Annotated in this window: 49 protein-coding genes and 1 pseudogene (2 of these 50 running past the window's edge); 29 read left to right on the top strand and 21 right to left on the bottom strand. The window is 44.7% G+C overall.

Going from position 1 to position 57671, the window contains the following annotated elements:
* Together ACVA58_RS12660 and ACVA58_RS12665 are read left to right on the top strand one after the other, a co-directional pair.
* Positions 1-1251: the 3' portion of an IPT/TIG domain-containing protein gene (locus ACVA58_RS12660; protein ID WP_446510796.1), read on the top strand. 3078 nt of this gene lie to the left of the window's left edge; 1251 of the gene's 4329 nt are visible here — the last part of the coding sequence; its start codon lies off the left edge, out of view; its stop codon occupies positions 1249-1251.
* A 90-nt stretch (positions 1252-1341) separates the two neighbouring features.
* Positions 1342-1623, top strand: a complete 282-nt coding sequence (locus ACVA58_RS12665; RefSeq protein ID WP_446510797.1) for a hypothetical protein — start codon at positions 1342-1344, stop codon at positions 1621-1623.
* A 59-nt stretch (positions 1624-1682) separates the two neighbouring features.
* Here ACVA58_RS12665 and yidA read toward each other — a convergent pair whose 3' ends face one another.
* Complete coding sequence (yidA, locus tag ACVA58_RS12670; RefSeq protein ID WP_446510798.1) at positions 1683-2495, bottom strand: sugar-phosphatase; 813 nt, start codon at positions 2493-2495, stop codon at positions 1683-1685.
* A gap of 471 nt (positions 2496-2966) precedes the next feature.
* Here yidA and ACVA58_RS12675 point away from each other — a divergent pair, with 471 nt between their 5' ends.
* The 3 genes from ACVA58_RS12675 (at position 2967) to ACVA58_RS12685 (ending at position 8272) form a co-directional block, all read left to right on the top strand.
* Positions 2967-5423 (top strand): family 20 glycosylhydrolase, encoded by a 2457-nt coding sequence (locus ACVA58_RS12675; RefSeq protein WP_446510799.1) that lies wholly within the window; start codon positions 2967-2969, stop codon positions 5421-5423.
* A gap of 255 nt (positions 5424-5678) precedes the next feature.
* Positions 5679-7157, top strand: a complete 1479-nt coding sequence (yfcC, locus tag ACVA58_RS12680; RefSeq protein ID WP_446510982.1) for a putative basic amino acid antiporter YfcC — start codon at positions 5679-5681, stop codon at positions 7155-7157.
* A 110-nt stretch (positions 7158-7267) separates the two neighbouring features.
* Positions 7268-8272, top strand: a complete 1005-nt coding sequence (locus tag ACVA58_RS12685) for a succinylglutamate desuccinylase/aspartoacylase family protein (protein WP_446510983.1) — start codon at positions 7268-7270, stop codon at positions 8270-8272.
* Positions 8273-8386: 114 nt separating this feature from the next.
* Here the strand turns inward: ACVA58_RS12685 and ACVA58_RS12690 are convergent, their stop codons facing one another.
* The 3 genes from ACVA58_RS12690 to ACVA58_RS12700 are packed head-to-tail and all read right to left on the bottom strand — an operon-like array spanning position 8387 to position 11737.
* Complete coding sequence (locus ACVA58_RS12690) at positions 8387-10612, bottom strand: FUSC family protein (RefSeq protein WP_446510800.1); 2226 nt, start codon at positions 10610-10612, stop codon at positions 8387-8389.
* A 9-nt stretch (positions 10613-10621) separates the two neighbouring features.
* Positions 10622-11503 (bottom strand): HlyD family secretion protein, encoded by an 882-nt coding sequence (locus ACVA58_RS12695; RefSeq protein WP_446510801.1) that lies wholly within the window; start codon positions 11501-11503, stop codon positions 10622-10624.
* Positions 11504-11521: 18 nt separating this feature from the next.
* Positions 11522-11737: a DUF1656 domain-containing protein gene (locus ACVA58_RS12700; protein ID WP_446510802.1), complete on the bottom strand. Its 216-nt coding sequence runs from the start codon at positions 11735-11737 to the stop codon at positions 11522-11524.
* Positions 11738-11886: 149 nt separating this feature from the next.
* Between ACVA58_RS12700 and ACVA58_RS12705 the strand changes: the two genes are divergently transcribed.
* Positions 11887-12783, top strand: a complete 897-nt coding sequence (locus ACVA58_RS12705) for a LysR substrate-binding domain-containing protein (protein ID WP_446510803.1) — start codon at positions 11887-11889, stop codon at positions 12781-12783.
* Positions 12784-12931: 148 nt separating this feature from the next.
* On the opposite strand, the gene ACVA58_RS12710 is transcribed toward ACVA58_RS12705, so the two are convergent.
* On the bottom strand, positions 12932-13627 hold the full coding sequence (locus ACVA58_RS12710) for a helix-turn-helix transcriptional regulator (protein ID WP_446510804.1): 696 nt from the start codon (positions 13625-13627) through the stop codon (positions 12932-12934).
* An 89-nt stretch (positions 13628-13716) separates the two neighbouring features.
* Entirely contained in the window at positions 13717-14349 is a 633-nt protein-coding gene (locus ACVA58_RS12715; protein ID WP_446510805.1) for a D-Ala-D-Ala carboxypeptidase family metallohydrolase, read from the bottom strand.
* A gap of 220 nt (positions 14350-14569) precedes the next feature.
* Here ACVA58_RS12715 and ACVA58_RS12720 point away from each other — a divergent pair.
* Positions 14570-15178 (top strand): annotated as a pseudogene (locus ACVA58_RS12720) (murein L,D-transpeptidase catalytic domain family protein); the annotation flags it as partial.
* 351 nt (positions 15179-15529) lie between these two features.
* A complete protein-coding gene (gene argF / locus ACVA58_RS12725) occupies positions 15530-16531 on the top strand; it encodes an ornithine carbamoyltransferase (protein WP_446510806.1) in 1002 nt (333 codons plus the stop codon).
* A 101-nt stretch (positions 16532-16632) separates the two neighbouring features.
* On the opposite strand, the gene ACVA58_RS12730 is transcribed toward argF, so the two are convergent.
* Positions 16633-17784 carry an iron-containing alcohol dehydrogenase gene (locus tag ACVA58_RS12730; RefSeq protein WP_446510807.1) on the bottom strand — a complete coding sequence of 384 codons (1152 nt, stop codon included), beginning with the start codon at positions 17782-17784 and terminating at the stop codon, positions 16633-16635.
* A gap of 751 nt (positions 17785-18535) precedes the next feature.
* Between ACVA58_RS12730 and ACVA58_RS12735 the strand changes: the two genes are divergently transcribed.
* The gene (locus tag ACVA58_RS12735; protein ID WP_446510808.1) at positions 18536-19729 is read left to right on the top strand and encodes a carbohydrate porin; all 1194 of its coding nucleotides are present in this window, start codon (positions 18536-18538) and stop codon (positions 19727-19729) included.
* Between the two features lie 68 nt (positions 19730-19797).
* Here ACVA58_RS12735 and ACVA58_RS12740 read toward each other — a convergent pair whose 3' ends face one another.
* Together ACVA58_RS12740 and ACVA58_RS12745 are read right to left on the bottom strand one after the other, a co-directional pair.
* Complete coding sequence (locus tag ACVA58_RS12740) at positions 19798-20022, bottom strand: hypothetical protein (RefSeq protein ID WP_446510809.1); 225 nt, start codon at positions 20020-20022, stop codon at positions 19798-19800.
* Positions 20023-20186: 164 nt separating this feature from the next.
* Entirely contained in the window at positions 20187-21194 is a 1008-nt protein-coding gene (locus ACVA58_RS12745; protein WP_446510810.1) for a LacI family DNA-binding transcriptional regulator, read from the bottom strand.
* Positions 21195-21558: 364 nt separating this feature from the next.
* Between ACVA58_RS12745 and ACVA58_RS12750 the strand changes: the two genes are divergently transcribed.
* The 4 genes from ACVA58_RS12750 to ACVA58_RS12765 all read left to right on the top strand — a co-directional run bounded on the left by ACVA58_RS12750 (position 21559) and on the right by ACVA58_RS12765 (position 24718).
* Positions 21559-22455 carry an AraC family transcriptional regulator gene (locus ACVA58_RS12750; RefSeq protein ID WP_446510811.1) on the top strand — a complete coding sequence of 299 codons (897 nt, stop codon included), beginning with the start codon at positions 21559-21561 and terminating at the stop codon, positions 22453-22455.
* Between the two features lie 160 nt (positions 22456-22615).
* Positions 22616-23188, top strand: coding sequence for a porin family protein (locus ACVA58_RS12755; RefSeq protein WP_446510812.1), 573 nt, complete (start codon positions 22616-22618; stop codon positions 23186-23188).
* A 380-nt stretch (positions 23189-23568) separates the two neighbouring features.
* Positions 23569-24078, top strand: a complete 510-nt coding sequence (locus tag ACVA58_RS12760) for a porin family protein (protein WP_446510813.1) — start codon at positions 23569-23571, stop codon at positions 24076-24078.
* A gap of 175 nt (positions 24079-24253) precedes the next feature.
* Positions 24254-24718, top strand: a complete 465-nt coding sequence (locus ACVA58_RS12765; protein ID WP_446510814.1) for a hypothetical protein — start codon at positions 24254-24256, stop codon at positions 24716-24718.
* Positions 24719-24746: 28 nt separating this feature from the next.
* Here the strand turns inward: ACVA58_RS12765 and ACVA58_RS12770 are convergent, their stop codons facing one another.
* Positions 24747-25802, bottom strand: a complete 1056-nt coding sequence (locus ACVA58_RS12770) for a helix-turn-helix domain-containing protein (protein WP_446510815.1) — start codon at positions 25800-25802, stop codon at positions 24747-24749.
* 204 nt (positions 25803-26006) lie between these two features.
* On the opposite strand from ACVA58_RS12770, the gene ACVA58_RS12775 reads away from it, so the two are divergent.
* The 3 genes from ACVA58_RS12775 to ACVA58_RS12785 all read left to right on the top strand — a co-directional run bounded on the left by ACVA58_RS12775 (position 26007) and on the right by ACVA58_RS12785 (position 28537).
* Positions 26007-26393, top strand: coding sequence for an MFS transporter (locus tag ACVA58_RS12775; protein ID WP_446510816.1), 387 nt, complete (start codon positions 26007-26009; stop codon positions 26391-26393).
* Positions 26386-27609 carry an HlyD family secretion protein gene (locus ACVA58_RS12780; RefSeq protein ID WP_446510817.1) on the top strand — a complete coding sequence of 408 codons (1224 nt, stop codon included), beginning with the start codon at positions 26386-26388 and terminating at the stop codon, positions 27607-27609. The genes ACVA58_RS12775 and ACVA58_RS12780 overlap by 8 nt, the downstream gene beginning before the upstream one ends.
* Positions 27610-27826: 217 nt before the next feature.
* On the top strand, positions 27827-28537 hold the full coding sequence (locus ACVA58_RS12785; RefSeq protein ID WP_446510818.1) for a hypothetical protein: 711 nt from the start codon (positions 27827-27829) through the stop codon (positions 28535-28537).
* Positions 28538-28569: 32 nt separating this feature from the next.
* On the opposite strand, the gene ACVA58_RS12790 is transcribed toward ACVA58_RS12785, so the two are convergent.
* Positions 28570-29742, bottom strand: a complete 1173-nt coding sequence (locus ACVA58_RS12790; RefSeq protein WP_446510819.1) for a cation:proton antiporter domain-containing protein — start codon at positions 29740-29742, stop codon at positions 28570-28572.
* A 239-nt stretch (positions 29743-29981) separates the two neighbouring features.
* On the opposite strand from ACVA58_RS12790, the gene ACVA58_RS12795 reads away from it, so the two are divergent.
* The 7 genes from ACVA58_RS12795 (at position 29982) to ACVA58_RS12825 (ending at position 41197) form a co-directional block, all read left to right on the top strand.
* Positions 29982-31340 (top strand): class-II fumarase/aspartase family protein, encoded by a 1359-nt coding sequence (locus tag ACVA58_RS12795; protein ID WP_446510820.1) that lies wholly within the window; start codon positions 29982-29984, stop codon positions 31338-31340.
* 213 nt (positions 31341-31553) lie between these two features.
* Positions 31554-34625 (top strand): hypothetical protein, encoded by a 3072-nt coding sequence (locus ACVA58_RS12800; RefSeq protein ID WP_446510821.1) that lies wholly within the window; start codon positions 31554-31556, stop codon positions 34623-34625.
* Between the two features lie 624 nt (positions 34626-35249).
* Positions 35250-36287 (top strand): helix-turn-helix domain-containing protein, encoded by a 1038-nt coding sequence (locus ACVA58_RS12805; RefSeq protein ID WP_446510822.1) that lies wholly within the window; start codon positions 35250-35252, stop codon positions 36285-36287.
* A 179-nt stretch (positions 36288-36466) separates the two neighbouring features.
* Complete coding sequence (locus ACVA58_RS12810) at positions 36467-37906, top strand: TolC family protein (protein WP_446510823.1); 1440 nt, start codon at positions 36467-36469, stop codon at positions 37904-37906.
* Positions 37903-38892, top strand: coding sequence for an HlyD family secretion protein (locus ACVA58_RS12815; RefSeq protein ID WP_446510824.1), 990 nt, complete (start codon positions 37903-37905; stop codon positions 38890-38892). Before ACVA58_RS12810 ends, ACVA58_RS12815 begins: the two co-directional genes overlap by 4 nt.
* The gene (locus tag ACVA58_RS12820) at positions 38889-40034 is read left to right on the top strand and encodes an ABC transporter permease (protein WP_446510825.1); all 1146 of its coding nucleotides are present in this window, start codon (positions 38889-38891) and stop codon (positions 40032-40034) included. The genes ACVA58_RS12815 and ACVA58_RS12820 overlap by 4 nt, the downstream gene beginning before the upstream one ends.
* Positions 40031-41197, top strand: coding sequence for an ABC transporter permease (locus tag ACVA58_RS12825; RefSeq protein WP_446510826.1), 1167 nt, complete (start codon positions 40031-40033; stop codon positions 41195-41197). Before ACVA58_RS12820 ends, ACVA58_RS12825 begins: the two co-directional genes overlap by 4 nt.
* Positions 41198-41337: 140 nt before the next feature.
* Here the strand turns inward: ACVA58_RS12825 and ACVA58_RS12830 are convergent, their stop codons facing one another.
* Positions 41338-42174: a hypothetical protein gene (locus tag ACVA58_RS12830; RefSeq protein ID WP_446510827.1), complete on the bottom strand. Its 837-nt coding sequence runs from the start codon at positions 42172-42174 to the stop codon at positions 41338-41340.
* A 301-nt stretch (positions 42175-42475) separates the two neighbouring features.
* Positions 42476-42952, bottom strand: a complete 477-nt coding sequence (locus tag ACVA58_RS12835; RefSeq protein ID WP_446510828.1) for a CreA family protein — start codon at positions 42950-42952, stop codon at positions 42476-42478.
* A 221-nt stretch (positions 42953-43173) separates the two neighbouring features.
* Between ACVA58_RS12835 and ACVA58_RS12840 the strand changes: the two genes are divergently transcribed.
* The gene (locus ACVA58_RS12840; RefSeq protein ID WP_446510829.1) at positions 43174-44940 is read left to right on the top strand and encodes a lysophospholipid acyltransferase family protein; all 1767 of its coding nucleotides are present in this window, start codon (positions 43174-43176) and stop codon (positions 44938-44940) included.
* 101 nt (positions 44941-45041) lie between these two features.
* Here ACVA58_RS12840 and ACVA58_RS12845 read toward each other — a convergent pair whose 3' ends face one another.
* The 5 genes from ACVA58_RS12845 to ovoA form a co-directional block, all read right to left on the bottom strand.
* Positions 45042-46142, bottom strand: coding sequence for a hypothetical protein (locus ACVA58_RS12845; protein ID WP_446510830.1), 1101 nt, complete (start codon positions 46140-46142; stop codon positions 45042-45044).
* 74 nt (positions 46143-46216) lie between these two features.
* Entirely contained in the window at positions 46217-46663 is a 447-nt protein-coding gene (locus tag ACVA58_RS12850) for an META domain-containing protein (RefSeq protein ID WP_446510831.1), read from the bottom strand.
* A gap of 104 nt (positions 46664-46767) precedes the next feature.
* A complete protein-coding gene (locus tag ACVA58_RS12855) occupies positions 46768-46995 on the bottom strand; it encodes a hypothetical protein (RefSeq protein WP_446510832.1) in 228 nt (75 codons plus the stop codon).
* Between the two features lie 237 nt (positions 46996-47232).
* Positions 47233-47538 carry a DUF1289 domain-containing protein gene (locus ACVA58_RS12860; RefSeq protein ID WP_446510833.1) on the bottom strand — a complete coding sequence of 102 codons (306 nt, stop codon included), beginning with the start codon at positions 47536-47538 and terminating at the stop codon, positions 47233-47235.
* Between the two features lie 90 nt (positions 47539-47628).
* Positions 47629-49755 (bottom strand): 5-histidylcysteine sulfoxide synthase, encoded by a 2127-nt coding sequence (gene ovoA / locus ACVA58_RS12865; RefSeq protein ID WP_446510834.1) that lies wholly within the window; start codon positions 49753-49755, stop codon positions 47629-47631.
* A gap of 187 nt (positions 49756-49942) precedes the next feature.
* Here ovoA and ACVA58_RS12870 point away from each other — a divergent pair, with 187 nt between their 5' ends.
* Positions 49943-50494, top strand: coding sequence for a hypothetical protein (locus ACVA58_RS12870; protein WP_446510835.1), 552 nt, complete (start codon positions 49943-49945; stop codon positions 50492-50494).
* 68 nt (positions 50495-50562) lie between these two features.
* Here ACVA58_RS12870 and ACVA58_RS12875 read toward each other — a convergent pair whose 3' ends face one another.
* Complete coding sequence (locus tag ACVA58_RS12875) at positions 50563-50871, bottom strand: hypothetical protein (protein WP_446510836.1); 309 nt, start codon at positions 50869-50871, stop codon at positions 50563-50565.
* Between the two features lie 605 nt (positions 50872-51476).
* Between ACVA58_RS12875 and ACVA58_RS12880 the strand changes: the two genes are divergently transcribed.
* Positions 51477-51968, top strand: a complete 492-nt coding sequence (locus ACVA58_RS12880; protein ID WP_446510837.1) for a GNAT family N-acetyltransferase — start codon at positions 51477-51479, stop codon at positions 51966-51968.
* A gap of 22 nt (positions 51969-51990) precedes the next feature.
* Here ACVA58_RS12880 and ACVA58_RS12885 read toward each other — a convergent pair whose 3' ends face one another.
* Both ACVA58_RS12885 and ACVA58_RS12890 read right to left on the bottom strand, forming a co-directional pair.
* Positions 51991-52539: a GNAT family N-acetyltransferase gene (locus ACVA58_RS12885; RefSeq protein ID WP_446510838.1), complete on the bottom strand. Its 549-nt coding sequence runs from the start codon at positions 52537-52539 to the stop codon at positions 51991-51993.
* Between the two features lie 123 nt (positions 52540-52662).
* A complete protein-coding gene (locus tag ACVA58_RS12890; RefSeq protein ID WP_446510839.1) occupies positions 52663-53127 on the bottom strand; it encodes an SRPBCC family protein in 465 nt (154 codons plus the stop codon).
* A 1245-nt stretch (positions 53128-54372) separates the two neighbouring features.
* Here ACVA58_RS12890 and ACVA58_RS12895 point away from each other — a divergent pair.
* The 3 genes from ACVA58_RS12895 to ACVA58_RS12905 all read left to right on the top strand — a co-directional run.
* Positions 54373-55413, top strand: a complete 1041-nt coding sequence (locus ACVA58_RS12895; RefSeq protein WP_446510840.1) for an amino acid ABC transporter substrate-binding protein — start codon at positions 54373-54375, stop codon at positions 55411-55413.
* Between the two features lie 102 nt (positions 55414-55515).
* Positions 55516-56790, top strand: coding sequence for an amino acid ABC transporter permease (locus tag ACVA58_RS12900; RefSeq protein ID WP_446510841.1), 1275 nt, complete (start codon positions 55516-55518; stop codon positions 56788-56790).
* Position 56791: 1 nt separating this feature from the next.
* A protein-coding gene (locus ACVA58_RS12905; protein ID WP_446510842.1) for an amino acid ABC transporter permease crosses the window boundary here: on the top strand, positions 56792-57671 show its 5' portion. It continues 218 nt past the right edge of the window; only the first 880 of its 1098 coding nucleotides appear in the window; it begins with the start codon at positions 56792-56794; its stop codon lies off the right edge, out of view.

Raw genomic sequence — 57671 nt, forward strand, 5'->3', positions numbered from 1 at the left:
AACAAATCGACAACGTCTGTTTATGAAGATGTTGTCAAAGCGGTCGCGGTAAACCAGGGGCCTGCTGTTGTTAAGAAGATGGCGGTAGCACTGGGCATGAAACTGACACCATGGGGAAGTGCAGCGACGGTGGTTTCGGTAGGCGGTACCGCGGTGGACTTGGGTAAGCTGGCGACAGATATTGCCACCACCAGCAGTTACCTGGAGTTCCGGGTGAACTTCCCGATTTCGGTACAGGAGGTAACACCGTCGGTGATCATGGTTGATGGCGAGCCAAAAGATGTTGCCCTGAAAGGGCAGGGTTTAGACCCGGTTATTAAAGGCAGTATTTTCGGTGCGACGACCCACAAACCTTCAGTGACCTTTACTGATAGCAAGCAGGAAAGCCATACCGATGACGCGCCAACTTATGAGTCTTACATCGTGGGGGCGGGAGCGACAGCACCAGTATCCCCGCTGAAATTTCGCCTGCCAGCTGATTACCTAGACAAGGCCGAGTCACCGTTATCGGTGAAGTTATCCCACCATCTGCTAGACAGGGATCCGTTTGTTGATGACTTGGTAGAGGTTGAGCTGGATACCCAATTCACGATTGAGTTGGTGAAGGAGCTGACACTTTCAGCACTTGATCCCTCGACTGGGGCATGGGGAGAAACGGTAACCATCTCAGGTGCCGGTTTCTCGCGGATCATTACCGATAATCGGGTATTTTTCACCGATGATGAGGGACAGCCTGTTGCCGCGATGATCACTGGGGCGACGCCTTCGGAGCTGACGGTTGTGGTGCCAAATGGTGCCGAGACGGGTGATGTGTGGGCCGAGGTCGTGAATGTCAACGGCACCCAGCAGAGCAATACGTTGCCGTTCGAGCTGGAGCAGCAGACTTACACCTTTACGTTTGGCGACAACGGTGCAGCGAATGATGACACCTATGCCTTGTATGTTAATGGCCAGCTGATCCGTACAATGGCAAGCCCCTCCCGTTCGGTTAGCGCCGATGTGCCGCTGACGCCGGGGGTGCACCAGGTTGAATTGCATGGTATCACAGCCCCAGACCGGATCGGTACTTACTACGTCTCGTTCCCGGCAGGAGTGACCTTGATCAGCGGTGATGCGATGACAGGCTCGGATCTCACGGCAGGTAAAGTGAAGCGGTATTCGGTGGAAGTTCAGCCGGTAGCGCCAGCGAAAGCAGGGGCAAAATCACTGCGCAGGACTGGAATGCCAGTGCCTATCTTATGGGATGAATAGCCCTTGCCGATAAGTAGTAGTATGTAAAAAGAAAGGCCGAGTCATCGGCCTTTATTATTTGCCTTAGCAAGGCGTCATATAGGAAAAACGATGGCAATAAACAAGAAACATGCTTTTTTTTGGGGGGCTGTACTGTTTTTTCCCCAGTTGCTCTTGTGGGTGATTGACCTGACAGCTGAATCAACGAGCTTTATCAATCATCGCCTTATTGGTGAGCAATGGCCTTGGTATGCCAGAGTGTTGGTATTGCTGCCGGGACTTTGCCTGATGGCATATAGCCAATACCCCCGTAGCCGATTGGGGAAGGTGGGGCGGTGGATTTACCGCTTAATTCTGTGGGTGAAAAAAACTAAACGCTCTCATGAAAGTTAGGCTTTTATATATTATAGGAGGCCAAGACGAATAGCTGTCATTGACCTCCAATAGTTAGCTTATGCGTTGTTCAGCACAAACTCTTCAATCACTTTCGCCACACCATCGTTGTCGTTAGTATCAGTTACGTGGTTGGCAATCGCTTTGATATCGTCGGTGGCGTTGCCCATCGCCACACCCAGACCCGCGTATTTGATCATGTGATGATCGTTGCCGGCATCACCCATACAAATCACTTCGCTGGCATCCAGACCCAAGTGCTCGGCAAGCATGGCAACACCTGTGCCTTTGTTACTGTTTGCATTCATTAGCTCAAGGAAGAATGGGGCACTTTGGACCACAGTATACTGTGAGTAAAGACTCTCAGGCAGTTGGTTGATAGCCGCGGTAAGTACTTCAGGATCGGCCACCATCATTACTTTGATGACTTCTTCATCGTCTGCAAGTTCTGCAAAATCCAATACTGTCGTTGGTACGCCATTGATCACCGATTCATGCTCGGTATATGTGTTGTTCTCTGGGGTGATCAGCCCACGCTCTGGCGTGAAGGCATGGATGAATGTACCGAAATCATTGGCTAGGCTGGCGATGTTCTTGGCATCACGGCCCGTCATGATCTGCTTGCGGATCACTGTTTTGCTCTCTACACGCTGTACTAAAGACGCGTTGTAGCTCAGGACATAATCATTTTCGCCTGTCATACCCAGTTCATCGAGGTATTTGGTCATACCTTCAAGCGGGCGGCCAGAGGCCAACACCACATGAACACCATTGTCGCGTGCCGCCTGAATAGCTTGTTTGGTTCGTGGAGAAATGACTTTTTGCGAGTTAAGCAATGTGCCATCCATATCAAGAGCAACCAGTTTATACATGGATTTGTCCAATCAGTGAAAAATTTTAGAACAAGCATACTAATCAATTTTTGTGATCAACTCGACACCCATTGATGATGTTGCTGTGACATTTCGAGGCAGTGTTGATATGTGTCAATCACATTTGTCGAAAATCACTCTTGAGGGGGACTTCCTTACCTTTTATTAAAGTGGAATGAAAGTATAAGTTTATGAATTAAAGTATAAAAATAAGACTTTGGTTGCTTGGTTTCTAACATGTATTAAGTGGTTGTTTTATCTGTGTATATATCTTGTTGTATCAACAGAATGTGTGAAACTATCAAACAACTTATAAGGATTTGTGGTTTTTCTCACTGTTTAATTCGCATGGCGAATTTAATATTTCGTCATCTAACAAGGGGTGAGTGTTAATGGTATCCAGCCATACCCCAAATAGCACGCTGGATACCAACCCCAATAAATAATGATGAGTATGTCTGAGGAATGATCATGAAAAAAACGATCTTGTCTGCTTTGGTTATGGGTGCCATGTTGTCGCCAGTCGTTAATGCTGGTGCCCCGAATACTGACTTGAATCTAATGCCGTATCCGCACTCTGTGGAACTGCGTGAAGGCAAGGTCGAAATTGATAGTAACTTCAAAGTGTTTATCAAAGGTTATCAGTCTGAGCGTGTAACATTTACCGCTAAGCGTCTTCTTAAACGTCTTGAACGCCAAACCGGTGTACCGATGCTAAACCCATATGTGGATAGCGAAGACAAGGCCACATTGGTGATTGATATCGATCAGGCACCGAAAACGGCTGTTCAAACTGTTGAGGCTGACGAGTCTTATACCTTGACCGCCAAGAATGGCAAGATTGTATTGGCTTCAGAGCGCCCTTACGGTGCTATCCGTGGTATCGAAACCTTGCTTCAGTTGGTTGAAATCGACAGTACAGGTTACTTTGTACCGGGAGTGACCATTGAAGATACGCCGCGTTTCCCTTGGCGTGGTGTGTCTTACGATACGTCTCGTCATTTTGTTGAAATTGATGTGATAAAGCGCCAGCTAGATGCAATGGCGTCGGCGAAGATGAACATATTCCACTGGCATATCTGGGATGATCAGGCGATTCGCATTCAATTGGATAGCTACCCGAAGTTATGGCAGATGACCTCGGACGGTGATTACTACACCAAAGATGAAATTCGTGGTGTGGTGGAATATGCCCGTAACCTTGGTATCCGAGTGATCCCTGAAATCTCATTACCAGGCCACGCCTCTGCGGTTGCTCATGCATACCCGGAGTTGATGTCTGGCGGGGAAGGGCAAAGCTATCCACATCAGCGTGAATGGGGAGTTTTTGTTCCGTTAATGGATCCGACAAACCCAGAACTATATACCTTCTTAGGTAAAGTCTTTGATGAGGTGGTCGAGCTGTTCCCTGATGAGTACTTCCACATCGGTGGTGATGAGCCAAACTATGCCCAGTGGACAGAAAGCGAAGAGATTCAAGCTTACATTAAAGACAAAGAGCTAGACGGTAACCATGGCCTACAGTCATACCTCAACTCCCGTGTGGAGAAGATGCTCGACGAGCGTGGTAAGAAGATGATTGGCTGGGATGAAATCTGGCATAAAGACCTACCGACTTCGATTGTCATTCAAAGCTGGCGTGGTCATGACAGTATTGGTCGCGCAGCAAAAGAGGGTTATCAGGGGATCTTGTCTACTGGCTACTACCTCGATCAGCCGCAGCCAACCAGCTACCACTACCGTAACGACCCAATGCCAACAGGTATTACGGTTGATGACAAGCTGCATGCAGGCGAAAAATTTGCGACTTACGAATGGCAGAAACCGCGTACCAAGGGTGGACCGCGAAAGGGCCTGATTACGATTATCGAAGATAAAGAGGGCAACTTCCGTGCATTTACCGACTATAACGGTAAGTCACGTGAAGAGGTATACATTATTGAGTATGTGCCGGGTAAAGTGTTCCGTGGCCATTTCGATAACTTCATGTCTTACACCGAGTTTAATCTTGTCTTTGATGGCACTGAATTAGCTGAAAATAGCTACCAGCTTATCGGGAACGTGCGTTGGCCAACCACAGGCAAGCTGATTGCCGGTACTGATATTGAAGGGGCGGTGATCCCTGAGCCAAACGGCGGTTACCCTGCTGATTTGACCGAAGATGAGCAGAAATTAATCCTTGGCGGTGAAATTACAGCATGGGCAGAGAACTATGATTCACAGACGGTTGAAAATCGCCTTTGGCCTCGTAGCTATGCGATTGCCGAGCGTTTCTGGTCTCCAGTCGAGCTGACAAATGAAGACAGCATGTACAAGCGAATGGCAGTGATTGATAACTGGTCTGAGATTTCACTCGGTCTTCAGCATCACAATAAAGCCATGATGATGTATAAACGCCTAGCAAATGGCCAAGATGTCCAACCGCTGGTGGTACTGGCTGAGTACACCGAGCCTGCCCAATACTACGCGCGTAACTGGGAGAAATGGATCCAGACACCGAACCATGGTGACCTATATAACCAGTATGAGCGCCTAAATCGTTTTGTTGATGCGTTGCCAGTTGAAAGCCATGCGGTTTACGAGATGGAAAAACTTGTCAGCCAGTATGCTGAAGGTAACAATGAAGCTTTAGATGCCTTAAAGGTGCACTACGAGACGGTGCTGAAAGCAGCTCAGCAAGCTAAGCCAATATTGGCTGCTAACGTGGCTTCGGTAGACAGTGTAGTCATTGCTGAGAAGACCATTGATGTGGCAGAAATGGGTCTGACGCTTATCGCTAAACTGGAGAATAACCAGTCAATCAGCGAAACAGAAAAAAGTGAATACCTAGTTAAATTAAACGATGCGGTAAAAATTTACGATGAAGCGATAGTGGCTATCGTAAATCCAACGGAATTGTTGGTGATTCTGCTTAACAGCAAAAATTGATATTAGTTTAATTCATCATATTGATATCAATGCAATAAAAGCGCACCTGAAAGGGTGCGTTTTTTGTTTGTGTGCGGTTTATCAAAAATACAATCATTCATCGCAGTGATATAGTCGTCAATATATCAGTTGTGAAAAATATAATTGACATTGTATGCATAATTAACGATATTTTATGCTTCATTTTTAAGTGGTAGATGAAGAATAATAATGAGCGATACAACATCGGACGTTGTCCAAAACAAAACCTGGAAAATGCCAGACACTCTGGTATTGATCTTCTTTATTGGCCTGTTGGCGACAGCAATTACCTATGTCGTACCGGCAGGTATGTTTGAAACCCAAGATATCTCCTACATTGCCGACGGGGCGGAAAAGACCCGTACAGTGCTGGATCCTGAATCGTTCACCTACGCGACAGATGAGCAGGGCGAGCTGGTCTACAACAGCGTCGGCCTGTTTGCCAGCGGCGGTGGTATTGGCCTGATGAACTTTGTGTTCGAAGGCTTGGTTTCCGGTTCGAAATGGGGCTCAGCGATCGGCGTTATCATGTTCATGTTGGTGATCGGCGGTGCATTTGGCATCGTGATGCGCACCGGTACGATTGATAATGGCATCATGCGCCTGATTGACCGGACCAAAGGCAGCGAATCCCTATTTATTCCCGTGTTATTTTCCTTATTTTCACTGGGTGGCGCTGTGTTTGGTATGGGTGAAGAGGCGGTCGCATTCGCTATCATCATCGCCCCATTGATGGTCAGAATCGGTTATGACGGTATTACCACAGTGATGGTTACTTATGTCGCGACCCAAATAGGTTTTGCTGCATCATGGATGAACCCGTTTTCGGTAGCAGTGGCTCAGGGGATTGCTGGCGTGCCGGTACTTTCCGGTGCTTCGGTACGTGTTGGGTTGTGGATCATGTTCACCATCATCGGTATTGCATTTACCATGTGGTATGCCAATGGCGTTAAGAAAGATCCGACCAAGTCTTTCAGCCTCAAAGGTGATGTCCACTTCAAAAATCAAGAGGCGTCTGTCACGTCATCTCGCTGGAACTTGGGTGATTCCCTGGTCATGTTCACGGTTGTTGCAACCATGATATGGGTGATCTGGGGCGTAGTAGCGCATGCTTGGTATATCCCTGAAATCGCGTCGCAGTTCTTTACTATGGGTTTTGTGGCTGGTTTGATTGGTGTCGTCTTCCGCCTTAATGGCATGACGGTCAATGATATGGCTGATGCGTTCAAAGAGGGTGCAAGCATCATGTTGGCGCCGGCACTGCTGGTAGGTAGTGCCAAAGGTATCCTGTTGATCTTAGGTGGTGGTGGTGACGCAACCGAAGCCAGCGTGTTGAACTCTATTCTAAGCAGCGCAGGTAACGTTATCGGTTCATTACCAGAAGTCATGGCTGCATGGCTGATGTATGTATTCCAGTCGGTGTTCAATTTCTTTGTAACGTCGGGCTCAGGACAGGCGGCGCTGACTATGCCGTTGATGGCACCGCTGGCTGACTTGGCCGGTGTTACCCGTCAGGTCGCCGTGCTGGCCTTCCAGTTAGGAGATGGTTTCACCAATATCATCGTACCGACGTCTGCTTCTCTGATGGCAACGCTGGGTGTCTGTCGTATTGACTGGGGGGATTGGGCGAAGTTCGTCTGGCGCTTTATTGCTCTGTTGTTTGTATTGTCGAGTGTGATTGTTGTAACGGCACACTTAACAGGTTTTGCTTAACAGCAGAATAATCGATTAGAGTGGATGGGCAGGAAACTGCCCATTTTTTTTCAAACTACATTGTGCAAACTATAAATTTCGTTTTAATGGGGATGGAGAGTATGGCGGAAATGAAAACCCAATATACTGATGATGTTTTACAGGGGCATCAGGTGATCACCCGATTGGATGTCGATGAATTGCCTATGGGGTGCCATCGTTTTTGGTTTCGTCCTCAAGAAAATGGCATCGGTCAAAGTTGGCATCTCCCGGTAGTGGTTTACCGGGGCGAGCAGACAGTCAATGCGCGAAAAGTAATGATTACGGCCGGAGTGCATGGTGACGAGCTAAACGGAGTGGTCACGGCTCAGAAAATTATCCAGCATCTGGCAGAGCAGTCGGTGATAGGGACCGTGGTGATCGTACCCACTGTGAATGTATCAGGCATGCTGATGCACACCCGTGATTTCATTATGTCCGATCCCGATGCATCGCCAACGAACCTTAACCGTATTTTCCCAGGGAACCCTCAAGGTGACGCAGCCCAACGTTATATTGCTTCGATTTGGTATGACTTGTTAGCCCATAATGCTGATATCGCGATAGATCTGCATACCCAAACGCGCGGTGCAGCGTACCCTCTCTATGTTTTTGCTGACTATCGCATTCCGCAAACTGTCAAAATGGCCCGCCAGATGAACCCTGATTGTATTTTCGATGATCCGGGCGACGAAGGGGTGCTGGAAACAGTTTGGAATCGCAGTGGTATTCCGTCAATCACGGTCGAGGTCGGTGCTGGTAAGGTGCTACAGCCTGATATGATTGCCCGCTCGCTCGATGGGGTGCTCAACATCCTCAAGTCAGAAGGAATGCTGGAAGGAGAAGCCAGTAAGCCACAACATGAGTGTTACGAGGGTAAGCAGATCTTCACCGTACGTGCGGTACTCGGTGGCTTTGCTTTACCGAAGGTAGAGATAGGTGATCAGGTTGAGTTGGGTCAATTGGTTGCGGTTCAGTACGATAGCTTTGGTGATGAGATACAACGCTATCACGCACCGACAAATGGCTATGTATTGAGTGTTAATCTCGACCCAATGCGTGAGCCGGGCACCTTGCTAGTTCGGTTGATTCAATAAATTTACTTGGGTACAACCCCGTTGATTTAACTTGAACATTAGCGTTACCCAATCAATACGCCACCGAAATCATTACATCATAAGAAGAGCTGGTGGCGTATTTTATGGCAGAAGTTATATAGCAAATGGCTGTAGGCGAAGGTAGTGGATTTCACTGTTTTGCACATTGACACCAAGTGCTTTCAGCGAGCTAATAAGTAACTTCAATGATGTAAGCATCCGGTAACTGGCATCAACGTTGTCTGGGCTGAGGGAGAACTGCAACACCGACTCTGAATCCAACCCGATCAAATAGCCCTGTAGTTCACTGAGTAATGCATCAAGCTTGTATTGATGTGGCGTGATCTCTTCGCTAATGGTGGTACTTTCCAAAATAGTACTCAGGGATTCGATGGTTCCAGTAATGATTCCGTCTAACGCATGGTGGTGGGATGAATGCCGCCATTTTTTGTAGTTATCCTCGAATACACGATACAGAAGACAGGCTTGATACGCATTGGTGATCACGGCTTGTACCCTTGTTGCGTTGACTTCAGGGTAAACTGCCCAGTTAATTCTGTGTGCCGCATTTTCTGCCATCGTCACTGAGCGCAGTGGATTTTTCCTTATCACAAACCTTTTTCGGACAGAGCAAATCTCTTGATTGGCATCCCTTACATTAGGCTTTTTCAATGATTGGAGATCTTGTTGTAACCCAAAACGAAAACGACTGATATCACGTAAGAATGTTGATTCTGGTGTACCTGAAAATACGAAATAGTTTACGAAGAAGACAACGAGCATCACAATACCAATCAGCATTAATTGCAACAGCCCGGATTGAATATCGTAGACTGGAGTGAGTTGCATTGCCCCGCTGGTCATCATTATCAGCAATTGTGTTCCCAGCATTCTTTGCAAGGCTTGTTGAGGTTGATGGAGCACGTACCAGATAACAAAGGCATTGATGAAATAAAATGCAGATAGCTGCCACACTTCAGTCAACATAGGCATTAGCAAAACATACTGAGCCAAGACGAACAATGACCAGCCGAACATCGAAAACAACAAGGTTCTAACGTTGGCAAAAGGCAGTGAAAAGACAACGCTACTGAGTATAGCGCCGAGCAGAACAATCATTGCACCTCCTGGCATCGGAACCAATATCCACAAAGCGATACATATCCAGATCACCAAACAAGCTTTGAGAGCGTTGATGGCACTGTCAGGTCGAAAACACCAGATAGTGTTTTTGCTGCTGGCTCGTTGGCTTTTACTTGTGCTTCGTTCAACTCGTTGAGCATTGACTTGAATCTCACTGTCAGTGACCGCGGTCAGTGTCGTCAATATATTGAATTGCAGCCGGTCAATGTCTGTCAGCAACGAACCTAGCAATATTGTTGCGCCATGGTGGTCACGGCTGCCACAGGCAGGAACGCTACCAATAGGTGGAGTCGTAAGTAAGAATACCTCACGAGGTGTTACTGGAATATCAGCCCCACTAATGCCCGGAATATCTTCGAGCATTGCCAAGGCACTCCTTGCCCTCGTGTTTAACCGCTCCAGTAATGACGCGATAACGGTAGATTGTTCAGGCGTCATCTTATCTTTTGTCAGGGTGCTGACTTCGGCTAAATGTCCGCACAGTAAGGCCCATTGATGCAGTTGGTTGAGCAGTGTTTGCCATTGCGGGAGATCACGGGCGATATGGTAGCTATCGGCACTGGCCGCGTAGAGCAGATCTTCCAATCGGGTTAATTGCTTCAGGCTATCGCTGAAGGTGAGTTTTTTGGTAAAGGTGCTGTGCTCATCCAGTTCAGCTATGGCTGTTTGTAATTGTTTGGATTGATGCTCAAAGTACAATTTAAGGGTTGAAATAACGACATGGCGGCTGGAGCTCGGCCAAAGCAGGCTGAACACTAAGGTAAAGCAAAGAATACCCAGTACTGTTTCCTGTACCCGCAGCACGGCCATGGAAAAGGTCAGCTCGGGGAGTAATTTGCCCATAACGACCACCAATGAACAAACCATCAGGCAAATCGTCCATATATAACCATTACGCGGGTGGCCTTGCAGGTAAATACAGACGGCGGCAAATAGGCTATAGCTAACCAAGAATGCCAGCGGTTGTTGGGCAAAAAGCCCAACGAGCGTGAAAGCGGCCAAGACACCGAGCAAGGTACCCAAAAGTCGGTGCCGCCCCTTTTTCAAAGAATGCCCAGAGGTTTCGGTCGCGGCCATGACAATGACCGCAAACCCGGCCCAATAAGGACGTTCCCAACCCAGCCAAAGCGCACTGACAATGGCCAGCGTCAGGGCAGTGGCCACTTTAAGTGGCAAGATACAGCGCTGATTGAGCATAGCAGATCCTTACAGGGTATCTTGTGGCTGGGATTTGTTGATCATGATGGATGCGGTCGACCCAACACGAAGCTGTATAGCCTCAGGCAGTTTATCGAGCGTAATTTTGACGGGGATACGCTGGGCCAGCCGGATCCATTGGAAGTTAGGGTTCACATTGGGCAGTAAGGAGACGCCAGTACTACCATCTTTATGGGCAATACCGTACCCGATGCTTTCAACGTGCCCTTGCAATGGCTGATCACCATAGGCCATTAAGGTGACAACCGCATTTTCACCGACTATCACATCTTCGATATCGGTTTCTTTAAAGAAGCCTTCTATCCAAAAGCTACTTTTATCCACTAAGGCGATGACGGGTTGATTAGCAACGACCTGGCTGCCCACTCTCAGTGTGAGGTTGGTAATAAAGCCGTCTACCGGTGCGGTTACCTTGGTAAACCCTAGGTTGAGTTTGGCTTCTTCACGGGCAGCTTTTGCCACCATTACGCCTGCCTGGGCTGATTCCACCGCATTGCTTAGCTGGTTGAGCGACAGCTGGGAAATAGAGCCAGGCTGACGACGGGATAAAGAGCGGCCACGCTTGGCTTCATCTTGTGCTTTTTTTAGCACGGCTTGCGCTTGGACTACGCTTGCCTCTGCTTTGGCAAGGGCTGCTTGGTAGGTGCGGGGATCGATTTCGAACAACAAATCGCCGGCTTTCACTTCACTGTTATCTGATGTTGGCAGCCTAATAATGGGACCGGTTACCCGGGGGGTGACTTGGATGACTTGGGCGCGAATTTGGCCGTCTCGAGTCCAAGGGTTGTGTAAATATTGCTGGTATTTCCAGCCTATAGCTGTGACAGCCAAAAGGAGTAAGCAGAAAGTGATGCTGAAACGTTTGATCAAGATAGGCTCCGGATTAAATTAAGAAGGAAAAACATAGGTACCGACAATAACGGTGTAGATGACCGTTAAAGAGAGCTCTACCAACGGTGGGCTAGCGACATAGCGAAACCAACGCAGCCGATTAAGCAAACGCACAGTAAGCGAGGTACAGACCAAACCCAGTAAGGCGGCGACCAGCAGCGGTGGAAGGTAAAGATCGCCGAAAGCGATCTCCTTGGGAACAGAAAGCGACACAGTTTTTTCTCTTGAGACTAGAAGCGATAGTGGATCTTATGGGGAATTAGGTTTGCGATAAATCGACTAAAAGGGAATACAATCAAAACTCTTGGTTTCTAATACCTATTAAAATAGAATCTATTGATTGGCAATCATGGAGCAAGCTGTTGGATCGCTTAACCAGTATCGAGATTTTTGTTCAGGCCGTAGAGCTAGGTTCATTTGCTGCGGTTGCAGAAGAGCGGGGTATCAGTGCTCAAATGGTGGGAAAACATGTCAGGGGGTTGGAGTCATCAATTGGTGCAAAGTTGTTGGCAAAGTCTACTCGGTTCCAAAGTCTGACAGCGGCAGGAGAGCAGTATTATCAGCGATGTCAGATCGTTCTGGCGGAGTTGAAAGCGGCTCAGGAAGATATTTACCGCAATATAAGCGAGCCTACTGGTTGCTTGAAGATTGCAGCCGGGGTGAACTTTGGCATTAAGGCATTGGCACCGATACTTGCTCAGTTTCAGCAACAGTACCCAAGGCTAGATATCGATCTGACTCTAGAGAACAACCCGCCGGATATGAAGAAAGAGGGTTACGATATTATCTTTCGTGAGCAGTTAGAAGGGTATGATTATTTGGTTGCGACTAAATTGCGCAGCTACCCAATGATTGCTTGCGCTTCTCCGGCCTATTTGCAGCGATATGGTACCCCGCAACATCCCGATGAGCTTGAACACCATCAGTGTTTGCAGAGTAATCTCACACAAGCTCCCTACAAGTGGCGCTTCTTTGATGGCAAGAAAATCAGCGCACCTAAAGTGACTTCTCGCTTTACCATGAACAGTGGGCAGGCAATGTTGGCAGCTGCGTTGGAGGGGGCGGGTATTACCTTACAGCCTATTTTTCAGGTAAATGATGCGCTGGCAGAAGGTTCCATGCTGCCGATTTTGCAAGACTACTCATTACCTGCTGTTGATTTGTATATGTTGTATCGTCCTTCTCTGCGCAATACAGCGAGGTTAACGGCATTGCAGGCATTTGTCCGTCAGGCTTTGGAGCTCCATTTTGATGACTAAATCAAAATCGAACAGTGGTCGATTTTTGATGTGATAGACTCTCTCGCGCTTGTTGCAACATGCGAACTCGTCCTTACCATTGCTGATGTATAGCTAAGCCAGCAGGAGTGTACTGCTGGCTTTTTGTTGCTTAACTTTCTCTATAACTTTATACAATGATTGATGCCGGTGTTTTAAATAGTTGATCGGGAATAACAGAGAGCCAACCATTGCAGCGAGCATACTCAATTAGCGAAGCTCGGTTGGTAACGCCAATATCGGAAAAACGTGTTATTAAGTTGGCGATTTGTTTTTCTACCGCTTTGGGGGTTCTGTGAATCAATTGGGCAATCTGCTTGGTTTGTCGTCCACGCAGCAGCCAAAACAGCACAATCTCCTGGGAAGGTGTTAGCTGCATTCGCTCTGGCTTAATGGTGCTGAAAGATATATGGGCACTGTTTAGTGCCATAATTTCAGCAAAAGACGCTAAGTTGACCAATTCCCTTAAGTTGGTCGCGCTGAACTGGATTCCCCAAGGCTCACCATTAATGATTATTGGGCGTTTTTCAAAAGTGTAAGCATCGAAGCCATGTGCGTATTTATGCACATCAATGGTTATTATTGTCTTGTTTTCTGTTACTGCATGTTTGTCTTGCTGTACAAAGTCAGATGCAAATTGGGCTGTATCACATGGTAGATCACGATCAGTGAGGCCCGCTATATCAGCTGGGGCATTGACTAAGTCACGGTAAGCTTTGTTGGCAAAGGCAAAAACGCCATCCTTAGACTTCAATCCTGCCGGATAAGGGCTGTGCTCTAGCATGTGGATCAGAACGGATAAATATGTATTTTGGTCTATATTCACCCGCGCATTTTATCACTCCATTTAAGGAAAGAAAGTAGGATAAATCCCCCCTTTTTGATTAGTTTATCAAAAGCGCCATTTCTAGAAGCCTACCATTGGCGGTAGCCACAGGTGTCGATATGAAAGCGCACTCCGCTGTAGAGGCCAAGCCCCATCTTATTTTCTTTACCAACAGAGTTGTATATGCTCTTGAGGATTTTATGTAGTTCTGTCCGAGAAATATTCCTTATTGGCACGAGATCGAGTGCGCAAAAATCGAGGTGAGAACTTCTTGGCGCTCCTCCAGCATGTTGGTTGTACTCTTTACTTCGGTCGCCAGATACAGGGATCAGTAAGCCGGTTTTAGGCATCACATGCTCTTGAATGAAAGTGAGGGTGCGTGCCATGTTCTTCCAGGTTTTCTCGTCTGGTAAGTTGAAAATGGTCGTATTGCTTAGCCGCCAATCGGTGCCCTGCAGAAGCACGAGGTGCAGAGGTATGCCTTCTTTGACGCCTTTATCTAGAAAGTATTCATATCCTTTCTGAATCCTCTTTTGCATACCGTTCATCAGAACCCAGCCTCGAAATGCAGCCAGAGTTGGTACCTTGAACCCTTGCACCTCAATGACTAAATCACTGTAGTCAAAATCGGTGTGGACTTCATAAAGTTTAGATAGATCAACCGCTTCCGATTTGCTGGTGTGCGGGAAAACTAGAAATAGCGACAATACAATCCACTTCATTTCTCACTCCATATCACTATCTATAGGATATACATCGACATGATCGTTTAAGTGTAGGTTATATGTCTGGCCGGGGTTTGGTCGTTTCTTAAGCCTTCATTTGTAATTTTTTATGAAAAAATGTCTGAATTGGTGAGATAAAAAAGTCATTGCTGATTAATCTGTTAAAATTAGAAGGGAAATTCCATCGTAAAATAATCGCTTTTTGTTAATGCCTATGATCAAAAAAATACTTCCAATTTTGCTTTTTTCTTCCCTTGTACAGGCCGGCACCCTTGAGGAGCACATTGAGGATCTTGCCAGCGAGGTCTTTACCAGTGCCTCATTAGGCGGGGTGATGGATTATGCCTTGCTTAGAGAAGGCATCGAAGCGTATATGAACAAAGGCACCGGTGCTAATCCCAATTTGGTGATTATTGACTACCGCCGTCCTTCCAATGAAAAGCGATTCTATGTAGTTGATTTGGCAAAAAAGAAGCTTAAATACCATACCTATACTACTCATGGTATTGAAAGCGGTGGCACATATGCTGAGCGTTTTTCCAATACGGTGAATTCAAAGCAGACTTCATTAGGCGTGTTTAAAACGGCTGAGACATACTACGGCAAATATGGCTATTCTCTCCGTCTTGATGGGTTGTCCGAGGGGGTTAATGACAATGCCCGCCGACGTTATATCGTGATCCACGGTGCAAGTTATGCGTCTCCCGACTTTTTGGCATCGAATAACTTTATCGGTTGGAGTTGGGGCTGCCCAGCATTGCCACCTGAAAAAAACCGGGAAATTATCGATTTAATCAAAGGGGGGAGCATCATCCTAGCAGCAAATGGAGAAATGGTTGGCCAAGAGTCGTCCCCATCTTTGTTGGCATCTAACTCTTACTATGAGCCTACGGACAGCAAAAACCGTATGGTGATCAACCGCTAGACTATTGCAGCATTGAGACACAGCATTAAATAAAAGCCGATGATTCATTCATCGGCTTTTTTATTGGGGATGATTGCTTGGTTATTCGAAATGGATAGGCATTTATGCCTTGTTAAGGATTGTTGAATAAAGGATTCAGGACAATCAACTAGACGCTTTACCAGAAAATCTGGATATTCTAGCCATAGGCAACAAGACAGCAGTGATGATAAACACTGCGTTAATTATATTAATAAACAGAGAGATACGAATATGGCTTTTAATCTACGTCACCGCAATTTCCTACGTCTACTTGATTTTACTGGTAAAGAAATTGAGCACTTGATTGGTCTTGCTCAGGATCTGAAAAAGGCGAAATACAGCGGTACTGAGCAACCGAAACTAAGCGGCAAGAACATTGCGCTTATATTCGAAAAAACCTCAACCCGTACCCGTTGTGCATTTGAAGTTGCCGCATATGACCAAGGCGCGAATGTGACATATATCGGTAGTGGCTCGCAAATGGGTCACAAAGAAAGTGCAAAAGATACCGCTCGTGTACTGGGTCGCTTCTACGATGGTATTGAATACCGCGGCTTTGATCAGCAGGTAGTAGAAACCCTTGGTGAGTTTGCTGGTGTGCCAGTGTGGAATGGCCTGACAGATCAATGGCACCCAACACAAATTATTGCTGACTGGATGACCATGATTGAGCACGGTAATGGTAAGCGCCTTAATGAAATGAAACTGGCCTATATGGGCGATGCCAAAAATAACATGGGTAATTCGCTAATGGTGGGTGCAGCAAAAGTTGGGATGGAAATCCGACTAGTGGGTCCTCGTGAGTACTGGCCTGAGCCAGAGCTAGTTGCCCAGTGCAATGAACTGTGCCAGATCTCCGGCGGTAAAATCGTGATCACTGATAATATTCAAGAAGGCGTTGCTGGTATTGATTTTATCTACGGCGATGTATGGGTATCAATGGGTGAACCTGCAGAGCTTTGGGCACAACGTGTACATGACCTATCACCATATCAGGTCAACATGGATGTTATTAAGATGACCAATAACCCAGATGTGAAGTACTTGCACTGTCTACCAGCATTCCACAACAGTGAAACGAAAGTGGGTAAAGAAATTTCAGAGCGATTCTATCTAGAAGGGTTGGAGGTGACAGAAGATGTATTCGAATCACCATACAACATCTGTTTCGATGAGGCTGAAAACCGCATGCATGCGATTAAAGCTATCATGGTTGCGACTTTAGGCGATTAATATATCCAAGTAACTTCAAGACCTTGAATCCTGCACTTGAAGTCTGGGTATAAAATTAAGGGAGGCTGATGAGCCTCCCTTTTCTCTTCTTTCAGGCTCTCTTACAGAGCAGCTTCCAAAATGGCACGGCTGTCACTGATAGTGATGTTGCCACGCTCACCGAGCGCTTTCATACCGTGTTTTTCTAAGCTTGCGACCAGAGTGTCGATATCTGCAGTGCCAAGCTCAACGTCGCTCAAGCTAGTCGGTACTTCCATTTGCTTGAAGAAAGCGATGGTGTGGGCAATAGCTTGTTCTATACGCTCATCCGTAGACCCTTCAGTAATACTAAATACGCGCTCTGCGTACTGTAGCAATTTACCTTCTTTGTCTTTACTACGTTCTCTCATGACGGCTGGTAGAACAATACTTAGCGTGCGCGCATGGTCGATACCGTAGTTACCGGTCAGCTCGTGACCAATCATATGAGTGGTCCAGTCTTGCGGAACACCGACACCAATTAAGCCGTTCAGTGCTTGGGTTGCTGTCCACATAATGTTGGCACGCACATCGATATCGTCAGGTGTGGCTAGGGCTTTTGGTCCTTCTTCTATGAGATTAAGTAGTAGGCCTTCGGCAAAGCGGTCTTGTACTTTAGCATTCGCCGGGAAAGTGAGGTATTGCTCCATTACATGAACATACGCATCAACTACACCGTTGGCGACCTGACGTGGAGACAGGCTAAGTGTCGTCGTCGGATCAAGCACGGCAAACAAAGGTTGAACTTTTGGTGTCATGAAAGCCAATTTGTCTTTACCACGGGAAACCACTGCGCCCATATTACTTTCTGAGCCTGTTGCTGGGAGTGTCAATACGCAGCCTAGAGGCAGGGCGCTTTCGACAGGGTGTTGCTGAGCCAAAATGTTCCATGGGTCTTCACCCTGGTAAGCCGCGGCGGCTGCGATAAATTTAGTGCCATCGACCACCGAACCACCACCAACAGCAAGCAGATAATCAAAACCTTCGGCTTTGATTTTTTCTACCGCTTTCATGAGCGTGTCGTATTGTGGGTTAGGTTCTACACCGGCGAATTCACCCCAGTTATGCTCGTCCAAGGCTGCTTTAACTTGCTCATATACACCGTTTTTCTTGATAGAGCCGCCACCGTAGATCACCAAGACTTTTTTATCTTGAGGGATATCATTGGCAATGGCTGCTATTTGACCATCACCAAAGTGAATGCGGGTAGGGTTCTGGTAAGTAAACTTGTCCATGAAATTTCTCCAATTATTACAGTTTAGAGAGCACCTGATGAGCATGCTTCAATGAAACTCAGTGTATGGCAGAGGCAATGGAGATGTAATACACAATCCTGTAAATAACTTGCCTAATTCTGCTCAGGGTAGCTAGTCATCAATTTTCACAACAATGCTTTACGCCATATTATAGCGCTTAAAGTTAGTGATAAATGTCAATTATTCATGCGTATTTATTTGTACTTCAAGGCGATTTTCTGCGTGGATACTAAATACTTTGTGAAATTGATCATAATTCATACCGTTCTTGCTGTAACCGGTTACTGAAACCGGTTACATTGGCGTTGTTGTCGAATTGGAGAGGGTGGGATTGCTTTTTGACTAATATTTTGAAGCCTGTAATACAGCAGGCGTAGAAGCGAAGAAGCATAAGTTGTTTTCAGCATAAACAGTGATATGGCTATTTAAATAATTAACGTTAGTATTCATTTAAATATGAAGGGGTAATTAATAATTAAAATTCAAATAAATTTAAAGTTTTAGAGGAAGTATCAATAAATAAATATTATAGAATATTTCAAGTGACGTTCTGATCAATATGTTTTATCAGTATCGGTATTTAATTATCCGTTATGAATTGACTGTTTGTGATTTCATCATGAACAATAAAATATATTGATAAGCCTCGTTTAATAGAAAATAGCCAAATAACCTACAGCAATAGTGTTGCAGGTATGAGAATACAATTAGTATATATAGAGGATATACAATGAAGGTTTTACCCCTTGTAGCCGCAATTTCAACAATTTTAATTCCATCATTTGCAATTGCCCAAGAGGATAGCTCTAGTAATGACTTAACATTTACTGGTTACGCTCGTTACGGTTTGCATTATGCCGATAATGGCAACGATTATGTTAGGGCTGACGGGCAGATGTCAGACAGTGCAGCCGGTCGACTAGGTAATGAAGCCAATGGTGGTGAGTTCCAGTTTTCTAAAGGTTTCGATGGTACTAATGGTACTAATTGGGACATTGTTCTGATGCTGGAAAATTGGTGGAAAGAGGATGGGGAATATGGCGATGTGGCTTTGAAGAAATTTTATGCTGGTGCATCTGGTGTATTTGACTCTCAGCCCGATCTCTATATTTGGGCTGGTCGTGATTTCCATCAGCGTCCACAACAAGGGATCAATGATTACTTTTGGATGTCACACGATGGACAAGGCGCTGGTTTTTATAACCTGAGCTTTAATGGTGTATATCTTGACATGGGTGCTGTCGGCCAAGTTGCTGATGAAGGTACTGGTGATAGTGGAAATTATGCAATCACGTCTAAGCTTCACGGTATTAATTTGACTGAAGATCTTGGCTTAACACTTTATGCCAACTACGGTTTTTCATCTGATAAAGCAAAAGACCCTGCCGATCCTGGCAAAGAAGATATTACGGCTTACCAAGTTGCCGCAGTTCTAGATTATAACGGTCATAACTTTATGGTACGTTATTCAGATAATTCGGACACCTCAGTATTTAATAAAACTGACGACCTGACTATCTGGTATGCAAGTTTAGAAGGTGCGTTTGATTTAAATGACAGTACGGCTATTGAATATTTAGCGGGTTACCATAAATATGATGGAGACGATAAAGCCATTAACCGTACAAACTACACTGCAATTGTTCGCCCAACCTATGCGTGGAATGATGTACATTCAACTTGGTTAGAAGCAGGCTACTCGTTAGTTGATTATGATGAGTCGGATGAAAACTCTGCTTGGAAAGTGACTTTATCTCAAAATATTAGCTTTGGTAGTAGCCCATCGGATCGTCCAATGTTACGTTTTTATGCCACTGTCGGTGAGGCTGAGAACAACGTTGATGCTGATACCGGTTCTCTGAAGACTAAAGATATCGATCGAGATACATTTGCAGTGGGTGCAATGTGGGAAGCTTGGTGGTAATAAATTGATTTATTAGGCAAAGAGCAGCAATGGCTGCTCTTTTTCGTTGTTCAAAAAAAATCACAATGTTAAAGGTTTACACTTTTTCGCTGCGAGCAAATTAACCCATATCGCTTAGCATCGATACAGATTCCTTTCTCGACTTTACTTTCATTAATGATACTGCATTGATGTGTAACCCGCTTTAACTCACAAGCCTGTTGTGTCTCTTTTAGCGTTGGCGTTTTCGTATTTACCGCAAAAGCCGGTAAAGCAATGAAAGCTGCCATTAAGATAGAGATTAACCACTTCATATGAGCATCCTTGAGTATGTTTGAGAGAGACAACTTAATTTTAGACTGAGGATGAAGAACTGCACTATTATTTGCATAAATATGCGAAATTTTAGAGTGGTTAAGTATATAGCTATTTAAGAGGGCACCAAAGAGGCCATCAGGGGCCTCTTGAGCTGTGTTTACTATGTATTAGCGCTTGTAGCTGAATGACGAAGAATAAGTTCACCAGTAAATGTTTTCGAACCATGGGTCACCGGTTTACCTTCAGCGAGTTGTTGCGCGATTTGCATTGCGTGAAGGGTCATTGTTTTTATAGGGAGTTCAACGGTAGTCAGTGCCGGAGTAACAAATGCACTTTTTTCTTCATTATCGATGCCAACAATCGATACTTCTTCTGGAACTTTTATTCCTGCATCAGAAAGAGCCTTCATTGCGCCTATTGCGATATCATCACAGGCCGCGAAAATAGCACTAAACGGTACTTTGGCTTCTAGAAGGTTTTGGCACGCCTCATACCCACCGTAAACCGTAAAGCCTGAGCAGCTGAAATGACGCTCTTGTGCTGTAAGGCTGTGGTAACGAAGCTTTTCTTCAAACGCCTGAAGTCGCAATATTGTTGTTGGGGTTATAGGTTTTGGCCCAATATAAATGATGTCTTTATGGCCAAGATCGATTAAATGCTCAACGGCGATTTCTGTAGCATGCTTGTGGTCAAAACTAATGGCATAGCCTGCGGATGCAGGTAGATCGCGACCGACATTGACGATGGGTATTGAAGTTGAGTGTTTAAGTTCAATGATGTCGTCTACAGACATTTTGCGTGTGTACAGAATGATAACGTCACACTTACGATCGACAAGAAACTGGATAGCTTCTTTTTCACGTTTAGCGCTGTTATGACCGTCTGTTACTATGAGTTGCTTCCCTGTTTTTTCTGCGGTTTGAGAAGCTTGCTTTAATAGTCGACCAAAGTAGTTTCCATCAAAATCAGACAGAACGATGCCTATGCTGTTGGATTTATTGGTTGCTAGAGCTTGAGCGAGAGAGTTAGGGCGAAAATTAAGCTCATCCATTGCATCGAAGATGGCTTTTTTTGTCTCTTTACGAACCTGGCCTGTACCATTTATGGCACGAGATACCGTTGCTTTCGATACTCCAACCATTTTACAGATGTCATTTATTGTAGCCATGAGAGTACTCAAAATAATCGTTTATTGTATAAAGCTCCACACAGCGTCAGTGGTGAAGTGAATTAATGTAACCGGTTACAAATATTAACATTAACACGAAATTTCAATAGCGGAAAGTGTATGAAGAGAAAGATAAGCAATACACCATGACAGACTTTATTATGTCGGTAATAATAGCGACTGTAAGAATATCATGTATTTAATAGGCCTTTCTCAATTACCTGAGAGGGAGTCAGTATTTTGTGGATATGATTTATTGATTACCAAGCGATTTATGGGAATTGTTTATAGGCTTATGTATAACCTCAGTGCTTGTTGGTAAACTGAGCGACGGATTATCGATGTTAAAGGCTAAAGCTGTTAAATGAAACAATGTACACGTAAAGGCGAAGAACTCTGCGCTTACTATGGCTTAGGTACTGAATCTGGCATCGTTGATCTAGCTGTGCCGGGTATTCGTCTGTTTAGGATTAATCAGTATCATAAGATCACGCCACAGATGTATCAGCAAGGTGTGGTAGTGATCCTACAGGGTAACAAAGTGGGCCACCTAAATGATTACCGGTTTGATTATGATACTGACCATTGCCTGATTGTTGCAACCCCTTACCCGATTGCTTGTGAGACTTTTGCTTCGCCACAAGCGCCTTTGATCGGATTGGATATTGAGTTTGACTTAACAATTATTCAAGAGCTTGTCGACACTCTTGAGCAGCACCAGCATAGTGCAATGCCTAAATCACAAGATAACGGTCGTGGAGTGGCGGTGACGAAAATTACCCCGGATATTAGAGATTGTATTTGCCGCTTGTTGGGGTGTCTTAAAGATCCTTTAGATGCCCATGTATTAGGTAAGCAATTACTGCGCGAGTTTTACTTTCATTTACTGAAGAGTGAGCAAGGGCATTTACTCGCGCAATACTGCAAGCAAGACAGTGCATTATCGAGGGTGTCACGGGTGATCTCCCATGTTCAATCGCACTACGACCAGAAGCTAGCCATTAATGATTTGGCCGATATGGCAGGGATGAGCGTGTCTGCCTTTCATCGAGCCTTTAAGTTGGTCGTCACTGATCCGCCTTTGCAGTACATCAAAAAGATCCGTCTGAATAAGGCAAAAACCATGATGTCGCAAGATGGTATGCCAGCAAATGTCGCTGCCTTGAAGGTGGGTTATGAGAGCCCAACCCAGTTCAGCCGTGAATTCAAACGCTACTTTGGTGTGCCGCCAAGCAAGGTTTCTCATATAGGATCATTCTAACCGTGTTAAGCATTTTCTTGTATCTAGAAACAAATAATTACAAATAAAACAGTGTTTTCTATTTTAAGGTTGCGTTCAGGATTATTGTGTACAGTGTTCATTATAGAAACGGCAGCGAGCACAGTTGCTGATAAATAACACTTAATCAAGGAAATCACACATGAAAAAGTATGCTGTAGTCTCAACTCTTATTCTTTCTACTTTTGCGGCTACTCCTGTACTGGCTAACACGACTGACTGGTTTGTTGGTGGTGGTATTGGTTACCAGAATGATGCCGTTAAGCAGGATGTTCTTGGCAGTAAGTCATCAAAAAATGCAGAAGATATGACTTATCAACTACGTGGTGGTGTGGTCATTAATGAACAGCACCGTTTGATGGGTACTTACAGCTACTTTAACGATGATGTGAATGGTTTGCTCGGTGAGCGAGAGCAAACACAGAATATGTTCCTAGCCTCTTATGATTACTTGATCCCTGTTCATCAGAAAATCAACCTATTTGCTGGTGTATCTGCTGGTTTTGCTGACAATGAATTTAAGCACAAGGCGACTGGCGTAACGGTGGATTCAACAGACTTTGTTTGGGGTGGCCAGGTCGGTGCGCAATATAAGATCAACAATAGTTGGTCGACAGATTTAACTTACCGACTACTTGACCAAGACTATGACAAACTAGGTAATGAAATTGATTACACCCAGCAGGTTGTTTGGTCTGTAGACTACAAGTTTTAATTTAAGCTGAACGTAAATATTAAAAGAGGACAACGTGTCCTCTTTTTTATATTTATATTATTTTTATTCAGTTCATGTTTTGATTCGTGTGAATACCTATTTTCTACAATGGTTTATTTGTTTTTCATAATTAATTTATGAGTGTAAATTAATCAAAATCATCAATTTTGATTAATAAATTTTTGTTATTTTTCAATTTTATTGAACGGATGTTTTATTTGTTCAGCATCTATTAAGTTAAAAAACAACGTTTTATATCTTAAGTTAACGTTCAGCAAATAGCAGTATAGTGATTAACGAACAGAACATATTATATAAGACTTATCCGGCACATTAGCAAAAACATGAATAATGAAGCTTGGGAGTCCAAGGAGATATACATGAAAAAGATCACCGCAATCTCGACGTTAGCACTGACAATAATGGCCGCTTCACCAGCATTCGCTGCTGATACACAATGGTTTGTCGGTGGCGGTGTCGGTTATCAAGAAGATAATGTAAAAGGTGCTAATTCTCAAAATGGTGAGGATGCTACTTACCAGCTTCGTGGTGGTGCAATCATGAACGACCACCACCGTGTCATGGGTACTTACAGCTACATGGACAAGTCATCACAGAACATGTTCCTAGCCTCTTATGATTACCTTGTACCTGTACATCAGAATGTAAATCTATTTGCGGGTGTTTCTGCGGGTGTAGCAGACAGCAAGATAAACGGCAGCAGTTCGACTGATTTCGTCTGGGGTGGTCAGGTTGGTGCGATGTATGAAATTAATGATAACTGGTCAACGGACTTGGCTTACCGCTACCTAGATCAGGACTATAGCAAAAACGACACTAAGATCGACTACTCACAGCAAGTTGTTTGGTCAGTTGACTACCGCTTCTAGTCGATGACTCGATAAAGTTATAGAACGAATATCAAAAGGGAAAGCGGTTGCTTTCCCTTTTTCATATTCAAATTGTCGTTGAGCAGCAAAAAGGTTAAATATAAATTCACTGTCTTGTTGTTATAGATACTGCTATAACTAATTGTATTAGAATTATATAAGTCAGGATTCAAGGATGAAACTACAAGTCATAGGGTTAATGCTAAGTAGCATATTGGCAGCACCGACTTTCGCGACCCAATTGGAAGGTGGCACGTGGTTATGTAAACGGCCAGACACTCCGAAAAATATGTTGGAGACTACGTCGTATCAATTCATGTCTGATGGCACGATTTACTCAGAAGAGTGGCTAAAGCGTTCAGAAAATAATCAAGTACAATTGGAGTTTAAGCTGGCAGTAGACTATAGCTTCTTCCATAACGGGTTAGATTATGTATTGAGACCTGTTAATCTGACACGAGATATCGTGGTAGATAAGAACAATGTTAATCCGTTTGATAGCGATGCAAGACGCGATCTGCTTGGCTACCGTATATTCTTTCAGCCCCAGTTCGAAAGTGATAATCGCGCAGAGTTCGTGATGCGCCATCATATTACCCCCGATCAGCGCTTTACCCTGAATTGTTCGCGTCAAACATAGCGTGGCTTTATACCCAAGTATCTTGACGTCACTTGGGTATAGCGAATTTTGGCCTGCGTTGACTTCTCTCTAGCAACTTTTCTTTATACTGGGTCGGTGTTTGTCCCCTTTGGCGCTGGAAGGCCTTGCTAAAGCTCTGAACGTTTTTATAGCCGAGCTCTTCGGCAATTTCTTTCACGCTCAGATCAGCCTGCATGTATTTTATTGCCTGGTTACACAGAACATAGTTGGTAATCGAGCTGAAGCTCCAACCAAATTTATGGAGGCGGCGCTGTAGTTGTTGTCTTGATAAATTGAATTTGTCCGCAACAAAATCCAAGCTGGGGTACCCGTAAAAGCGGGAATAATTGATCATTTCATACATCATCTTCGCCGCATCATGAGCCTGAGGCATATTGAGGAACTCATCCAGCTCAAGGTTCGATAACATCATAGGGCGCGTAAGCTCGAAGGGGAAGTTATTGCCATGTTCAAGGATAGAAATATCTAACCACACTCGTGTTGAGGGGCTGTTCCAGCGGATATCACAGCCAAAAAATTGCTCGAAATTCCCATTACCACAAGGTGGTCCGCTTAACTCGACTGTCAGTGGGTGGTAATTCTCCCCCATAAAGTAGCGCAGGGTATTGGTGAACATGATGGCCATACGCGCACTGTCTTGAAAGCGCCCTCTTCCTGATGAAAAATGATTGTCATAGGTCCATTTGATGATATTGCCAGACAATTCACCGTGAAAGGTCGCTCCTGACTGTAAGCAGGAGGTGCCGTAATTGATCCGACGGAAAGTCAGTGCTAATTCAGGTGTAGAAAGAAACCAACCACCAAGCTTATCCATATTATTGAAGTTAATATCTTTCGCCATCTTGCTGAGATAAGCCTGATCGCCAATCACATGTTCGAGATCTTCTAGCCACTGGTTGAGATCAGAAAAAGGTACTAAGGTCATTGGCTCTTCGACCAACTTCAGCGGTGCGCCTAAATCATCCAACGTGATCTCGTAATGTTTATGCAGGGCACGAACAAAGGGCTGGAAGAAGACCGATCTCACAAAGGCAGCTTGGAATTGAGATTCTGGAAATGACATAGGCAGTTATCTGCTCCGTTGTGGGTCGATTATATTAAAATTAAGCTTTTATTGATTTAATATATCCAGCATTGTGATGCTTGTCACTATCCCTTACATAATCTCATCAACAAAAACAATTTAAAAAAACGATACCCTCAGTCTTTTGGCACGTGACTGGGTATTGGATTAATGATTATGCGTTAGTGAATTTGGGGAACTGTTATGAGTCTCGTCAGTATGCCTTTCGTCGACAGTGGGGTTGATACCGCGCTTCATGTCGTCGCCGCCGTTATTTTGTTTGGATCCATCGCTGCCGCGGCTTTTGGTTTTTGGCGTATCCATGAATTACCGATACAAAAAGCCCATAAAAGTGACCACCATCAGCTGGGGTTGATAACGGCCCTGACTTGGATTGGTTTTATCTGGCATTGGGTTTGGGTCGTGGCGGTGATTATCGCTTTCGTCGATGGTGAGCAAGCGCTTCGCCATATTCGTGATATCTGGAAGGAAAAAGACAGCCAAGCGCCTTCTGCTCTCCAACCTGCCGAGGCTAATGCCTCTGGATCTGAGGCAGTGATTATGACCAAAGAGGAGGCTGAACATGCTTGAGGGGTTGGCAGTATGGTCACTATTTATCTATCTGCTTCGTTTGGTTGGGATGCCTTGGAATAAATTCACCAAGACATTTTCGTATCTAGGTGGCGCAGGGTGGTTAGTCTTTGTCTGGATTGGCTTGATCACGTTTGCTCCTATGGATATGTCCGGTGGTTCGGTTGTGCAATCTCCTCACATTCAACTGCGACCGGGGTCAACGATGATAAAAGGCCATGTCGACGAGATTCTGGTGCGCCCAAATGAACAAGTGAAGAAAGGTCAGTTGGTTTACACCTTAGATGATGAGCAATACCAAATTGCACTCAATAAAGCGGAAACACAGCTGGATTCTGTGAAGGTAGCGCTGTCGATTTCGCAGGAAGATGTGCTCATTGCTAAGCAGAATCACCACGCTGCGCTGAAAGACATTGAGATAGCAGGAAACGAGATTGAAGCGGCAAAAGAAGACTTGGAGTGGAAAGAAACCACATTGCACCGCTACCAAGAGCAGAACAGGGTCGTAAAGCACACCATTACCGAAACACAGATGGATGAGCAACAAACGGCAGTGGATGTCGCACGGGCTAAACAAGTGACGCTCAAGTCTCAGCTAGATAAAGCTCGGGTGTCAGCCCAGCGTGCACTTTTGGATTTTGAAAAATCTGAGTTGTCAGTTGAAAGCCGCAGAGTGGATGTTGCCAATAAGAAAGAAGATGTCGCTCAAGCACAATGGAATTTGGACAATACGCGAGTATACGCACCTGCTGACGGTTACCTTACCAACTACATTATGCGAGAAGGCCAATATGTTGGCGTCATGCCGCGGATCCAGATGTATACCAACGAGAAGTATGTCTTGATGCGAGTCAACCATCAGGCGATCCGCAATGTAAAGATTGGGCAACAGGCTGAATTCGCGTCACCGGTCTACCCGGGGAAGATCTTCAGCGCCGAAGTTGAAGGCATTATTGAAGCCACTGGTGAATCTCAGGGTAGCTTGTTGGCAAGAGATGATAATGTTCGTCAGACTACCGGCCAGAATGCACTTAATAAACACCATTTCGTTCGCTTGAAACTGACGGAGCCTGGTGACTATGACATCCCTGTTGGCTCCGTAGGTCTGGCGTGGATCAGTGCAGAGAAACCGATTAGTTTCTTGGCATTTTTAGATGTGATCCGCGGCATCATTATCCGCATGAAGTCCCAGATTTACTTTATTTGGTCAATGTAAGACAAACTAAGGTTCAAAAAAGATTAGATGATTTCAGTACCGATTACCGCTCTGGGATAACAAGGTTCTCCGAAGCTAAGTTATCCCACTTTTACTACGACAATGCTGACCGTAGTTGGCTGCAATTCTGCTAGGCTAAGGAATTGCAGCTTTTTTTTACCTGCCTTCTAAATCCTGCTACTTGATATATAATCGTGGATTACATGGAGTGTTGATCATGCGTTTTGTATTCCCGTTAACTCAAATCTATCCTCGAGCGTTTTTCTGTTCCAAGTTATCACCTTACCTGCTTGTCTTTAGTGTAATTGCAACGTTGTTCTATCCTGCTGCGAGTGCGGCGGCTCTGCAACAAGAGTTTGAGTTTGGTGACTCAGTGGACTTCGTTCGCTCACTCCCTGATGGCTTTGATTGCTCAGCCCTTTATCAAACCGGTGCTGCAGAAGAAAGTGAGCTAGAGGGAGTTGCATTTTGCTTTGATGAGGCTAATTTATTTCATACCGAAGGGGGGATGCTGACTGCTTTTATGGCTGACAATGTTGTTGAAAAAGTGGAGTATACCCTTGAGATGTCACTGGCTAACTACAATGCCGTACTTTCTGGTCTGCGTCGCCAGAATTACGTCTTTACCCAAGTTACCATAGGTGGTGAAACCTTGGATGTATTATCAGGACTGAAGCTATTGGATAGGCAAACACTTGATGACCAATTGTTTACCTTGGCCAACCAAGCCGACTTTTCGAGTCCGCGAGAATTTATCCTACTCGATCACCGCAGTTTCAAACGAGCACTCAAGGCTGATATCAAGAGTTTGGATAGTTGGTTAAAAAACAAGACGGATCAAAGAGGGTTTGAGCGCCTAACGATGGTACGTATTAGGGTCAGCAACGATGAAATCATGCTGCAAGCAAGCCAACCATTTGCTGGTTAGTGGCTAGTAGCGCCCTATCGGGTGATAGGTTATTAATCCTTACGGAGTTTTTTGATTGTCGATATCGGTGTCGGGAAGCGGTTTACCACCCAATAGGTTGAGATAATAAAAGTTGTAATCGTCGCCATTTGTATAAAGAGGGTTGCTTCGATTGATAGTAACCCACTTATCATGGCTGCGTAGGCAACCAGAAAGGAAAACTCACTGGCTTGGCTCAGCCTTGCACTCAGCTCATGCTGCATAGTGGGCTTTTCTTTGGCGAGCTTTAGGGCAATAGAGAACCCCCAATATTTGATAATAACGAGCAACCCGCCAAACGCTAGACCAAAGAAGGTATAGATATTCCATTCGCTGAAATTCATCCTTGCGCCAATTGCAAAGAAGAACAAGATCAAAAAGAACTCACGCAGTGGTTTCAAGTGTACAGAAATAGCTTGTGAGACCCGGCTGGTGGCAATCGAGATCCCTGCAATAAACGCCCCACTTTCATAAGATAATCCCACTTGATGGCTTAGTTCTGCCCAGAAAAAACACCACGCCAAGGTCGTTAGGAAACTGTACTCCTGAATGACGTCAAATCGCTGGAATAGAGGCAGGATAATATAGCGTACGCCAATAAACGCTAACGTACATATCGCGATGAATTTACCCAGCATCAGCAGGAATCCGACCAACATGGCATTGCCACCATCCATATTGAGAAAGATGATCACACTGATCGCGATGATGTCTTGTACCAGTAAAATGCTGGTGATCACTTCTCCCATTCGTTGATGGTGAAGTGTTGTCGTAGGGATCAGTTTCAAGCCAATGACAGTACTGGAAAACATCAGTGCTGCCGCACAGATCACTGCATCCAGTACTGACAGTTGAATCGCTAAGCAAAAGAGAAGAGTAACAGTAAAAAAGAAAGCGCAGGTGGCAAGGGTAATAATGGCACTTTCTTTGAATAGGCTAAGTAGCTTGTTGGGCTGTAAGTTCAAACCGATCAGGAACAGCAGCAAAATCACGCCAACATTGCCAAATTGAGTGATATGTTCGGTATTGGGGATCAGATTGAAACCGTAGGGGCCAATGACCACTCCAGCGGCAATATAGGCCAGAATAATCGGTTGGCAGGCATATAAAAAAAGCGTACCGAGGATCGCTGCGCTGATAATAATCGCACATAGTTCAAAGATGATCGGCGCTAAATCAATCGGCATACCGGAACAACCGCATGAGGCAACCACGCAAAGTGAAGTGACTTGGCTATAAGTTTGGCCTAAGTTGCTTTATTGCGCCTAAGCGTCTGGTTGCATTAAGCCTTGTTGGTATAAGCGGGTCACAAAATTCAACGGCAGGTTGTTAGTCCTTCAAGTTACAAATTATTGTTAAGCGCACAGTAATAGTCTTTATGCCAGAGTATGGTCTCCTCCAATGATTCGCGCTTAGGATGATGGTTATGCCTGGTTCAAATGTCTCGGTTTTCGATTCAACGCTCTATTCTCCGCTATTTACTCAAAAAGAAATGAAGGGGATATGGTCTGACGACAACCTTATTCAAGCTTGGTTAACCTTCGAGGTCAGTATTGCCAGAGTACAGGCAGAGCAGGGGCTGATCCCGAATCAGGCCGTCGCCTCTATTGAACAGGTCTGTGATGCTAACAATATTGATTGGACCCGCTTGGCACAGGATACCCAAACGGTTGGTATGGCGATTAAACCTTTGATTGATCAGTTAACAGAACAAGGTGATGATCATGTCAAGAAGTACCTGCATTGGGGCTGTACCACTCAGGACTTGCTCGATACCAGCTTGGCGATGCGGGTGAAGCAAACCCTAAACCTCATACGTGGGCAATTAACTGCGTTGGGTGATCAGCTTGAGAAGATGGCTCTTGCCCATCAGCAAACGGTAATGGTGGCGCGGACAAACTCGATGGATGCTTTACCGACAACCTGGGGTTTGCTGGTCAGTAGTTATCTCCAGGAAATTGCCCGCCATATTGTGCGACTTGATGATTTGTACCCACGGGCAACTACCGGTATGTACGGCGGGGCAGTGGGTAACCTATCGTCCATTGGCCCGCAGGGCTTGGCTGTGCGCAAAGGACTATTTATAGAACTTGGCCTCAATGAGCCACAAGGTTTGGGTAATGCCAGTTTGGATAATATTGCTGAGCTGATCCAATTTTTCGCCCTGATTCATGGCACCTTGTGCCGAATCGCCAACGATACCGAAACCATGGGCCGAGCCTCAATAGCAGAAGTGCGAGAAGGGGAGTCTGGTGGCGGTTCCAGTACAATGCCGCATAAAGCCAATCCGCGTGCGGCGAATATGATCCAGACCTTATCTCGGATGGGTTGGATGTATGCAAGCAGCGCACCTAACCTGATGGATCAGCATGATGTGCGTTCTGCCTCAATGCGGGTCTTGAACTGGAGTTTGGTGCCGGAATCATCACTGGCGGTGTCAACGGCACTAGAGAGGGCGCTGAGACTGGTCACTAACCTTGTTATCAACAAGCAGCAAATGCGAGAAAATTTTGAAGCTTCACGTAACTTTATTATGTCGGAAGCGGTGATGATGAAAGTGGCTGAAAAAGCCGGTCGAGGTGAAGGTTACATCAAAGTCAAAACAGCTATTGCTCATGCTCCTAATGATGGAAGTTTGGCGGATGTGCTTAAGCAGGATACCTCGGTTTCAGCGATTTTGTCGTCAGAGGAGATTGATGAAGCTTGCAACCCCCTAAATTATCTCGGCTGCAATGATGAATTAATCGATGAGACGATCGCGCTGTACCATAAGCTACTGGCGTAAGAAGCTTAAATTCGCTTCTATCTCGAGTTTGCTGATTCAAATCGGTTTTGGGGATATGTCTTGATGACGATAACATGAATCATTCCTGCTAAGGTCTTAAACCTAAGGATATTTTTTTATTCACTGTAACTAACTTCTAAGTACTTGTGGGCATGCAGAACCTAATTTTAGGTTCTGATTTTGCGTTATTTTGTAGTAGAAGGGTTGTTACAGATGAAAACAAAAATCCTCAACAAACTACGGAAGGGGGCTTGGCCAAGTATCGCTTTGATAGCGAGCATGCAAGCAGCTTCCGTATGGGCGTTTGATGAAGCGCCTAATACTGTTCAATTTACATTGGAGGGTTGTCGTAATGATGGCAACCCAACGCTTATTCCAGGTAGTAACACACTACCAAACACCGACGGAAATTTTACTTGTCAGGATCCGGCCCCTTTGGGGGGGAATGATACGCCTTATACAACCGGTAATTTAGGGAAAGGGTGGAATGAGCTGGATTATGTTCCTCACCGCTTGACCACCACAAACAACAAAAATGGTGGTACGGTTACTTATAACGTACTTATTGCTGCAGATAATGCTGACAGCAATGGTATTGAAGGATACGACGAGATTTTTGATGTACAACTGATTACAGCCCCTGACACCCAGAACGTGTTTTCAGACAGTTCTTGTGTGCTAGTTGTCGGTAATCAGCAAATTGATACTTCTGGAACAGTTACCGGTGGTATTGAAGATGTCATTTATCGCGAACTAACGATTACGCAAGCTGCTGATACTACCTGTGTGATCGACTGGGCAAATAGGTTGGCTATTGGTGCCAGCTCGTTTCCTGGGTCATCATTACAGTCTTACATGTTTGAGTCTGAAGACTTCCAAAAAGGTAAAAGGACGGTGTCTATCCCTGTCAAAGATATTGTAGAAGCAGGTATCAGAAAAACGATGACTGCTTCATCAGGTGAAGGGATCATTTGGAATGTCAATAAAACGGTTAACCCAGTTAAACTGGATCTTGGTAACACCTGTGATCAGCAAGTGGATAATTCAGGAGAAGTCAAGGTTACTGTTGAATGGAGTGTGATCCCATCATCGGCTGATAGTGTCAAAGTCGTGACCAATATCTTCGTGTCAAACGCGGCATCAAGAGATGTTCTTGCGGATATCACTGATGAAATTTTCGGTAATATTGATGACGGCAATGGAAAGAAATCATTGGACGTGGAAACGTTCAATAATGTACTTGTGCCAGCTAATAGTGAAGTGTTCGTCACTCACACCTATGATATAGACGCTGCACCTGAAGATGTTTCAGAGCTTAGCGACAAAGCTTCTGCGATCATCAAGGATCCAGCAAAACCCGGAAATCCTACGTTTTCGAACCAGCCGATAGAAGTTGAGTTTGATCTAGGCGACCAAATCCAGATCATCAATGATACATCGACTACCGCAGTAATCACTGAAACAGAAAAAATTACCGGCGCAGCGCTGAAATATGCGGTGACTGACGTTTCGGGGGCAACTGGTACTTTCCAAGGGGGGTACAATTTAGATACAGAGCTTGATGCTGCTGATGATAATTTGGTTTGGGTGTCCGATAACCAAAACCCAGTGATATGTAACCAAGATAGCGGGTGCGTTGTTGACTCAATCGAGTTTACCAAAACGGTTTCCGTAGCCGATGGTGAAATAGTTGCTGCGACAGGTTCTTTGGATGACTGGGTAACACTGCTTGCTTCTGATGGTTCGAGTGCAACAAGTGGTACAGAGCAATCACCCATCTCAGTAGATGTGACAAGTACTGCGCTTGTTGATCTCGATGTGCAACTTATTATTCCAGAGCTTGATTCAGGAACCTTGGCTTGTACTGTTGAAGTGACTAATACTGGAGACTTTTCTCAGGAGTTGATTTACAACTTTACCACTTCTGTTAACGATCTTACTAAGACTCTTGAAAACCTTGAACCTGATATGTACACCGCGACAGTCAAGAGCTGTGGGGATTTTATTGGCGATATGATGGGAAGTGTAACTTTTGACTTATCCTCAGAGCCAACCATTGAAGATTGTTCTGATAAAATTGTTTTGGAGCTTGAAGAGCCTGAGGAACCTTCAGACCCTGCTTTTGCTGCTGTCGACAAGGTGACCTTCCCTGCCGGTAGCGAAGATGGTTGGCAAATGGTGTTGATTGGGCCGAATACAGGTACTGACGGTATCGTGCTGACCACATCAGATGGAACGCCTGATCAGTATGAAACCTTCCAAGGGGATTCATCGGACTTTAAGTTAACGACGGGTGAAAACTACACTATCACTGAGGTTTCTCGTGAGGGCTGGGTACAAACGGGCAGCAATAATTGCACGTTTGATGTCGAGTTGCCTCGTGATTCGGGTAAAACCTTCCAGTGCCAGTTCACGAACAAGAAGCTAGGTAAGATAATCATCAATAAGAAAACGAAGCCTAAGTACGGCTCAGGCTTTAGCTTCATGCAAGATATTGATGACAGTGGTTCATTTACACTGGATCACGGTCAGAGCAAGGTCTTTTATGATGTCGAACCTGGAAGTTATAAAGTCGAGGAAATCGATCCTGGCCCTGACTTTTTCCTCAAGCAACTAGTGTGTACTGAATCGGTAACAGAAAACAGCCAGATTAGCGTGCCTAATCGGGTTGTAGATATTGAGCTAGACCCAGGAGAAACCGTTGAATGTACCTATACCAATATTGAAAAAGGTATGGTTGTCATTAAAAAGCACACCAATGGTTACCCGACTGATGATAAATGGCTATTTACGCTGTACGGCCCAGAGGTCAACACTCATGCTATGACGCCTCCGAGTCAGCTAGACTTCGGTGTTAAATTGATTCCGAATAAAGTTTACAAGGTTTGCGAAATTGATATTCCTAAGGGTTGGTTGCCTATTTGGTTGGTTGATTCCGATAAAGATGGATATCCTGATGAGAGGCTTGATCTAGAGATTACATCTGCTGACTCACCGATCATTAAGTGGTTGGGAACAAGTAAGGTCTTTAACCCATACTACGGCAAGGGCTACGACAATGATGGTTACCAGAAATTCTGCGTTAACTTTAAAGTCAAACCAGGTCAAACCCTGCACTTCAAGGTCGATAACTTGAATCATGGTAAAGATGATAAAGGTTATAAGGAAAGCGAGCCGAAAGAGGATTGTTATGACACTTCGAAATATGGCGATTTCGGTAGTTACCATATGGAACCCTCTGATTACTGGTCTGGCTCCAAGTTCTCCGGGGGTTGTGAAAGGTAATTTAGATATTTCAGTGACCTAACAGTTATACGACATATTTCAAAGGCTCAATGGCTCCTAGAACCATTGAGCCTTTTTATATTGATTAAAAAATTGAATAATCTGGCGTTGCCACTGCAATGAATTAATTCCAGCGATATATTATAAAAATGCACAGACAAGTGAGGAACTTGCTAACCAATGTTGTATCGGACAGTTCATGAAAGACTGCCCGGTATAGCAACAGCGACGCCAAGGTTGTTAACGGAACCATGACCAGTTAATCGGTTGTTGCAGAAAATTGGTAGCTGACTGCTGTTTCTATCAGTACCTAGGTCATCAATACCAAGTGGGTGATAAACTGGGTAAATCCACAACTGTCGCCGAAATAGCTACTGTATTTATTGACCCCCCTCATTGAAATACGTCATCGCACTGTAGGCGCGAACAAGCAGCTCGAGTACCGGGTAAGCGATTAAAAAATAGCAAAAGGCAGCAAAAATTCTATCCTTCACTTAAATATTCTTAGAAGTACAAGGTTTCTTATTTTGTGATTTATTTTCAATTGCTTAGATATGCATTGAAAAGTAATTTGCTCTTTGAAGTTTGCCATCTTGCGGTGCCCCTCTACGCTTAAAGGTTATAATGCGAACGGTTGAGAATAACGGTATGACAAGTGGCAAAGATCCTGTTGTTCCTTTGATTAAGTCTGGCTATGCACGTTTAATTGTAGAGATTTTCTACGAATATAATCATGACCCCCACCAAGTGATCAAAGACTCCGGACTACCACCGGATCTGTTGGATTTAGACCAAGAGTTTCTGCCTCAAGAGCCGCTGAAAAAACTGATCTATTTATTGGCAAATCAGCTGGGAATTACGCAGTTTGGCGATATATTGCGAACTGCTATCCGCCGAAAGGCCATCCCCAGATTGATTTCTGAGTTTGCCGGCTGCAAAACTGTGGAAGAAGCTCTGGCACTGACTCAAACGGTGTTTCAACATGACTCGACTGTCGTTAACGTTGGTCTGGAGTCTAACCATGGTAGGACCTGGTATTGGTGTAAACGCCGTACAGATGAAAGCGCACACTTCTTATGGTCGGAAGTATGGGCTGTGTTATATGCGGTCGAATTTATTCGTGTGCTTACCCACAGTGACTGGTTGCCAAGTCAAATTAAAATTCAATCTAATGACTCGGATATATATAGCTCCATTTTGGGTAATTCCGTACAGTACTTTGTTGGCAATGAAAGAATTGAATGGTTAATTGAGGATGATGTTTTGGTACAACCTCTGCGGATCACTCCCAAAGATATAGAGATGAAAGCGCCTTTAATTAGCTGGCATGCAAACTTTACCGATCGGGTTTTTACCTCTTTGTTGCCTTACGTTAGAGAACGTAACCTGACCCTAGAGGAAGCGGCTGAGTTACTCAGTATGAGCCCTCGAACCTTACAGCGAAGATTAACCGAAGAGCGAACCAGCTTCCGGCGGCTTAAAGATAACCTCCTATACACTGTTGCGGTCGACATGATGGGAGAAGACTTGTCACTCACGCATATTGCCAGCCAACTGGGTTATTCTAATATCGCCCATTTTTCCCGTTCTTTTAAGCGTATTAGCGGTCTCACTCCCAAGGTGTATCAGAAAGTTATCCTGAGCCTAGATGAGGATTATTAGCCCTCAACAGCGCCTGCATAAGCCGTCTCCTGGGCCAATTTATATAAGCTCCTATTTATATGAGCACCTAACCTCGCACTTCTATTTGCGTGACTTGCACCACAGTTGTTGATTTTTAGAGTTATTACTCTAAAATTAACAAATCAAGCCAAATAAACAGGCATATAGGTATTTTCACAATGAGATTAACGCCAGCTGCAGTGCTTACCTGCTGGGCGATGATGGTTGTACCGGCATCGGCAAGTGCCAATGACCCACATAACGCTGCCTTTAGTAGCGCGACGGCATCTTCGGCTCAACATTCAGTCAGTTTCCTTGATGCTTGGCAGGCGGTAGTCAGCCAAAATGATGGCCTTGCTGCTGAGCGGGCCAATATCGAACGTAGACAAAATATGCAAGATGCAGCGAGGGATCTGTATCTGCCATCGATCAGTGCAACGGCGAAATATACTCGGCTTGATAAGCCAGTAGAAATTAAGCCTTCTGATTTGATTGAGAGTATGCCCATTGGTGATGTTGTTTCAGGTCTTCCGATTTTTGACCAGCTTTTTACATCTCAGTTGACCAACCGAGAGGTGTTCACCAGCTCAATTCGTGCAGTGTGGCCGATTTTCACTGGTGGCCGTATCACTGCGGCGCAGGACATAGCGAAAGGCCAGACTGAAGAAGCAACCCAACTGCTTGCTATGAAGCAGCAGGCGACCTTTGAAGATCTATCCAAATTCTATTTTGGTGTTGCTTTGACCCAGCAGGTACTGGACACACGTATCGAGGTTGAAAATGGCTTGAAGAAGCATTTCGAACGCGCGCAAAAATTAGAGCAGCAAGGCCAAATCGCGAAAGTTGAGCGCCTGCAAGCGCAAGCCTCTTACGATAAAGCACGGGTAGAGCGTCAAAAAGCGCAGCGTGATATGGAAATTGCCCAAGTTGCGTTGACCAAACTGCTAAAAGTAGAGTCCCCTGCTGTGCCGAGTTCTTCACTGTTTGTGAATGAATCACTCCCTCCTATGTCAGCCTTTATCGATAAGACATTGGCAGGCTATCCTGGTTTGCAACTCCTTGATGCAAAAAAGAAACAAGCTCAGGGTTTGATGGCGGCAGAAAAGGGTAAGTATTATCCAGAAGTGTACCTTTATGGTAATTACAACCTGCATGAAGACGATACTCTCGCCGCGAAAACAGCGCCTGATTGGGCTGTTGGTGTCGGAGTGAATATTCCGCTGCTTGATAACTCAGGCCGCTCGGGCAAAGTGAAAGCGGCACACAGCGCTGTCACTCAAGTGAACTATCTTCGTGCACAGGCCGAGCAAGATCTTACGGTGTTGGTTGAGAAAACTTACCGGGAGGCACTGCAGTCTTTGGAGGAATACAATGGGTTGGCCTCGAGCTTAGATCTAGCCAAAGAAAATGTCAGCTTGCGTGAAAAAGCCTTTAGCCAAGGCTTGTCGACTTCACTGGATGTGGTTGATGCAGAGCTGTATTTGGCCAGTGTGAAAACTCAGCGCGCAGCTGCCGCTTATCAATATGTCATTTCTCTGGCCCGCTTGTTAGCCGTCAGCAGTGAAATCAATAGTTTTAAACAATATCAGCAATATCAAGGGTTAGAGGTTCAGTCATGAAAAACGGCAAATCAAGTACGAAAGTGATCGCCGCTGCTGTGTCAGCCACCGCGGTGGTTGGATGGCTGGGCTATCAGTTTTGGTTGGCCTACCAACCAGCGCCTATTCGTATGCAGGGTCAAATTGAAGCCCAGCATTACAATATTTCGTCCAAGGTATCGGGTCGTATTGAGCAAGTTCTAGTTCGCAAAGGTGATATGGTCGCTAAAGGGGATTTGATTTTCACGTTATCGAGCCCGGAAATTGATGCCAAACTTGAGCAGGCCCGTGCTGGTGAGCAGGCTGCCGATGCGATGTCACAGCAGGCAGAAAGAGGTGCTCGTGAGCAGGAAATTGCGGCGTCACAAGACCAATGGCAGAAAGCCAAAGCAGCAGCAGCCTTGATGCAAAAGACTTATCGCCGTGTGGATAACCTCTATAAAGAAGGGGTGATGGCAGAGCAAAAACGTGATGAAGCTTATACTCAATGGCAAGCGGCACGTTATACCGAGCAAGCGGCTTATCAGATGTACACCATGGCCAAAGAAGGGGCGCGGGTGGAAACCAAGCGTGCAGCGGCTGAGAAAGTCCGTATGGCTGCGGGGGCAGTGGCTGAAGTCGAAGCTTATGCGGCAGATACCCAGATCTCTAGTTGGTTTGAGGGGGAAGTAAGCCAAGTGCTTTTGCACGAAGGTGAGCTTGCTCCCCAAGGATTCCCGGTAGTCAGTGTCGTAGATATGGACGATGCCTGGGCACTGTTCAATGTTCGAGAAGACAATCTAAAACACTACCAGCAAGGCACAGAATTTAAAGCGAGAGTGCCGGCGCTGGGTGATCAGGCATACACCTTCAAGGTGACTCACGTTGCCGTGATGGGCGACTTTGCTACATGGCGTACAACGGATGCTGCGCAGGGTTTTGACATGCGCACGTTTGAGGTTGAAGCACGCCCAACTAAACCGGTGGCTGGCCTTCGTGTCGGAATGAGTGTGATTGTAAGCGAATGATGATGAAATTCGCTCGTGAATGGCGACTGATCCGTAATGAGCGCTGGCTGCTGTCAATGACAACATGGCTGCCCTTGATGCTGTTCGCAATCATTTGGGGCATCTTCTCGGCGGGTATTGCAAGAGGGCTACCCATTGGTGTGGTCGATTTAGACCATAGCCAAGTGTCACGCCAGCTGGTGCGTTATTATGACGCTAATCCTACACTAGCAGTCTCTGGTGCTTATACCTCGGTGGCAGAGGGGAGCCATGCTCTTCGAGGTGGAGATATTTATGCGTTGGTGGTGATCCCAACCAATTTGGAGCAAGACACGAAGTTAGGGAAATCACCGACGGCGACTGTGTTTTATAACAGCCAGTTTGTGCTGATTGGTAAATTGGTGAACTCCGCTGTTATGCAAGCCCAGGGAACTTTTAACGCGCAAATCGATACAATGAGAAATATGGTCTCAGGTAGCCGTGTTCCTCAGCAAGCGCTTGGGCAGGCAGTCCCGGTTAGAAACCAGATCACGCCGCTGTATAACGCCAATAGCCATTATGGCCAATTCTTGGTGTCGGCGACTATTCCGGCTATTTGGCAAATCGCGATAGTGATCACCACTATTATGGCGTTGTCGGCGGAACAGCGCAGTGGAGGAGTTCATGCATGGTTAGGTAAAGTGCCTAAAAGCCGCTTAATTAGTAAACTCATTCCCTACACACTGTTGTTCTTTATCCAAGGGTGTATTTTCCTTGTTGCCCTTTACGGTTTACTGGATTGGCCAATGCACGGGAAGTGGTGGATTCTGATACTTGCCCAGTTGTTGATGGTTCTGGCATGCCAAGGTGTGGCCAGTTTGTTCTACTTGTTCACCCTTGATGCAACCAAAGCGATGAGTTTAGCGGCAGGTTTTACCGCACCGGCTTTTGCCTTTGTGGGGGTTACCTTCCCGGCAACAGACATGCCTACCTTTGCATTGGTATGGCGGGCAATGCTGCCCGCGAGTCATTATTTGGATGTTCAACTACATCAGGTAAACCATGGTATGACAGCATTACAGGCTATGCCGCAGCTGCTGTGCTTGTTGGCTTTTGTGATCACTTGGATAGTGGCGGCTTGGCGAGTAAATATATTAAGCGCAAAGCATGAGGGGGGAGTATGAGTTGGCGTTCATTGCTTAAGTTTGAACTAAAGGCTATTTTTACCAACCCATCGATTCTATTTACTGTGTTTGGCGGGGTACTGATTTACTCGTTCCTTTATCCGTTACCCTATACCAACCAATTGCCGCGAGAGCAGCAGATTGTGGTGGTTAACTTAGATCAGTCGGAATTAGGACGCAAACTCGAGCGTATGGTCGATGCGACACCGCAGGTGATGATTTCCGCTCGGGCAGAGTCGATTGATGCCGCCAAAGTGCTGGTGAACCAAGGATCGGTTCAAGGACTGCTGGTGATCCCGAAAGACTTCCAGCGAGATGTTTTGCTCGGCAAAAGTCCAGCCTTAGCGTATGGCGGTGATGCCGCGTATTTTTTGGTTTACGGCACGATAGCCGAAGGGATTGCAACGGCTGCCGGTACATTGGGCGTAACGGTAAAAGTGACGCGCATGGTAATGGCGGGTAGTGACATGGCATTGGCCGCTGAACATTACACTGCGATTAAGCTCAATACCCAACCCGTGTTTAATCCGACAATGGGCTATGTGAACTATGTGGTACCGGCGGTATTTGTATTGATCCTTCACCAGACACTACTGATAGCCGTTGGTTTGTTGGGCGGAGGGCAAAATGAATACCTGCGAGCAGGACAAAGTGGCTATTGGGTACATTTTCCAGCAAGGCGAGTAGTACTTGTACGAGGCATCGTTTTTACCCTCATCTACCTGCCATTAATTATGTATTATTTTGGCTTTAGCTTCAGTTATTACAACATTAGTCGTTTGGCATCGATAACGGATCTGCTATTGATCACTATGCCCTTCTTGCTTGCGGTCATCTTCCTCGGGATGATTTTGGGGCAATTGATCCCTCGGCGTGAGTTGGCAACAGTGATGGTCTTGCTAAGCTCCTTGCCGTTGGTCTTCTCCACTGGGTTTATATGGCCGGTGGAAATGATCCCTGATCCAATTACATGGTTGGCGCAGTTAGCACCATCAACCCCGGCAATTAATGCGTTTTTGCGTCTAAACCAAATGGGGGCTGATTTTGATCAAGTCCTATCCCTATGGGGGCAATTATGGTTACAAGCCATTGTCTATGGGGTAATAGCTGCAAGGATGATGCTAAAAGTTAAACGTAAAAATAAGCTATCCATTAAACGATAAAATAAAAAAGTGCGGCTAATTTGTAGTCGCACTTTTTGTTTTGTAAATAGTAATGTTGTCATAGTAGAACTGGGGCCATAATCAGCGAGGCGTAAATAAAGCCATCATGGCGATAGATGGCTTTGTATTACTGAGTGTTATTAGAATAGTTCAACTTCGGCTTGCTGGGTCGATATTGGGAATATTGAAATATTCTTGCTAGATAGAACTTTATTAATGCTTTTTGATTCAGAAACAAAATCGACGTCTACAGAGCAAGTGCTAAACTCTGTTTTCAAATTGTCTATCGTCGTGTCGAAAAGGAGTTCGATATTTTTTTGGTAATCGTCAGTGAGCAATCCTTCACCATCGCGAGAATAGATACTTCTTACTAGCGCTGTTATGTCATCAACATTATATTTACAGATGAGATGCTCCGAAATATATTCATAGGTATGGTTAGCACTCTTATTAAGGGTGATTGAAATATCTTCACCATTTACTGTGCCCGAAGCCCCAAAAGTTTGTGGCAGTGAGTCTAAGCTTCCCTCTGATACAAGCTCGCCATTTCGGCTATATCTGAATTCATAACTACTGGCATTATTGGGCAGTGTATAACTATAACTGGTGCCAAAATCAGTTGAGAAATCTTCATTGAGTGTGACCTTTTGACCATCAGCGAACAACTCAATTTTATCCTTATGATCAATGAATAGTCCTGCTTGGGGATTGGAATAGTTGTAAATTTTGGTCGTTCCGTTAACTGAGAGATCACCGCTGTCGACAGTGATGTTAGTATTGAAATTCAACTGGCTGGTGTTGTGGCCGCTACTTGCATCTGAGTTTTGGGTCGTTGCCGGAATACTGACGACATTGCCAGTGTTTGCCGTGCTGTCGTTATTACTAGAACCTTCGCTTTCTCCGCCCCCACCACCGCCACATGCAGTAATGAAGCAGACCGATATTGAAGCAATTAAGCCCTTTGATAATGTATTCATCTAAGTTCCTTTTTTGATGGCTTTATCAGAGTAATCAATTTTAACAGACGCTTAGGTGCCTTTAACTGCTTGCAATATATTATGATTGGATTTTATGAAGTGCTTAGGAAATTTGCGAAATATTAGCTTGAAGTCATTGATGGGCTTATAAAAAAAAGATGCGAAAAGGTAGAATGTGGGTGTATTTTGACTGATTGTACGCGACTCTAATCTGTTGAGCACCAGATATAAAGCGTGTTGAATGGTGAAGAGTAGAGTTGAAGGTGAAATAGCTCTATTCCACTTTCAACCCTATACCATTTTATTCTGCAGTAGTGGGAGCCTGATAAGCTTTGGTTCCGTATAGCGGAACGGTCGAAAGGCTATGTTTGAAACTCCCATCAGTTTCTTTCGTCGTGTACGAGAGGTAGAGTAAGGTTTGGTTCTCTGGATCGTAGATGCGTCTTACTTTCATTGTTTTGAAGAAGATGCTTTTTGACTTTTTAAAAACCACTTCACCTGACTTAGACTTGTCAATTTGTGCAATCATCTCAGGGGTAATGTCACCCGTTTGACGACAAGAAATGGAACTGTCACTTGGATCAGCAAGGCTTAAGTTTGCTTCAATAGAGGCGATATGACAGGTGACACCGGTCACTACATCATCTTTTAGGTGCCCGATTTTTATATCCTTCATAGTGAACATGCCTAGGCTGACATCCCCCACTTCATCCCCAGAACAGCCACTTAAAACAGCAGAGGCAGCAAGCAAACCCGCAAGCAGTAACTTTGATTTCATTATTATTTCTCCATCATTTTTCATCATGATAGCAGCAACTTGGCGCTAATTTCTAATTACTATCCACTAAAGTACAGATTCCTTTTTTAACCGTACGCGACTTAGTGCTTCATCATATCGTCGCATTTCACTCATTTTTTTGCCGTAAAAGTGCCACGAATCGGTCATCTGGCTGTTTCATAATTTTCATTCATTGGTTGAATGATTAAACAGGTAAAAACATGGAAGTGACAAGTCCTTTCCGACTCCCTCGTAAAACGCCATTTGGTGTGGGGGAGCACGTTACTGAGTGGGCGACGGGGTTAAAGAAACTGGATCAGTTCTATGCATCTCGCCCTGCTGGCGGTGATGTAGGGACCTTTCTTCGCTACGCTTTAGACACTTTAGGTATTCAATACTCAATCAAGCAGGGCTCGCTTGCCCAAGTTCCAGCGCTTGGGGCGACCGTTGTTGTGGCTAATCACCCATTAGGCTGTGTAGAAGGGGTGATACTGGCCGAATTGCTGCGGTTGGTTCGTAAAGACATTAAGATTTTGGCAAACCATTACCTGAAAACGGTTCCTGAATTAGATGAGTTGTTTATCGGGGTCGATGTCTTCGAAGGCCCACAAGCGGTAAAAGCCAATGTTAAAGCCTTGCGTGAAGCTAACAGGCATCTAGCCAATGGTGGGTTGCTGTTAATGTTTCCGGCTGGCGAAGTTTCAGCGTACGACCGCAAAACCCGCAGTATTACCGATAAAGATTGGAGCCACTCTGTTAGCCGTTTGATCAGCAAAAGTAAGGCGACGACAGTACCTGTCTATATTGATGGTAAGAACAGCCGAAAATTCTATATGGCGGGTAGGATCCACCCGTTGCTGAGAACACTGATGCTAGGCCGAGAACTGCTCAATAAGCGTGACAGACAAATTAATCTCGCTATTGGTGAAGCAATCAGTATCAAAGAGATAAAAGGGTTCGAGGACAACAAGATGCTGGTTCATTATTTAAGGCTCAATACGTATTTATTGGGTAGCCAGCTGAAAAACGCGAAAAAGCCGAAGCTCTCGACACTTGATTTTGATGCTGAGCCTATCGTAGCCCCCATTTCACCTGAGATACTGACCTATGAAATTAGCCAGCTTGATGAAGGAGAACACCTGCTTTCCTCAGGACAGTTTGATGTTTACTGTTCGTCAGCTACGCGTATCCCTTCGGTTATGGCTGAGCTTGGCAGACTGCGAGAGGTTAATTTTCGTGCAGTAGGGGAAGGAACAGGAAAAGCGACGGATGTTGATGAGTTTGATCAATATTACCATCATCTGTTTGTCTGGGATCGTGATCGGCAAGGTTTAGTTGGCGCCTACCGTTTAGGTTTAGTGGATAGGATTTTGGACTCTGAAGGGGTTGATGGGTTATATTCCCGAACCTTGTTCAACTATGACGAACGGTTTATTCGCCAGCAGGGGAATGCAATAGAGTTGGGACGGTCGGTAATCGCTGCCGATTACCAAAAGAGCCTTAGTGCTTTGATGTTACTTTGGAAAGGCATAGCGACATTTGTTTATCGTCATCCCCGTTACACCCATTTATTTGGGCCTGTGAGTATCAGCAATGATTACAGCTCAGAAGCTCGGCATTTAATGGTCGAGAGTATGGCTGTGCATCACTATGATATAGAAAGTGCTGAATTGGTTTCTGCGAGTAACCCGTTAGTGCAAAAAGCCCCACTATTTTGGAAAACCGAGATGTTGTCAGCGTTGGCAGATATTCAACTGTTATCCAAGGTGATCTCCCGTCTTGAGGGAGACAAAGGCGTGCCGGTGCTGTTGAGGCACTACCTTGGTTTAAACGGCAAATTGGTGAGCTTTAATGTCGATGCCGATTTTAATGATGCGCTTGATGGTTTGATTGTGGTGGATTTACGCGCAGTCCCTGCTAAAACACTCGGTAAGTATATGGGGAAGTCAGAAGTACAGACATATTTAGCGCAGTTTGGAGCGGGTTAATAAGTGTGCAGGTAGGGGGAAATATCATTGCCTCCTGTTGCACATCTAATATACCCAAGCACCTTGACGTTACTTGGGTATATCTATTTTGCTTCTACTCTCTACTCTTCGTTTTCTTTAATATGGCTTAATTGCCATAACTTTTCCGCTTTGGTGCCAATCAGCCAGAAACTCAGCGCCAGTATGGCGAAGAAAACAGTTTTATGCATAGCATCCCAGAAATACTCAAAGTAACGGGTGTAGAGGTTGATCAGCAAGAAGGTGATACCAAAGCTACGGGTTAACTTATCGGCATGTTTGATACCGTGGTAAAGTAAACCTATGCACACTAAGCCTGACAGCACAGCCCAAGGCAAAAAGGTGACTTGCGAAACCTTCGACCAGGTCGATGCACTGGTGTGGTTACCCACCAAGGAAACCAACCATAACGCGAACATTAGGTAAAACAGTCCAATGAACTTCGTAGGGTCTTGTAGATAGGCAAATTTATTACTAGGAGATAGTGTTTCCCCTTGGGCTCCTGCCGAGTCAACCATTGTAGATTGCTTATGCCCGAACCACCAGGCGGTAGCGAGTACAAGTAAGCCGATCACGACGAGTCGCCATGCCATATTTAGGCCCAAGAAGTAACCAGATGTCTCGGCAAAATAGCTTGATTGTTCCAATCCCCAGCCGGCAAAGCTTAGCAGAGCGAAAATCCAAACCAGCATGCTGGATAAGCGGAACCCGATCGCACCGTATATCAGTGTCAGAATCAGCAAATAGATTGCGTCATGGACGTCGCTGAACCATGCGGTTTCTCTCAGGAACCCAACGGATACCGCTGTCCATAGTACGCCAAAGAAATACATCGCTTCATTGCTGAAGTACTTTTCTGGATAGCGACGCCGGCGCTTAATGCCGAAGGTGAATGATGCGGCGGCTAAAATAGCGCTGATGACGGACAGAACACTCGCTGGTGTATCAATCAATGTTGCCAATAAAGCCATCAGATAGTCATCGGCCAGTAGTATGCCGATGGAGATAACGAAACAGGTAATAGCAATCCAAAATGAATAGACAGCCAGTAACTTCCAGTCAAATCCTACGACTTCGTAACTGTTTCGCAGTGATTTGGCAGTATCAGCATTGATCTGCTCATCTTTCTCCCACTGTGCTATCGCCTCATTGAGGGTTTTGGCTTGTCGCTTATTAATTTTCATAACTAGACATAATTCGATTCATACAAAACAACGCGCAGCCATATGGCTGCGCGAAAAGGGAGAAAAGCTAGGGGCTATTGGGGATCTTCGCTCGCCACTTCTTCAGGTGTAAAGGTTAAAATATGTTGCTCTGATGTCAGGGTCAGAGTATCGTTTTCTAACGCTGCGTTATTCCACTCTTGAAGAGACTGGGTCATGATAGCTTCGACCGTTGCCTGGTCATCTTGAATGCAGGCCATTTTAGTAGAGCCCATGCCGGTAAGGCGAATTCGGTTACTGTCTGCCAGCTCAATTTGACCAAAGAACCGGTTACATCCACCAAACCCTGAGACCTTCAGATCAGCATCAACAGCCATACCCGGTACGGTGCGGGGTTCTGTAATGGTAATCTCTTTACCGTCAACTTTAGTCAGTACCCAGCTTTGTTGTAGGTTCTTGGCCGAAAAACCTTGCTCTGAATTTGTATCACAACCAGTCAAAGCAAATAACAAGGGTACCAAGATAAATAGCCACTTTTTCATATACATTACCTCAAAGGTTTGCCGTGTTAAGGGCTTAAATCAACGATATCGTTAAAGAGTTGTTTTGAATTATAGTAGCACTACCAAACAGTTATCTCGAAGTATCAATAGTGACCCCGGCCAAAAAAGTTGACTTCGCCTTGTTGGTCATGGAATCCCCCCTCTTTTACCACGTCAAATTGTTGTAGTGCTCGCTGTGCGTCACAATAACTGCCATGTTGGGCAAAAGCTTCGCGGCTAGTGTCTATGGCTCTTTCTGCCATTCTGCGTACTTCGGGAGCGGCTTGGCTATCACCGAACAGTACTTGTTGCTTTCCGAGTAAGGCTTCCATGTTTCTTAAGCATATTCGCTCATTGTCGGGCAGTACGTTGTTCGCGAATGTAAGCGGTGACAATGAAACACAAATTACAATAACTAATACTCTTAAAACAGTCATCTTAGTGAGCCAGATTTCGATTAGGTGAATTATAATACACCGTTCAATAAAATCAACCTAACAGGTAAGTCTATGTTTTTAAACATAGCTGTTAGCTTGGGTGCATGTCAGTGTTGGAAATGCCTGAGGGGATTAGCGAAGCGGAAGCTTTTCTAGACAGTGTCGGCATAAACAAGTCCCAGGTGTTAGCTCTGACGTATCACGTTTTGTTAGCTCGAAGCACCAACAGGTCTCTTTTCCTGCACTGATTTCGCAATATGCCGGCTTGCCGCACTGGCTACAGATGTGTGTGGATTGCTGTCCTTGGATTTCTTCTATCTTTTGTTCTTGCTCTGAATCACTCATGGTACGCCACGCCGTTAGCTCAGACATCGTTCGGTGGCACCCACTACAGATACCTTCATTGTTTTTACATTTTGCTACACAAGGGGTTTTCACTGCTGATACTACTTCGTTGTTTGCTTGATGCGCACAACATAACATATACCCCAACTACCTCAAGAGGCAGTTGAGGCATGAAAGGGGCGTTTAATGGCCTTCCTCTCGTTTACGCCAAATCGTCATCTCTGAGATTGAGTGCTGGAACTTACGTTTAGTTTCCCTGATCACAAACGGAATTTCCTTTATAGCGATAAGTTCGAAATGGGGAATAAGGGTTTCGGTTAAGCCATCGAGGGTGGTGAAGTTCTCCCCGTTGACTTTGAGCCCGCCAATCCAGTGTGCTTTGTCTGTATATTCTTCCAACCAGGTATAGGGTGAGGCAATAACGAGGTAACCGCCATGATTAAGACGCTCATGAATAGTGCTGAGGAATTGCTTGGGGTTGCCTAAACGGTCGATCAGGTTCGACGCGTAGATCAAGTCATAGTGGGCGAATTGTGGTTTGAGGTTACAGGCATCACCCTGCACAAAATGAATGTTATTGGCGACATTTTGGTACCCCATCTCTTTTAAGGTGACACATTTGAACTCAACTAAATTCCCTTCAGTTTTAATGGTATATCGTTTTTCCCCCTGTTCGGTGAGTGAGTAGGCTTGTTGAATAAAACGTGCCGAGAAATCGATGCCATCAACATGGTCAAATGTTTTTGCAAGTTCAAAAGAAGCCCGTCCTACAGAGCAGCCAATATCGAGAGCCCGGTGATGTTGAGTGAGTTGGATTTCCTGTAAGCAGGCCCGAACGCCATGGGTAGAGAAATTCGGTACTGAAAAATACTCAGCGCCGTAATGAAACTCAAGATACTGGGAGATCAATTCGTCAGTTTCATAGATATTTAAACTCGCCATTGTTTCAGGATCCTGCTTGGACTCTACGTACCTGAACCCCGCATGCTGGTAGAAATGACGCCGAAAGGCATATCGTGAGGCTTTGATCGATTCATTTCCAGTGGAGATCCAAGACCCCCCTTTTATGAGGTTATGCTTGCCATCAAATGTAGGGGTAGAGAAGTCATCGTATAAAGGGTGAACCTTGAAGCCCTGGAAGCCGTCGATACTGGTTTCTGTCCATTGCCAGACGTTGCCAATGATGTCGCAAAACCCTTCGTGTTCAAAACGGTCAACTGGGCAGGAAGAGGCATAATAGCCTAATTCAATATTGCCAGGTGCTTCGTCCCAGTGCGGTGAATCCGTTTCAATATTTTGTCGAAGAAGAAACCACTCAGCTTCGGTCAACAGACGGATAGGGCTCTGGGCCTGTTCAGCTTTCCAGTTGCAAAATGCTTTGGCTTCAAGTTGGTTAACCTCCACTGGCCAGTTCAGGGGGAGTGGTATTTCTTCTGATAGGTTTCGTTGGTACCACTGCCCGTCTCTTTCGCGCCAAAAGCGGGGCATTATCGCTTGGGTATAGGTTAACCATGCTTTACCTTCATCATCCCAGTAACGATGATGGCGGTAACCGTCGGCTTTGACAAAGGAGAGAAACTCTTGATTCGAAACAAGATATTTCGATGCCTTGAAGTCAGCGACTTGGAACGTTTGGCTTCCATATTCGTTATCCCAACCGTAGGTCGCTTCTTCTCCATCCTTACCCAGGGATATTTGACTGCCAGCCACACTCAGTAAGTAGTTTTCTGGTGCACTCTTGGTATCACGACAAGCTGGCCAGAGGGGAGAAGGGGTAACATCTTGAAGTGGTAATTGGCGAATGATGACAGATGAAGTTTCAAGGTGGATTCGCTCGTGCTCAATTCCCATCAGTATGATCCAAGCGGGATCTTCCTCTTTGATAGGGAGAGTTAAAGGGAGTTCGTCAATCACTTGATTGACAAGAGTCTTCACATTGTCACGATAATATTTGACATCGGCTACGCTAGGCCACTGATAGTGGGTGTCATCAAGATCATCCCATGACATCTCATCAACACCAATGGCAAACATCGACTCAAAACTTGGGTTGATCCGTTGCTCGATGTATTTACCTAATTTGAGCTTATTGATGTAAAAGGTGGCGGTATGGCCAAAATAAAATACCAATGGATGACGAAGAGGTTCGGCTTTGACAAAATAAGCCTTGTCGTTATTGATCATACTAAAAAGAGACTCATAAAGCTCCCAAGTGTGATTAAAAGCGAGTTTAATTTCTTGGCGTTTTTGTTCGATGTCAGAGCCAGTCAGTGGGACTGTACGGGTTGCAGACATTGGAATCTTATCCATTGAATCGCATTCCTTTTCAGTTATTTTTAAAACAGCTTAAAATTAAAGATAGTCAAAGAAACTGTCAGACATTAACTTAATATAAGTTAATGTCTTAGTAAGAATACTTAGTGTTATTTTACCGACATAAAAGTCCAAATTTTTTGCCATAATTATGAGTATATTTGCCGCCAGTATGGATGGTTAGATGGGACAGGTTTTTTCTAAAAAATGGCAGGTACCGACTTGGACACTGGTCGCTATCGGTTTAATACTCAATATTGTTTCGGCTTTGCTAACCAATTTTTATATTGATGACTTAACACGGCAGTCGAGTGATATTGTTCAGCGCCAGCAGGGTAATGAAAAGCTAATCCAATTGATTTGGCAGCAAGTGGAAACCGTCGAGCGCAAGCGAGAGCATACCCTTGTGATCCTGAATATAGCTGAAATGATGCAATCTCCATTAGCACGCGAGGTAGCGGTGCAAATTGAGCACGATATTGCATATTGGCTTCCTGATATACCAGTTGAGCTGTCCATTGAGAATATCCCTAAATTGATGGCAGCTCTTAATGATGTACAAGCCGACCAGCGAGAAAAAATCAATGATTTATACTTGGCTAACCAAGAGCTAATTAATAAAAATGCTGAGAAAATGAAAGCTATCTCTCGACTGAGGAACTTGGCGTTGTTTCTTCAAGTCCTTGGGCTTGCATTTGTGTTAGCAAGAGATCTTAACCGTAAGGATTACCGATAGTTTTGTGTGGGAGTTCACAAAAGTAAAAGCCCTCCTAGGAGGGCTTTTGCATAATAGGCTTGATTCAACTATTTGTTAGTAGAGTGGAAAGCAAAGCGAGAAGATTGTTTGCCACCCTCAGTAGTTGCTTTGTATTTAATAGAGCGAGAGTTCTCCAATGTTAGTGGAATGAAAACTCGTCCATTTGCGTCAGTTTTGTAGCTCTGACGTTGTTGAGGAACGTTGGCAACAGAAACGGACGCGTTAGCAGCTGGCTGACCATTATCAGTTACAGTTATCCATGCACCGTTGTGGGTATCTGCTACACGGATATCAGCAAAGGCTGAAGAAGACATTACAATCACAGCGGTTGCAGTTAATACTTTCAAGCTAGACATAATCTTCACCTCGTTATCTATGGCTTCGGCCATATTGTTGTTTGTGTACTTATGCGTATTACTAAGTTCACGTTCAACCTATAAGACCTGCCTTTAAATCGTATCTTTCACAAAATTATTATTTTTTTTCTTATTGATTAAAAATCAGTGCGTTAATTACTCAACTTTTTTTACCATGAGCATTAAATGTAGCTCGTCGCAAAAGTTAATTTGTGTTGCTTGTGCGAATTACCCCATTTACCTCAATATCAGTATAGCTATTGGATTTCACTCAGAGGGACAAATTTTATGCTGTTTAAGCCTATAGCTATGTCATGTAAGGAAAAACAGAAAAAATAGCCGCTATTTTTGTAACCTCATCTTGTTGACGTTTCTTTTATACAGATTGAAAAATGAAAAGGATCAGTTTATTAATTCAATTATAAAATAAACTTTAAACATCTGAAATTTATAAATAAACGCAAGTAGGGGAGCGACCAACAGAGAGAAGGTTAGATCTTTAGCTTGTAGATTATGATAATTGTTTTGTTCTTAATGATGATAAGTGATTGTTTTAAATTCACTTATATGATTTTATAATATTAAGATAAGCAAGGATAAAGCAAATGACAATTACAATAAGGCATGTTGAGAAGGAGGATATCCCTGCAATTCGGGATATATACGCTGGGCGAAATGCTTATAGCGGCACATTACAGTTGCCTCACCCGTCATTGGAGATGTGGCAGCAACGGTTGGAAAACTTACCTTCAAATGTATACAGCCTCCTTGCTGAAATCGATGGAAAAGTTGCTGGGCAGGCAGGTTTTACTATTGAGCAAAACCCCCGACGCCGGCATGTAGGAGGGTTTGGTATGGCTGTACATGATGATTACCAAGGGAGAGGGGTTGGTACTCAACTACTTACAGAATTGATCGACCTAGCTGAGAACTGGGTTGGGGTGACCCGATTAGAGCTAACTGTCTATACCGATAATGCACCAGCCATAGCGCTTTATGAGAAGCTTGGCTTTGTTATCGAAGGGACATCGAGGAACTATGCCTTGCGTAATGGTGAATATGTTGATGTGTACCAAATGGCAAGGCTGAGGAAGTAATCGGACGTAGAACTGCCAGTAGTTAACTGACAAGAAGCGCTTCTGGGCACTTCATTTCGTAGTACTCCATGTTTTCTGTGATCATGTTCACCCTGACTCCATTGTTTTTGGTCATGACATGTTTCATGCCAATTTTCTGCATTACCTTTCCGGAGTTGTTTTCTCGGCTGAAGTGCTGGCCATAAATGGTTTCTAGCTTTAATCGCTTGAAACCGAATTCAACGACACGCTCTGCAGCTTCGGTACAGTATCCTAATCCCCAGTAAGGTACACCAATCCAATAGCCAAGCTGTGCTTTACCATCTTCTATGTTGTGTAGGCCCACGCAACCGATGAGTTGTTGGGTTGATTTGAGAGTAATGGCATAGATGGCTGATTGTCCTTGGTGCCAACCGGCTAAGTGCCTACCGATCCATTGCCCAGCGACTCCATCGGAGTAAGGGTGGGGGATATTGATTGTACCATTGGCTATCTGCTCGTCACCCGCAAGTGCTTGAACCCGTGTTGAATCAGAGAGTTGAAGTGGGCGAAGTAGCAATCGCGGAGTGGTTAACAGTGGCTGATGTGGCATAGTATCCTCTTAGTTTGGTACTTTGATAGTCTTAGTTAAACCCTAAAAGACTATCTTGGATAGCGACCAGATCAAATTAGAGGATAAATATTAAGCAATTAGAACATTCATGTGATAATTCGGTTATTTAGAGGAAATACTGTTTTCAGGCTGCCAGTTATCTTCACCATAGCTCGCTAAACTGTCGAGTGCTCGCTTAATTTGCTTTTCAAACAGGTACTTCATTATCCAGCCTGTCCCTTTAACTTTGGGGGTGAACATGATGCGGTAATGGATCATGCTGTCATGGGCATTTAAGCTATTGAATTTTATCCACCCTCCGTGCTCATTGATTGGCACACCGTGTATGATTTTGTAGTGTAAATGTTCATTTTCCTTGTAATCAATAATTTGCTCTTGAAAGGTAAATAAGCCATTAGACACTTCTCTGATTGCTCCGATCCCATTACACTCAGGTTTGCCTTGTTTGATCAAACTATATTGGCCATCAAAAAAACGGCCGAGGTTATCGTGGTCGGTAAGCAATCTAAATAGAATTTTCTTTGGAACTTTTGCTTTTTTCTCTATTGTTACAGTGTGCATACCCATGACTACCACTCCACATGGACTATTATGCCAGTTTATTCGTTGTTGCAAAATTGTCAATTAGAGGTTTTTGTTTTGTTGCGGGTGTTTTCTTGTTATTGAACGGGATACAAATTTCTTGTTTCTGATAAATTTACAGTTTAGGCCTTACATTTACGACTTAGATTTAACTTAGTTAAATCAATGTTCTGGATTAGAATATCTAAGTGAAATGTATGTGAGGATGAAAAATAATGATGTTTATCACAAAAAAAATGCCAAATACTATTGCAAAAGATTTGGTACCCTCTTATATTGGAATCTGTTGATTGCAATACAGAGGCAGAACTCCATACAAGGCTCCTTAAACCATTATTTAAGGTCAAGTCACTCTCCTCTAGCTATATCACAGTTCTTTAAATTCTCGGTTAATCCAATGTTGACATGAACTTAGCCTTAAAAAAACAGGCTATTCAATTATTGGAGTTTAATGAGGATTGACGTTTTTCTTTTACTAAAGTGTCATAAGGATGTCACAGACTTTAGTCTAAAGTAAAACGGTTGGGATGAGTAAGAACGGTATTATTAAAGAGAAATATCAACCTTACTCGTTTAGGAAAATGAGAGGTGTATTATGTCAAATAGAAATCGCCGTCAGTGGTTTTACCACCAGGCACAAACAAATAACCTGAAATCAAAATCTAAGTAGTTCCGTTGCTGCGCAATCGCGCTAATTACTTGATTATAAATAGGTTATCATAGCAGTACAGCCAGAGGCACAAGTGATCCAGTGTTTCTGGCATATATCCCCTTCCCTACGAATTACTATTATCACGTAAATTTCTTTTTTATTTCCGCGCAAACGATTACCTTGCTTGTGAACTGCCATTCTCGATAAGTAAATAATCTTATTCTCTATCTATAATACCCGTGTCTTTATATTACAACGAGGTTTGTTGTACTCGTTGGTGAGTATTCGAATACTGTTTGCTTATTTTAAGTGCAAGCCACCACCCAAATAGAGGACCTATTTTGGGGAGAGCCTGCACCATGTTTGCTCATGCCCAAATGAGTCAGGGAAAGAATGATAGTGTGCCCTTCTAACTATCAATCAGTTAGTTATATCCGTCATATATGTCTGCATTGTTAGTGATTTCTTCTAACTAGGGGTGGTGCTACTTCTTTAGGGGTATGTTGGCATACCTGTTGCAATAGTGAGATTGCTAAATAAACAAAAGCTTATCTCGAATGGTAGACAGGATGTCCAATATGAAGAAAGTAATAAATGGTGTTTCTATTTCTTTATTAGCTTCAGCGCTAATGGTTTCGGGTAGTGTCACAGCAGCGTCAGATTCTGCTGGGGCAACGTTGAAAAAGGTGAAAGAAGCAGGAGTTTTAAAGTGTGGAGTGAGTACAGGTCTACCAGGCTTTTCTAGCACCGATGCGAAAGGTAACTGGGAAGGTATCGATGTTGAGTATTGTCGTGCGGTGGCTGCTGCAGTGTTACAAGATGCCAGTAAGGTGCAGTTTGTGCCACTGACGGCAAAAGAGCGTTTTACTGCGCTTCAGTCTGGTGAGATTGATATTCTCTCTCGAAATACAACATGGACGATGCAGCGTGATAGTGCCCTCGGCATCAATTTTGTTGGCGTGAATTACTATGATGGCCAAGGTTTTATGGTCAGTAAAGATCTAGGCATCGGTTCGGCAAAAGAACTCGATGGGGCCTCGGTGTGTATCCAATCAGGCACAACAACTGAATTGAACTTAGCAGACTACTTCCGAGTGCATGGTATGGAGTTCAAGCCAGTCGTGTTTGATACATCCGATCAAACTGTTAAAGGTTTTGAAGCAGGCCGTTGTGATGTGCTGACCTCAGATCAGTCTCAACTCTACTCATTACGTATCAAGCTAGCAGACCCAACGTCAGCCGTTGTACTACCTGAAGTGATTTCTAAAGAGCCATTAGGGCCTGTTGTCGCTCAAGGTGACGATCAGTGGTTCAACATCGCAAAGTGGACATTGAATGTAATGGTGAATGCTGAAGAGTACGGTATCGAACAAGCCAATGTCGAGAGCATGAAAAAGTCGACCGATCCTAACGTATTGCGCTTATTGGGTGTTGATGGGCCGAAAGGTCAAGGCTTGGGCTTAACAGATGATTGGTCGTATCAGGTGCTAAAGCAAGTCGGTAATTATAGTGATAGCTTTGAGCGCACAGTGGGTACAGGGTCACCATTGAAAATTGCTCGAGGTTTGAATGCATTATGGAATGATGGCGGCATCATGTATGCACCTCCAGTTCGATAGTTATTAAGTTGGCAGGAGAGAGGGGGACAGCTCAAGCTGGGAAGCTGGCCTCTTTTCATTTGTGATTGCACAGGGATTTAACTGAGTAGTAAAGGTGCGTTGATGTCTATAAGTGATTTAGAGTTGGATTCGCGGCTTGGTCCTGAGCCAAAGACAGCCCGTCATAGAGGTATTGCTGTTTCATCTGCAGATGAACCCTCGCAAGTTCCATTAACCTCTGGACTAAAGCGGCTGCTGTATAACCCGACAGCGAGAGCCATTTTTTTTCAGATATTGTTGTTAGTAGGTGTGGGTTTTTTGGGGTACGGCGCAATCAATAACGCGCTAGGAAATTTGGAGCAACGGGGAATTGCTACTGGGTTTGACTTTTTGGGGCAAACTGCGGGCTTTGGCATTGGGATGTCGTTGATTTCATATGATGAGACCCATACATATGGTGCAACTTTCGTGGTTGGTTTACTCAATACCGCTTTGGTTGCTGCGCTGGGGGTTGCCTTGGCTACGGTACTGGGTTTTTTTGTTGGGATCGCGCGCCTGTCGAAAAATTGGTTACTCAGCCGTGTTGCTGCTGTCTACATTGAAGTTTTTCGTAACATTCCTTTGTTATTGCAGATCTTATTTTGGTACACCGTTGTTTTGCAAGCATTGCCTTCACCGCGCAATAGTTTATCTTTCGTTGATTCTGTCTTTTTAAATGTTCGTGGTTTGTTCTTTCCCGCACTGGAGTTCTATTCTGGTGCTGTATGGGTTGGTATATCAGTGCTAGCGGGCTTGTTGGGTGTGGTGGCGATACACATAGTGAGTCATCGTAGACAGTATAATACGGGATACCCTCTTCCTGCATGGCGATTAAGTGCATTAGTCATGGTAGTGCTGCCTGTGCTGGCTTTTTTCTTGGCAGGCAAGCCAATCGGTATTGAGTATCCTGAGTTAAAAGGTTTTAACTTCCGAGGTGGCATCGATGTGATGCCTGAGCTGTTTGCCTTGTTGATTGCGCTAGCCATTTATACCGCGGCCTTTATCGCTGAAATTGTTCGCTCTGGGATCATGGCGGTGAACAAGGGGCAAACTGAAGCTGCGAGTGCATTGGGCTTACCATCAACAAAAGTACTCAAGTTGGTGGTGATCCCACAGGCAATGAGAGTCATCATTCCTCCCCTTACCAGCCAGTATTTGAATTTGGTGAAGAACTCTTCATTAGCAATGGCTATTGGTTATCCCGATCTCGTTTCGGTGTTTGCCGGGACAACGCTGAACCAAACCGGGCAGGCGATTGAGATCATCACGATGACCATGGCGGTTTACCTGACCTTTAGCTTGTTAACTTCACTGTTGATGAATATCTATAACCGTAAAATGGCATTGGTGGAGAGATAATATGAAAGTTTTTCATTTTTCGCCTTCTGAAGCACCGCCATCTAAGATGATCGGTTATTCGGCATGGCTTAGGGAGAATTTGTTCTCTTCAGCATTAAATACCCTTATCACCGGTGTTATCGTTGGTAGTGCATTTATCGCATTGGTGAGCATTATCCAATGGACACTTCTTGACGCCGATTGGATTGGGGCTACCCGTGAAGATTGCAGTCGAGATGGTGCATGCTGGGTATTTGTCCAAGCACGTTTTGAACAATTTATGTTTGGCTTTTATCCAGGCGATCAGAGCTGGCGAGCCGTGACCTTTATGTTGGGTCTGGTCGGTATTATTGCCGGTATGCTGCTTGGAGGTGCAAAGGTTAAAAAGTGGTTGCTGGTTTTTTCACTATCTGCTTTTCCAGTTTTGTCTGTGGTTTTGTTATACGGTGGCATAGCAGGTTTGCCAGTTGTTGAAACGCACCTGTGGGGCGGTTTACTGATCACTTTGGTGATAGCGTTGACAGGAATTGTGGTTTCTTTGCCGTTGGGAGTTGTTCTAGCGCTTGGCCGCCGATCACAGATGCCGATTGTACGCAGCTTAAGCACTGTTTATATCGAATTCTGGCGGGGTGTCCCTCTGATCACAGTGTTGTTCATGGCATCAGTTATGCTGCCCTTGTTTCTTTCTGGCGGAACTGAAATAGACAAATTGGTCAGGGCGTTAATTGGTGTGGTGTTGTTCAACGCCGCGTACATGGCAGAAGCGATTCGAGGTGGGCTGCAGTCTATTCCCAAAGGGCAATTCGAGGCGGCGGAAGCGCTTGGTCTTAGCTATTGGAAGTCAATGCGGCTGATCATATTGCCACAGGCTTTGAAAATCAGTATTCCTTCGATCGTAAATA

This window comes from Photobacterium sp. DNB22_13_2 (assembly GCF_052873915.1).

Excerpts from the sequence above, each read along its gene's own strand:
- ACVA58_RS12895 (WP_446510840.1), top strand. The coding sequence starts at position 54,373 with ATGAAGAAAGTAATAAATGGTGTTTCTATTTCTTTATTAGCTTCAGCG.
- ACVA58_RS12690 (WP_446510800.1), bottom strand. The coding sequence starts at position 10,612 with ATGCTCAATCAGCGCTGTATCTTGCCACTTAAAGTGGCCACTGCCCTG.
- ACVA58_RS12850 (WP_446510831.1), bottom strand. The coding sequence starts at position 46,663 with ATGAAAAAGTGGCTATTTATCTTGGTACCCTTGTTATTTGCTTTGACT.
- yfcC (WP_446510982.1), top strand. The coding sequence starts at position 5,679 with ATGCCAGACACTCTGGTATTGATCTTCTTTATTGGCCTGTTGGCGACA.
- ACVA58_RS12730 (WP_446510807.1), bottom strand. The coding sequence starts at position 17,784 with ATGGACAAGTTTACTTACCAGAACCCTACCCGCATTCACTTTGGTGAT.
- ACVA58_RS12875 (WP_446510836.1), bottom strand. The coding sequence starts at position 50,871 with ATGTCTAGCTTGAAAGTATTAACTGCAACCGCTGTGATTGTAATGTCT.
- ACVA58_RS12715 (WP_446510805.1), bottom strand. The coding sequence starts at position 14,349 with ATGAAGTGGATTGTATTGTCGCTATTTCTAGTTTTCCCGCACACCAGC.
- ACVA58_RS12675 (WP_446510799.1), top strand. The coding sequence starts at position 2,967 with ATGAAAAAAACGATCTTGTCTGCTTTGGTTATGGGTGCCATGTTGTCG.
- ACVA58_RS12685 (WP_446510983.1), top strand. The coding sequence starts at position 7,268 with ATGAAAACCCAATATACTGATGATGTTTTACAGGGGCATCAGGTGATC.
- ACVA58_RS12830 (WP_446510827.1), bottom strand. The coding sequence starts at position 42,174 with ATGAATACATTATCAAAGGGCTTAATTGCTTCAATATCGGTCTGCTTC.
- ovoA (WP_446510834.1), bottom strand. The coding sequence starts at position 49,755 with ATGGATAAGATTCCAATGTCTGCAACCCGTACAGTCCCACTGACTGGC.
- ACVA58_RS12810 (WP_446510823.1), top strand. The coding sequence starts at position 36,467 with ATGAGATTAACGCCAGCTGCAGTGCTTACCTGCTGGGCGATGATGGTT.
- ACVA58_RS12805 (WP_446510822.1), top strand. The coding sequence starts at position 35,250 with ATGCGAACGGTTGAGAATAACGGTATGACAAGTGGCAAAGATCCTGTT.
- ACVA58_RS12800 (WP_446510821.1), top strand. The coding sequence starts at position 31,554 with ATGAAAACAAAAATCCTCAACAAACTACGGAAGGGGGCTTGGCCAAGT.
- ACVA58_RS12795 (WP_446510820.1), top strand. The coding sequence starts at position 29,982 with ATGCCTGGTTCAAATGTCTCGGTTTTCGATTCAACGCTCTATTCTCCG.
- ACVA58_RS12735 (WP_446510808.1), top strand. The coding sequence starts at position 18,536 with ATGAAGGTTTTACCCCTTGTAGCCGCAATTTCAACAATTTTAATTCCA.
- ACVA58_RS12870 (WP_446510835.1), top strand. The coding sequence starts at position 49,943 with ATGGGACAGGTTTTTTCTAAAAAATGGCAGGTACCGACTTGGACACTG.
- ACVA58_RS12885 (WP_446510838.1), bottom strand. The coding sequence starts at position 52,539 with ATGCCACATCAGCCACTGTTAACCACTCCGCGATTGCTACTTCGCCCA.
- ACVA58_RS12760 (WP_446510813.1), top strand. The coding sequence starts at position 23,569 with ATGAAAAAGATCACCGCAATCTCGACGTTAGCACTGACAATAATGGCC.
- yidA (WP_446510798.1), bottom strand. The coding sequence starts at position 2,495 with ATGTATAAACTGGTTGCTCTTGATATGGATGGCACATTGCTTAACTCG.
- ACVA58_RS12825 (WP_446510826.1), top strand. The coding sequence starts at position 40,031 with ATGAGTTGGCGTTCATTGCTTAAGTTTGAACTAAAGGCTATTTTTACC.
- ACVA58_RS12665 (WP_446510797.1), top strand. The coding sequence starts at position 1,342 with ATGGCAATAAACAAGAAACATGCTTTTTTTTGGGGGGCTGTACTGTTT.
- ACVA58_RS12880 (WP_446510837.1), top strand. The coding sequence starts at position 51,477 with ATGACAATTACAATAAGGCATGTTGAGAAGGAGGATATCCCTGCAATT.
- ACVA58_RS12765 (WP_446510814.1), top strand. The coding sequence starts at position 24,254 with ATGAAACTACAAGTCATAGGGTTAATGCTAAGTAGCATATTGGCAGCA.
- ACVA58_RS12745 (WP_446510810.1), bottom strand. The coding sequence starts at position 21,194 with ATGGCTACAATAAATGACATCTGTAAAATGGTTGGAGTATCGAAAGCA.
- ACVA58_RS12785 (WP_446510818.1), top strand. The coding sequence starts at position 27,827 with ATGCGTTTTGTATTCCCGTTAACTCAAATCTATCCTCGAGCGTTTTTC.
- ACVA58_RS12790 (WP_446510819.1), bottom strand. The coding sequence starts at position 29,742 with ATGCCGATTGATTTAGCGCCGATCATCTTTGAACTATGTGCGATTATT.
- ACVA58_RS12775 (WP_446510816.1), top strand. The coding sequence starts at position 26,007 with ATGAGTCTCGTCAGTATGCCTTTCGTCGACAGTGGGGTTGATACCGCG.
- ACVA58_RS12900 (WP_446510841.1), top strand. The coding sequence starts at position 55,516 with ATGTCTATAAGTGATTTAGAGTTGGATTCGCGGCTTGGTCCTGAGCCA.
- ACVA58_RS12820 (WP_446510825.1), top strand. The coding sequence starts at position 38,889 with ATGATGATGAAATTCGCTCGTGAATGGCGACTGATCCGTAATGAGCGC.
- ACVA58_RS12780 (WP_446510817.1), top strand. The coding sequence starts at position 26,386 with ATGCTTGAGGGGTTGGCAGTATGGTCACTATTTATCTATCTGCTTCGT.
- ACVA58_RS12750 (WP_446510811.1), top strand. The coding sequence starts at position 21,559 with ATGAAACAATGTACACGTAAAGGCGAAGAACTCTGCGCTTACTATGGC.
- ACVA58_RS12815 (WP_446510824.1), top strand. The coding sequence starts at position 37,903 with ATGAAAAACGGCAAATCAAGTACGAAAGTGATCGCCGCTGCTGTGTCA.
- ACVA58_RS12740 (WP_446510809.1), bottom strand. The coding sequence starts at position 20,022 with ATGAAGTGGTTAATCTCTATCTTAATGGCAGCTTTCATTGCTTTACCG.
- ACVA58_RS12840 (WP_446510829.1), top strand. The coding sequence starts at position 43,174 with ATGGAAGTGACAAGTCCTTTCCGACTCCCTCGTAAAACGCCATTTGGT.
- ACVA58_RS12835 (WP_446510828.1), bottom strand. The coding sequence starts at position 42,952 with ATGAAATCAAAGTTACTGCTTGCGGGTTTGCTTGCTGCCTCTGCTGTT.
- ACVA58_RS12845 (WP_446510830.1), bottom strand. The coding sequence starts at position 46,142 with ATGAAAATTAATAAGCGACAAGCCAAAACCCTCAATGAGGCGATAGCA.
- ACVA58_RS12855 (WP_446510832.1), bottom strand. The coding sequence starts at position 46,995 with ATGGAAGCCTTACTCGGAAAGCAACAAGTACTGTTCGGTGATAGCCAA.
- ACVA58_RS12770 (WP_446510815.1), bottom strand. The coding sequence starts at position 25,802 with ATGTCATTTCCAGAATCTCAATTCCAAGCTGCCTTTGTGAGATCGGTC.
- ACVA58_RS12755 (WP_446510812.1), top strand. The coding sequence starts at position 22,616 with ATGAAAAAGTATGCTGTAGTCTCAACTCTTATTCTTTCTACTTTTGCG.
- argF (WP_446510806.1), top strand. The coding sequence starts at position 15,530 with ATGGCTTTTAATCTACGTCACCGCAATTTCCTACGTCTACTTGATTTT.
- ACVA58_RS12890 (WP_446510839.1), bottom strand. The coding sequence starts at position 53,127 with ATGGGTATGCACACTGTAACAATAGAGAAAAAAGCAAAAGTTCCAAAG.